The sequence below is a fragment of the Streptomyces bikiniensis genome, from assembly GCF_000716625.1.
Classification (GTDB): Bacteria; Actinomycetota; Actinomycetes; order Streptomycetales; family Streptomycetaceae; genus Streptomyces; species Streptomyces bikiniensis.
The window spans coordinates 1-56,611 of the sequence record NZ_JNXJ01000037.1 but is presented as its reverse complement, the minus strand read 5'-3'; the positions used below and the strand labels follow the sequence as shown (position 1 = coordinate 56,611).

The following is a 56,611-nucleotide window of genomic DNA, read 5'->3' as shown; positions in this document are numbered from 1 at the left end:
ACGGTCCGGTGCCACGTAACAGATCGGGGCCGAGGTACGCGGGGCGACGGTGTGCAAGGTCTGGAGCGCAGGGGCACTGGTCGCGGTCCGCGGGCGGTCCTGCGCGAAGACGACCGTGCGCAGTGCGGCGAACCGTCCGATGCCGGCGCCAAAGGTGAAACGGGCGTGCGGCTCGGTGGCGAGGAGCGTGGAAAGCACTGCAATCAGGGCATTGGCCAGGACCCAGGGGATCCGCGCACCAAGGGCTGCAACGGCGAAGCCGGAAGCCACCCCCACGCCGCCACCGCAGAATACGAAGCGGGTGAGGGCGGTGAGGGTACTGGGTACTGCCTGCTGATGACTTCGCGTCGTCTGCACGGTCCACCCCCTTGATGCCGAACTTCGCAAGATGCACATCCCATGGCCCAGAACGCCAAGGAAGCGCCACCGATGGCACCACCATGGCACATAAATGGCGCCAGCAACATACACATTGGCGTCATCCCGGTGGAGCGTGCGGCCCCCCATAGGCGTGATCCAAGACCGACGCCATCGGAGCCACGGAATGCAATCCAGCAACCCCTCCAAGAGGAGGAGCACGCGCCTTGGCGGCGAAGGGGACGCGATTTCATCGCATCGACACAGGTCAAAATGCCCACTCGAGTGACGAGTCACTCAGGTTGGCCACTTGAGCTTGCATATGGCGCCATAGTGGTGCCACTCTTGCGCCATGGACCTCACCCCGTATGTCGACACCCTTCGCCGCGAACTTGCGGTGGCCGCCGAGGCCGGCGGGGAGGACGCCCGCCGACTGGCCGAGCGGCTCACCGCTCCTCTGGAGTCGGCGACCCGGCTGACCCTGCTCAATGTGCTCTCCGCCGCGATGGACGAGGTCACTCGCGAAATCGCCCCGGGCTCGGTCGACGTACGGCTGCGCGGACTGGACCCCGACTTCGTGGTGACACTGCCGCCCGCCGACCGCGGCACCCCGGTAGAGCAGGCCATGCCCTCCGAACCGCCCAGGTCCATGACCCCGGCCGAGGGCGACGAAGGTGGCACCGCACGCGTCAACCTGCGTCTGCCGGCACATCTGAAGGCCCGCGCCGAGGAGGCCTCGGCAGCAGAAGGCCTGTCGGTCAACGCGTGGCTCGTACGAGCCGTGTCGCTCGCAGTCCAGGGCGGAGTACGTCCGCGGCCCACGGAGACGACCCGGACCATCGGGCAGAGCGTCACGGGCTGGATGCGCTAGTCGCACCGGTCCGCCCTTCACTCACATCACGTCCCACCAGCGGGGACGCCCTGAAGACCCAAGAGGACGGGACAGCCATGGCTTCTTTCGACACTCCCGAGCCGGTCTCGGTCACCGCCCACATCGAAGCCGGTTCCATCCGGTTGACCGCGAGCGACCGCACCGACACTGTCGTCCTGGTACAGCCCCGCGACCCGGAGAAGGACAGGGACGTGCGGACCGTCGAACAGACCGAGGTCCAGTACGCGAACGGCACGCTGACCGTCCGAACGCCCAAGCCGCGCAATTCGCTTCGCCGCCCCGGCACCGTTGACGTGACGGTCGAACTGCCCACCGACTCACACGTCGATGTGACTGGCGCCTGGACCCAAGTGCTCGGCGAAGGCCGCCTCGGCGAGGTTCGCGTGAAGACCTCGTCCGGCGACGCCCGCCTCGATGTGACCGGCCCGCTGCACCTGAAAGCCTCACACGGCTCGATCACCGTGGATCGGGTCGAGGGCTCGGCCGAGATCACCACCAGCTCCGGCAGTCTGCGCGTCGGCCTCGTCGACGGATCCGCCGTCCTGAAGAACTCCCACGGCAGCACCACCGTCGGCACAGCAACTGGTGAACTGCGAGTAAGCGGTGCCAACGGCGACATCGACATCCGGCGGGCCGAGAACTCGGTCACCGCCACCACCGCCCACGGCACCCTGCGCGTAGCCGAAGTGACCCGTGGCACCATTCAGCTGGAGACCTCCTACGGCGCCATCGAGGTAGGTGTTCGCGAGGGCACCGCCGCCTGGCTCGACGTCAGCTCGACCAATGGCCAGGTCCGCAACGCCCTCACCTCTTCCAGAGCTCCCGAAGAGACCGAGGACACGGTCAAGATCCGCGCCCGCACCAAGTACGGCAACATCGACATCCTCCGCTCGAAGAACTGACACGGCGAGACTCGACGCGTCGAAGTTCGGCGTTCCCGGACACCGCCTCTCCCCCTCCAGCGCACAAGGAACTTCAGCCCCCCGAAGGGACGGACCACGTGCACGCGGCGGTCCGAGCTCCTGCCCCGGCAGAGTCCGAGTCGTGTGCCTTGCACAGGCTCACGGCCCCCGAGCACCCGTTCATGGATGCCAGAGGCGGAACATGCCGGGCGGCCCGCACCATCACCCAGTGGTGCGGGCCGCCCGGCAACCCGAGAGCCTGCCGGAAGGGGGGAGTACCGGCAGGCCCTGCCCTTTTCGGAGCGGTCCCATTCGCTCCACCCTCGCATGCCCCCTGTCCCAGCGCCCACACACCTCGACGGCTGTTTTTCTCGTCCGGGGACTGTGAATCGTTCGGTGCAACTCCCGATCAAGGAAGACGCATCGATGAGGTGGTGTTCCGGGCCCAGGCCGAGGACTTGCAGTCGACCGGCGAGGCCGGACCGCTCCAGCAGCTGACGGAGTGGGTGCTGGAGTCCGCCCTTGAGGGCGTGATCACCGGTCATCTCGGCCATGACGAACACGACCCGGCCGGGAAGAACAGCGGCGACAGCCGCAAGGGCACCCGCGCGAAGACCGTCCTGACCGACGTCGGCCCGGTCGAGACGGCAGTTCCCCGCGATCGCGACGGCTCCTTCGAAGGGGCACGACCGGTCGGTGCCGAGTGCCCGCAGGGCGAGGTTCTGCCATCCGGTGGCGGCGTGGTCGCGGCTGTATCCGTAGGGGCCTTCGAAGGGAACGCACCGGCCCGCGTTCCCTTTCTCGACGATGAGGTCCATGCCGTCGGCGTCCTGCAGTTCGACGTACAGCCGCGGCGTCATGGATCCGGTGAGTCCGGTGTCCACCGTGACCGTCCAGCCGGAAGAGGCTCCTGACCGGCGGACGTGGGAGGAAAGCGATCCCGAAGCGGTCGGCGGGATGGCGGGTCGGCGGCAAGACCCTGGGCCGTGAGGTACGCGGGGGTCCAGCGGGTGCGTTCCAGCGGCCAGGTCTCCTCGTTCCGTACCTCCACGGTGTGGTCGGCACGGTCGCGGATCTCCGGCCGGATCCGGGGCGGCGAAGGCAGGGCCGGTGTCCAAAGCCGGACCGGTACCCCAGGGTGCCCCTTCGCCGGCGCCTCGGCCGTCACACTTCCCGGCGCACCGGCGCGGCGGCCCGTGCGACGCCCATCAGGAACAGCCCGCAGGCCGCCACCAGCAGCCAGCCGGGACGTGCCGCCCGGGCCAGTGCGTCCGGCCCGGCTCCGGCGATCAGGGCCCCCGCGACGGCCACCCCGACGGCGGAGCCGACCTGGCGGGCGGTGGACGTGATGGCCCCGGCCACGCCCGCCCGGGAGGTGGGGAGGCCGCTGATCGCGGTATTGGTGAGGGGCGCGTTGGCGAAGCCGAACCCGATCCCGAGCAGCAACTGGGCCGTCAGCAGGAGGCTTATGCCGGTGTCCTGGCCGAGGTCGGCCAGGCACAGCCCGCCCGCCGCGGTGAACGCACCGGCCAGGAGCAAGGGGCGCCGTGGCCCGAGGCGGCTCACCAGGCTGCCGGCCCAGGGCGCGCACAAGGTGGCGCCGAGCGCCATGGGCAGGGTGGTGAGCCCGGCTGCGAGGGGGGACCAGCCGCGGGCGTGCTGGAGGTAGAGCGTGTTCAGCAGCAGGGCCGTACTGAGGGCGACGAACACGGCGACGGCTCCCAGCACCGCTGCAGTGAACACCGGCCGCCGGAAGAGCCCGAGGTCCATCAGCGGTTCGCTCCGGCGAGTCTCGACCCGGACGAACGCGGCCGTGGTGACGGCGATCAGCGCATATCCGGCCACGGCCACGGGAGAGGTCCAGCCGATGCGCGGGCCCTCGATGAGTACCCAGACGCTTGCCCCCAGGGCCAGTATGAGGAGCACCTGCCCAGGCAGGTCCAGGCGGCGCGTGCGCTGCCCGTGGGACTCCGGCACGAACACCGCGACCAGCACCAGCGCGACCACGACGACCGGGGCGTTGACCCAGAACACCGCCCGCCAGCCGAGCGCCGCGACGAGCGCCCCGCCGGTGACCGGCCCCGCCGCCATGCTCAGACCGAACACCGATGCCCAGATCCCGATGGCCTTGGCCCGCTCCTTCGGATCGGGCATCGTGCTCACCACGATCGCCAGGGCCACCGGGCTCAGCATCGACGCGCCGACTCCCTGCGCGGCCCGCGCCGCGATCAGGACACCCAGCGACGGTGCCACCGCGCAGACCAGCGACGCGGCCCCGAAGACGACCAGGCCGACGCGGAACACCCGTCGGCGTCCGAAGCGGTCGGCGAGCGCGCCGGAGGTGATGAGGAGCGCTGCCAGGACGACGGTGTAGGCGTCCACCACCCACTCCAGGCCCCGCGTACCGGTCCCCAGGCCTTCCCCGATCGCGGGGAGTCCCACGTTGACAATGGTGGTGTCCAGCCCCACCAGGAACATGCTCAGCGCGCAGACGGCGAGGACCGTCCAGCGCCGGCGCGCACCGAGTCCGGTTTCTGCCGGCAAAGAGGTCGTGGTCATCGGCGAGCGCCTTCCGTCGGGATCATGTGCCGCCATGCTCCGACCAGGCGGCCGCCCGCACCCAGCGTCTTTGCGGAGACCGCAAAATAGGGGCCATGGACGCCGAACTCACACAGATCCTCGACGGCATCGGGCCCCGGCTGCGCACCCTGCGCCGCGACCGAGGTCTCACCCTGGAGGCGCTCGCCCAGGACACCGGCATCTCCGTGAGCACCCTCTCCCGCCTGGAGTCGGGCATCCGGCGCCCCACCCTCGACCTGCTCATCCCGCTGGCGCGCGCCCACCGCGTCGCCCTGGACCAGCTCGTCGCGGCCCCGGCCACCGGCGACCCACGGGTGCACCTGCGCCCGCACCGCAAGGACCGCGGCAGCGTGCTGGTCCCGCTCACGCAGTACCCGGGCCGTGTGCAGGTCTTCAAACAGGTGCTCGCCCCGCGCGAACCGAAGCTCGTCACCCACGCCGGCTACGAGTGGCTCTATGTCCTCGCCGGTGAACTCCGCCTGATCCTGGGCGACTCCGACGTCACGCTGCGCCCCGGCGAGGTCGCCGAGTTCGACACCGGCGAACCACACTGGTTCGGGCCCGCGGGCGACAGCGCGGTCGAGATCCTGCACCTGTTCGGCCCGCACGGCGACCAGGCCGTCGTCCGCACCGGACCGGAAGCCTGAACAGCAGAGGCCGAAGCCGCTTACCGGTCGGGCGGCCAAGTGGGCGATGCACTACGCCGCCCGCCAGTTCCACGGACGCGAGGGACACCTGACCGTTCCCGGGAAGCACGTCGGAACCATCGACCTCGACGAGGAGGGACAGGAGCGGCAGGAGGTAGCGCTTGAATTCGGAGCCTGGATCAGCGACCTACGCTCCCGAGCGGCGTCGCTGACGCCGGAGCGGATCGGGCAACTCTCCCGAATCGGCATGAGGTGGACGTGACGCGCGTGGGCGGTTGCATCAGCGGCTGAAGATCATGAACAGGATGACAGTCGCCACCACGCTGATGAGGAGAGATCCCAGGCAGCCGATGCGGTTGCTGAAGAAGAACATGGCACCCGTCTACCCGCGCACTCCTTGATCACAACGAAGCTTCGGATTCTGGATCTTCGTTCCGAGGCTTGTGGACCGGCGATACAGTCCGCGCCGTGGACACACCTGATTGGTTCGTCTGGGTCGCACTGGGCATCATCGTCGTGCAGCTCCTGGGCCTCGCGCCCGTCACCCGCCGCATGCGCGATCCCGACCCCGCAGTGCGTTCCAAGGGACTCCTTGACCTTCTGGAGACCCTTGGCTGCCTCCTGCTCTTCGGCGGCTTGCTGCTGAGCGTGGCGGTAGCGGAACCCTTGGTCTGGCTCACTCCCGCCGGCTTCGTGCTCATGGCCGCCGCCTACGTGGTGAAAGGCGTCCGCCTGCTCCGTACCCACCGCCCCGCGGCTCACCCGGAGAACACCCCGTAGACGGCCGACGAGTCCCGGCCCACCGGACCGTGGGTGCTCGGCGCCTGAGGCCGGTGACCGACGCACCCGAGCCGCACCGCTCTCCTGCGAGCCGGTGGTTCACCTCTGAAAAATCGCCATGCGACAGGCACCATGGGCGTGATTGCCGCTGTGGTCATGGCCCAGCAGGCCGCCTCGCGCCAGGCGCTTCGCCAGGCGGCCCGGGCCGAGACGAAGATCGCAGCGATGGCGAAGACGCCTGGGAAGACCGATCCGGTCCAGTGGCCGGGCATGATCACATCATTTCATGCCCAGCTCCACAGCTCCAGAACGGTCGGGGATCACCCACAGCTCCTGGTCGGCGTGAGGCGAACGGGACGGCCCACGGGCGTCTCGTCTGCCAGGGCGCGCAGCCGCACGACGGCCTCCCTGACCGCAGGGCATTGTCCTTGGAGACGGTGCGCCGCACGTCTCGTCGCCGAAGGGACTCACGGCCGGGCCTTGCCCCAGGCCGTACTCCACGCACACCGGCGGGCTCCCGCCCAGTCCGGTCCTCTCCGGCGGTGGCCGCCGGTCAGACGGTGCCCAGTGACCATCCGCAGACATCGCTGACCCGCCCGCGCCATACGGGGGAGGTCAGGGAGCCGGGAACGGACATGAAGGTGACGTCCACCAGGTGCAGGAAGGGATGCAGGCCGTTCTCGGAGGTCTCGCCGTGCAGTTGCGTCGACTGGACCATCTGCGGCAGGTGCGCCATCACCTCGGCCTGCCGCTGTTCGTCGGCTTGGCCGACGGTCTCCTCCCAGCGTTCCGCCCATGTCCGCGCGGCCACCAGATGGCCGGCTACGACGCCGCCCCGTGTGGTCAGGCAGATCGCCATCCGGGCCCCGGGCTGTGCTTCGACCATGCGAAGCAGGATCTCCAGGTGCGCGTCGACCGCGGGAGCGAGCGTCTCGTCCACGGTCTGGTGCCGGTCCTCGGTCAATGCGGGTTCTCCTTGCTTACCGCGTCCAGTACTGCGCAGGGGATGGCGGGCCGGCGATCGCTCGGGGGTGCGGGGCCTGCCGGTGCGCGGGCGAGGGTCTCAGCCGGTGGTGAGCATGCCTTCGCGCAGGCGGTTCAACGTGCGTGCCAGCAGTCGTGAGACCTGCATCTGGGAGCGGCCCAGCCGCTCTCCGATCTGGGCCTGGGTGAGTTCGTCGACGAACCGCCAGTGGATGATCTGTCGCGACCGCTCGTCCAGCTCCGCGATGAGAGGTGCCAGGGCGTGGAAGTCCTCGACCAGTTCCATGGCGGGGTCCTCGACGCCGATGAAGTCGGCCAGGACCGCCTCGCCGTCCTCGTCGCCGGAGAGGGTGGCGTCCAGGGAGGCGGAGTTGTAGCCGTTGGCGGCAATCCTCGCTTCGATGACCTCCTGCTCGGACAGGCTCATCAGCTCGGCCAGTTCCTTGACCGTCGGACTGCGGTCCAGGCGGGAGCGCAGCTCTTCGGTGGCACGGGCCAGTTCGATGCGGGCTTCCTGGAGGCGGCGCGGGACGTGCACGGCCCAGGAGGTGTCACGGAAGAACCGCTTGATCTCGCCGACGATGTACGGAATCGCGAAGGTGGTGAACTCCACCTCGCGCGACAGCTCGAAGCGGTCGATCGCCTTGATCAGACCGATCGTGCCGACCTGGACGATGTCCTCCATCTCATCCGCCCCGCGGCTGCGGAACCGGCCGGCCGCGTAGCGGACGAGAGAGGTGTTCATCTCGATCAGCGTGTTCCGCGCGTACTGGTACTCGGGCGTGCCTTCTTCCAGCACCGCCAACCGCTCCAGGAACCGCTTCGAGAGCGAGCGCGCGTCCTTCGGCGCCACCTTCGCCGGATCAGGGACCACCGGCAGCTCGACATCCCATGCTCTCGTGGCCCTCGTGCCGGTCCCCGCCACCGTCGTCATGTTCCCCACCCCTCGCCCAGCGGACTCGCCCGCCCCACTCCCGGCGGCGGCAGCACCCGCCTACCCCGGACGGGGCTCAGCATGCACACGAAGTGGACCACACGGGCAGACGGACGATCACCCCGGCCACGCCGCCCGTTCGACACTTCGGCGGCCTTCGCCCCGGTGGTGTCCGCGAACACGAACGGCACCGGCCCCTCCCGGCCGGTGGGCGGGTGGACCCGGTGCCACAGCCGCCGCTCGTGGCCGACGTGCTCGACCGCGTGCGGTCGGGAGCGGACCGGGTCCACGGTGCACCGGGCCGCGTCCTTCGGCAGCGGCCGACCCCGCTCCCGGTACCGGCGCAGCTCGACGACCAGGTCGTGGGCGCCCTCGGTACGGCGGTCGATCTCCGGCAGCATCACCGGCACCCCGGCCTCCGGCGTGCGCGCCGTCAGGTCCGCGCGCCTGACCGGGGACAGTCCGAAGAGGTCGCCCGGGAAGTCATGATCGAATCGTGGCGACGGGCAGCCCGCCGTCGGCGCGACGCCGGGAGCGTCAGCACATGGGCTGCGTGGCCGGGGTGGTAGCACCGTCCTCACCGCCGGCGACACCGCCGGCGCGAAAGCGGTCGGACTCGCCTTCGAACCTGCGGGCGGATCGCTCCAGCCCGTCACCACCCGGTGCTCCGGATGTCCCTCCCCGCCCGATCCGCCGACACGGCCGTGCGGCCCGCCCTCCGGATCATCACCCAATCCAACCGTCCGACGGCTGCGAAGTACGGGTGAATCGTGCCGCGGTCGCGGCGTGTCGGCCAGCGGGAGAGTCGTGTGGAACAACGCAAGGTGGCAGTGATCCGGGAACTGGGGAAACCGTCGGCGACCTGTCACCGTGGCCGACCGGTCACCGGTGACGCTTTCGCCGCTTCCCGTACCCCATGAGCGGGGGATGCGAGAGGCGGTCGGTCGCACGAGCTGCTCTTCCCTGACGGAGCCTGCTCCTGCGCCGCCGCCCAGATCCCGGGTGCTGTCATGTGTCCGGCCGGGATCTGGGCGGCCCTTCCCCGCTCTTCTTGCCGCCGGATGACGGGCCGGGGCGGACCATGGTGCGGGAGGGTTCCCCTTCCGGGGCGCCCGGGCGACGGCACGAAGACTCGGGAGCCGAAGCGTGCGGGCCGGCGCACCGGCGCCCTGCGGCTGTCCCGGAGCTTTCGGAGCCGGCTCGTGCCGGTGGCCCCGCACCCCTTGTGAGGGGGTGCGGGGCCACGGGCCGTTCTGGACAGAGCCGCACGGGAGCGGTCCGGGGACTACTTGGGCATGAGGACGGTGTCGACGATGTAGACGTTGGCGTTCGCGGTCTTGACGTTGCCGCAGACGACCTTCGAGGAGTCGTTGACGGTGTAGTCCTGGCCGGAGCCCGTGGTGGTGACCATGCCCTTCTGCAGGGTCTCGAAGGAGCCGTTCTCCAGCTGCTCGGGGGCGAGCTTCTGGCCGACGACGTGGTAGGTCAGGATCTTGGTGAGGGTGGCCTTGTCGGCCAGGACCTTGTCCAGGTCGGCCTTGGGGAGCTTGGCGAAGGCGTCGTTGGTCGGGGCGAAGACGGTGATGTTCTGGGCGTTGTTGAGGGTGTCGACCAGGCCGGCCTTCTTGACGGCGGTCACCAGGGTGGACAGGGCAGGGTTGTTCGAGGCCGCGGTGGCGACGGGGTCCTTGGCCATGCCGTCGAAGGAGCCCGCGCCGTCCTTGGGCACGCCGGCGCAGGCGGGGCCGAAGGGCTCGTCCATGGCGACGGAGTCCTTGTCCGGCTCCTGGCTCTCCGTGGTGGGGTCGGCGGCGGCCGAGGTGGGCGAGGTCGTCTTGGCGTCGTTGCCGGAGTCCGAGCACGCGGTGAGCGCGAAGGGCAGGACGGCAGCGGCGGCCACGGCGATCGCGCCACGACGGATGCGCAGGGAGTTCATTTCGTTGCTCCTTGAAAGAGGGTCGGACTTCCACGGGGGAAGCCGGGGGTCGTCCGAGTACGCGAAGGCGTTCTCGGATGGTCGGGTGGTCCGGGGCCTGTCCGGCGGATCAGGGTCGCGGCCCCGGCCGTGATCCGCCGGACAGGCCCTAGGTGACGGTGACGAATACGCTGTGCCAGCCGCTCGCCCCGTCCGGGACGGTCCTGGTGCGCTGTTCGGTCTGGACCTGGCCGGTCGCGTCGGTGGCGCGCACGGTGAGGTTGTGTCCCCCGGAGGTGGCCTGCCAGCGGTAGGACCACTGGCGCCAGGTGTCGACGGTGTCCTGGGCGGCGAGGTCGGCGTCCCGCCAGGGGCCGTCGTCGACACGGACCTGGACGCGGGTGATGCCGCGGCGCTGGGCCCACGCGACCCCGGCCACGGTGACCGTGCCGGCGGCGGGGCGGGCGAACGGCTTGGGGGTGTCGATGCGCGACTGGGTCTTGATCGGGGCGCGACGGGCCCACTTCCGCTTGACCCAGTAGGCGTCGTAGGCGTCGAAGGTGGTCAGCTCGATGTCCTCGATCCACTTGCAGGCCGAGACGTATCCGTACAGACCCGGAACGAGCATGCGCACGGGGAAGCCGTGGTCGAAGGGGAGCGGCTCACCGTTCATGCCGACCGCGAGCATGGCGTCGCGGCCGTCCATCACGTCCTCCACCGGCGAGCCGAGCGTCATGCCGTCCACGGAGCGGGCGACGAGCTGGTCGGCCGCGCCGCCCTTCGACGGCGGCTTCACTCCGCACTCGGCCAGCAGGTCGGCCAGACGGACGCCCAGCCAGCGGGCGTTGCCGACGTAGGGGCCGCCGACTTCGTTCGACACACAGGTCAAGGTGACGTCCCGCTCGATCAGCGGCCGGGCCAGGAGGTCCTCGAGGGTGAAGGTCCGGGCGCGGGAGACGCCCATGCCGTGGATCCGCAGGCGCCACGTTCCGGCGTCGACCTTGGGGACGACCAGGGCGGTGTCGACGCGGTAGAAGTCCTTGTCGGGGGTGGTGAAGGGAGTGATGCCCGCCGCTTTCACCTGGGTGCCCCTGGGCACCGGCGGGGCAGGTGACGTCGGTGCCGGAAGGACCAGGGTGTTCCTGGAGGCGACAGCACCCTGGTTCTGGCGACCCGTCAGGTACCTGCCGAGCAAGCCGGCCGACGTGGCGCCGACGACACCGGCGCCGGCCAGGACGAGGAACCCCCGCCGGTCCCAGCCGCCACCGCCCGTACCGTCCGTGCCGCCGGAGACCGCCGCGGCCTTTCCAGCCAGAAAGCAGAGAAGCACGGCGCCCGCCGCGGCACCGACGAGCGAGGGCAGCACGTCGGCCACGCCCCCGGCATCGGGACGGCTCAGCGCCGCGGCCGCGCCGACGAGTCCGAACAGCAGAACCCCCGATACGCCGGCCCACCTGTGCCGAAGGGCGAGAACGCCGAGACCGGCGGCGATGACAGCGAGAACGACGAGGATGCCGAGCTGGAGAACGGTCTTGTCGTTCTCCCCGAACGTACGGATGGCGAAGTCCTTCACCGCCGCCGGCGTCCGGTCGATGACCGCACCGCCGACGACCGTGACCGGCCCGGCAGCGGGCCGGAACAGCCCGGCGACCAACTCGGCCACCGCCAGAGCCGTGAAGCCGGCCACCAGACCGGTCGCCGTGCCCAGGGCGGTACGGGAGAGGATGCTGCGGAAACTGTTCACGCCCGGGTATTCGTCAAGATCCGCCAGACGGATTGGTCCGCCACCCGAAAGAATGACGATCCGGCGTGGTTGCCCAGGTCGCAAGCGGAAGAGGGAGCCACGGGCAAGGCCGAGCGCGTGATCGTCCGACCAGATCTGGTCCTATGGAGCAGGTACCGGGGCGTGCAGCTCACCGGATGCCACCTCCAGGACCGCTTTTCCGGAGATCCGACGTCCGCGAAGCGCCTCGGCCGCCTCGTCGAAGCGGTCCCAGGATCCTTGCCAGCCGATCTCGACGCCGAGGGCCCCCTCAGCGGCCAGCTCGGTGAGAATCGCCAGGTCCGCGCCGACATCGCCCTCGATGACGAAGGACGTCAGCGACTTGGCCGGGCCGACGGTCGCATACGGCGGAAAGACCGCCGACTCCCCGGATGTCCAGCCGACGCTCTGCACGCTGCCCCCGGGGGCGAGCAGGTTCCATGCCGCGACCAGTTGGGGGCCTCCGACGCTGTCGACGACCACGTCAACCGGTCGCTGGAGGCTCTCCAGTCCAATCAGCACCTCGTCGGCGCCGATCTCGGCCAGCCCCTCCCCGCGGGCGGCCGAGCCCACGGACGCGATCACGTGGGCACCGGCCCGCGCCGCCAACTGGACGGCGAACCGTCCGACCCCGCCGGAGGCCCCGGTGACCAGGACCCTCTTGTCCGGTCCGAGCCCGGCGGCCCGCAACGAGCGCAGTGCCGCCACTCCGGCGACGGGCAGGGCCACCGCCTGCGCCAGGTCCAAGCTCTTCGGCACCTCGGCGAGCGCAGCCACGTCGATCGCGACGCGCTCGGCGAACGCCCCCGAGGTCAGGGCCACCACCGGGGTGCCCACCGCCGGGCCGGTTCCGTCCGCTGCGGCCTGAACGACCACTCCGGCCGCGTCCGAACCGAGCACCGCACCGACAGGGATCCGCCCGGAGCGGGCGTCGTTGAGGTCGCCGTAGTTCAACGAGGCGTGGGAGACGTCCACCAGGACCTGACCCGGCCCGGACACGGGGTCGGAAACCTCGGCGAGGCGGACGGCCGCGGATGCGGACGGATCGACGACGAGAGCACGAACAGACATCCGTTTCCCCCTTGGTTGACGACTTGTAACAACAGTCATCATCGATAACCTTGCTGCTCGTCGGAAGGAGGCACTTTCTTGTCACGCAGTCACACCCGTGTCACCGAAGCGCTGAGGGACGAAGCCTGCCCGGTCACCGAGGTACTCGACCGCGTGGCGGGCAAGTGGAGCATCGGCATCCTGATCGCCGCCGCCCATGGCCCGGTCCGCTTCACCGAACTCGAACGCGCCATCAAAGGCATCAGCCGGCGGATGCTCACCCTCAACCTGCGCAGGCTGGAGCGGGACGGGCTGCTCGTCCGCACCGTGTATCCGACCGTGCCGCCCAGGGTCGAGTACAGCCTCACACCGATGGCCCAGGAGCTCCACGTTTCACTGACCGGGCTGGTGAACTGGGCCGAACGGCACCGGTCCGCCATCGCCGAGGCGCGGGCCGCTTATGACACCTCGGCCGAGCAGAGACCCGACGCCGGCTGAACGGGCCCGGACAGCTCGCGCTTCCGCGGGTCCGCGACAGCCGGCGGGGGCGGCGAGCCCGCCGTCCACATCACCGGACCTGCATGACCGGCCGGACCTCCTGAGCTTTGCCCCGTAACGTCGTCGGCGCCACCGGGCAGGGCGTCCACCGGATCAACGACAACCCCACCGGCCCCGGTCCTTCCTCGCCCGCACCGGTCGGCCCTGCAACGCCTGGGGCGCCACCCGTCCCTGGTGTCCGCGTTCGCGTGAACGGTTCACGGGCCGGGATCGCTCAGGGTGCGGAAGCCTTCTCCACCTGGTCTTCCGGTGTGGTGCCGGCAGCGGTGTGGGGAGTGCGGGCGTCCTGGGTGAGGTGGTCGGCGATGCCGGTGAGCTCGAGGATGCGCGTCATGTGAACGGGTCGGTGGTCCAGGTGCAGGGTGACGCCCGCGGGGTGGGTGCGACGGTGCAGGAGGAGGAGGGCGCTCAGGGCACTGGAATCGATGCCGGTCAGGCCGCTGAAGTCCAGGTGGAGGTCCCGTAGGAGCGGTCCGTGCTCTTGGTGGTGGGAGTCCAGTGCCTGGTTGGTTTCGTGGGTGAACTGCCTGGCGCTCTCGTAGTCGAGGTCTCCTGCGACGGCCAGGTGCAGCGCGTGCGGGTGGGTGCTGCAGACGGTGACGGTGAGGTCGGTGGGCAGGTAGGTCATGCGGTGATTCCCGGGCCGGTGTGATCGGAGGTGGTGTGCAGCGCATCGGTGGCTGCTGTGAGGAAGGTCAGAGCGCGGGGGAAGTCCCGTAGGTGTCCGACCAGTACGTCCAAGCCCAGGCGCAGACTGGTGACGGGGACGTTACGGGCGGAGAGGATGCCGGCCGTCCAGGCGATGAAGGTGGTGAACAGCCTGGCGTCGTCGACGTAGAGGGCGGTGGCGAGGAAGCCGATGATGTGGGCGAGGTCCTCGGTGGTGCGGTCACGCTGCGCGGTGCTGTAGGCGCGCATGGCCGGGAAGCGCTCTTCGAGGTCGGCGAGGGTCTGTTTGACCAGTTGGGCGCGGTTCTGGATGACGAGGGTGTATTCCTGGTCGTCCAGGTGCGGCAGGTCGTCGATGGTCTGCCGTATCGCCGCGGGTGCGGGCCGGTCGAGTCCTGCTTCGAGGGCGGTGGCCGCGGTGCGGGCGTCGGGAGCCCAGTGGTCGGCGCCGAGCGCACGGGCGTAGCGGCCGTCGGGGCCGAAGGCGCGGCCGCCGGCCATGACGGGAACGCCGATGGCCTGGCAGGCGGTGATCGCCGCGTGGGCGGCGGGCAGGTGGGTGGGGAGGGAGCAGGAGAGGAGCGCGGCGTCGGAACCGGTGCGGTGCAGGTGGGCGATCAGGTGCGGGGTGGGGGTCTGGGCGCCGAGGTAGTCGACGTGCCAGCCGCGCAGGCGCAGGGTCTCGGAGACGAGACGGGCGGGGAAGGCGTGCCATTCGCCGTCGATGCACGCGACAGTGATCCGGCCGCGTCGGGCCGGCTGCGACGGGCGGGTCGGATGGCGGTGGGCGAGAGCGGCCATGGCCCGTTCGCTGATGGCGGTGGCGGCGTGTTCCTGGGCGACGGTGATGCGGCCGGCAGCCCATTCGGTGCCGACCTTCTCCTGGACGGGAGCGATGACGTCCAGCAACAAGGTTTCCTCGTCCAGGCCTTCGTCCATGGCGTCGTACAGAACGGCGATGGCCGCGTTCTCGTCCGCGTCGGCCACGGCCTGCCACAGAAGAGCCTGCGCCGCCGATGTGGTCGTGCTCACCTTTCCTCCCAGTTCTTGCCCGAAACGTGCCCGTCGACCACGGACAGGGTGGCCGTCTTGGGTGCGCTGATGGCGACGACCGCCATGTCGTCGTGCTGTCCGGTACCCAGCCACTGGGCGGCCAGCATCTGCACCCGCTCCACCAGGGCCTCCACGGGTATGCCCGCGCACTCCGACAGGGCCCGCCTCAAACGCTCCTCGCCGAACATCTCGTCGCCCAAGGGGCCACCGCGGGCCTCGGTGATGCCGTCGGTGTACAGCAGGCACGTCTCCCCCGGCTTCAGGACCGTCTCCACCGTGTGGGAGGTGACCCTCGGCAGGGCGCCGACCACCGTGCCGCGGGTGGCGGCCGCCTCCACTTCGCCGTCGGCGCGGATGATGAGCGGTGGCATGTGTCCAGCACTGGTCAGCCGCAGATGTGCCTTGCCGCCGCGACGGCGCACCGAGGCCAGGACGAGGGTGGCGAAACGGGTGTGGTGGAAGGAGAGCAGGGCTCCGTTGAGCAGTTCCAGGACACGCTGGTGATCACCGGCCAGGGGAAGCAGGGCGTGCAGGGTGTTGCGGATCTTGCCCGTCAGGACCGCGGCCTCCAGGCCCTTGCCCGCGACGTCCCCGAGGACCACGAGGGTTTCCTGGGAGCGGTCGGCGCCGGGGTGGACGTCGTAGAAGTCGCCGCCGACGTGCTCGTGGTCCTTGGCCGCCCGGTAGTTGCCGGCGTAGTCGACTCCGTGGACCCGGGTCAGGGAGGGGGGCATCAGTTCGCGCATGAGCGTGGCGGTGACGTCCGCCTGCTCGGTGTAGAGGCGGGCCGCCGACAGGGCGGCCCCGGCGCGGGCGGCGAAGAGACGGGCGAAGACCTCCTCGCCCTCGGTGAACCTCTGTTCGGTGCTGGAACGCAGCAGGATCAACGCGCCCGCGGGTACTCCGTGACCGGGCAGGGGCGTGACGATCACGGAACCCAACGGTTTGGTGAACCCGTCGGGAAGAACCCAGTCGGGGATGCGGGCGGGGTCGATCCAGCGCGCGGGCACGGGGGGAAAGCCCTGCAGCGCCTCGGCCAGGCCGGGCACGCTGTGCGGGTCGATCGGCTGGGAGATCTGTGTGACGGGGCCGCCCTGCACCGCGTAGGTCATGGGATGGCGCCGGCCCTGGGCGGGGGCGATGAGAACGGCGGCTTCCGCCAGGTGCTGTGCGGCCATGAAAGCGGCCACCTCCATGCAGCGTGGCACGTTCAGCGTCGACAGCAACGTGGCCGACACCTCGGACAGCGCCTCGGAGCGGTCCTGCGCCGTACGCAGGGCCGTTACGGCCAGGCGGCGGTCGGTGTCGTCGATCAGCCACCACACCACATCGCCGTCGGCGCCCGGCGTCGCATGGGCCTCGAAGAACCGATCGTGGACGGGTCCGCCCAGTACGTCGGCGTCCATGCCGCGCAACCCGTCACTGATGTAGGTATGGGCGTCCGACAGCCACGAAGGCACGGCCTCGTGCAGCCAGTCGCCGCGCGACGCCTGGGGCCACAGCAGCTGCGCGGCCTTGTTGAGGTAGGCCAAGCCGCCGTGCCGATCGGCCACTACGACGGGATAGGGGGCGTTCCCCCAGGCGTCGGCGGCCGCACCACCGGCGCTGCGGGGGCGGGCGGGAAAATCACGGGAAGCAGTCACAAGCGGGGACACGCGGCGCGTGCCCCACCACCTTCCTGCTCTGGAAAACAAGTTGTCGTCCGGCAACCGTCCCGCATCCACCCATTCGATGCAAGCCGCCCCGCGAACCCGCACCCGAGCATCACAGTCGGCACACAAGCCGGCCGCGCACGACTACAGTGGAAGACGCAGCACCGGGAATACCTGACCGCAGGATCACCGGCCCACCAGGCAGGGGACCTTGCTGTGCTCCACGTCACCACACGCGCCGGCGACCGGGTCACCGCCCTGCTGCCCGAGAGCGTGGACCTTCACACCGTTCCCCTGCTGCGCGCCGTGGGGAACCGCATCATCGACGAGGGCTGCCGCCACCTCACCTTGGACGCCTCCCGGAGCCGTTTCCTCGATTCCAGCGGCATCACCCTGCTCATCAACTGGTACCAGCGCCTGGACCGGATCGACGGCAGTCTGAGCCTGGCCGGGGTCAACGCCGACATCCACGGCCTGCTCCACCGCCTCGGCCTGGACACCGTCATCGTCCTCATCCCCCGCGCACCCGCCCCGGACCCGCCCGGCCCGTAGGAAGGTGCTCGACGGCGAGTCGGTGGGAGGCGAACCGGATCAGCCCAGTTGCGGTGGGATCCAGGTGTGGTGCCGAAGGATCATGCGCGTTGCGGTCCGGGAGGGCGTCAGCCGCATGGCCGTGTTCCGCAGGGCGACAGCCAGTGGGTGGGAGAGTTGCTGGCCCATCCGCCCGGCCTGCCGCGCGGCCCGTGCGACGGTTTGGCTGCGCGGTCGGCGCTCGGCGTCGTAGCGGGTCAGCGCGGCTGTCACAGTGCCCTCGGTGGCCAGCGCGGCGGCCAGAGTGACCGCGTCCTCCAGCGCCTGGCAGGCGCCCTGTCCGAGGTGGGGGGTCATCGCGTGCGCCGCGTCGCCGAGCAACGCGATCCGGCCGACCGCGTACGAGGGGAGCGGTGTGCGCAGTTCGTCGACGTCGTGGTGCAGCACGGCGGTGGGCCGGGTCGCGTCGAGCAGGGCAGGGACGGGGTCGTGCCAGGCGTGGAGCCGCCTGCGCAGTTCGCCCAGCGGGTCGGCGAACCGTGTCCCGGCGGGGAGGTTGAGAACGGCGTGCCATTCGGCTCGCCCGTCGTGGAGGGCGATGTGCCCGAACTCGGTCCCGTGCCCCCAGGTCAGCTCGAAGTCGGTGCTCAGGTCGACCGCCTGCTCGGTGAGGGCGCGCAACACCGTCGAGCCGCTGTAGACCGGACCGGGATGGGCCGGGAAGAGGCGTCTGCGTGTCTTGCTGCCGATGCCGTCGGCCGCCACCACCAGGTTGGCCTCCAGGACCGTCTCGCCGCAGCCCACTCGAACCGTCCCGGGATCAGGCTGATCGACCCAGTCCGCCGTGGAACCGATCAGCAGAGATTCGGCCGGCAGGCAGTCACGAAGCAGTCGGTGCAGGGTGGAGCGGGGAATGCCCATGATCGGTGTGCCCACCGCCCTTTCCAGCGCCCGGCCGTCCATCCGGGCCAGCCAGACGCCCTGCGGCGTGCGAGTGCCGCCGCTGTACTGGCCGCGCGAGGCGTCCCGTACCGCGTTGCCGACACCGAGTTCGTCCAGTGCCCGAAGGCCGTTGGCGGCCAGTGAGATGCCCGCCCCCGCGTCCCCGAGCACGGATGCGCGCTCGACGACCGTCACTTCCCATCCGACCCGGCGCAGGCCTATGGCGGCGGCCAGCCCGCCGATTCCCCCTCCGACCACCACTGCCGCGTTGCCCATGCCGGAACCCTCCCCTTTCTACGTCTGTAGAAGAGGGACTCTATACGAGTCACTACAGGTGTAGAAAGGAGTCATGGTTTCGAATCGGCGCACCCTCCTTGCGGACGCGGCTCTCGACGTGCTCGCGGACGAAGGAATCCGCGGCCTGACCCACCGCGCGGTCGACCGCAGAGCGGCCATGCCGCCCGGCACCACGTCCGCTTACTTCCGTACCAGAGCCGCACTGCTCACCGCACTGGTCACACGCCTGGTCCACCTCGACCAAGCCGAACTGCACACGACGGCCGAAGAACTTGCGCCCCTCCGCAGCACCGAAGAACTGGTGAACGGCATGATGCTGCTCACCCGACGGCGACTCACCGGTGAAGGCCGCCGCCGCTCACTCGCCCGCTACGCCTGCGCCGTCGAGAGCGTACGGGACCGGGAGCTGCGCGAAATCCTCGTCCCCCGCGAGAACGCCGGCTTCGACGCCGTCCGGCTGTTCCTCGCCGCACACGGCGTGAAGGACGTCAAGGATCGCAGCCACACCCTGCTGACCTGCATCGACGGGCTGGTCTTCGACCGGCTGGTGAACGGCGGCGAAGTACCGCGCGAAGCCGTCGAAGGCCTCATCGCCGCCGCCCTGCGCTAAGCGGCGTCTTCGGAGGAGCACCGCCGGCGGATCGTGGTGTCGTGACACGTCGCCACGGACTGCCGGACGCCGGGCGGGAGTTCGTCCGGCTTCTGCCACCCGAGTCGTCGCGGGGCGGAAGCGGCTGGACGACCGCAGGGTCCTGAACGGGATCGTGTGGAAGTGCGCACCGGTGTCGCCCGGCGGGACGTGCCCGGGCGTTGTGGTCCGTGGGCCGCCCTGCACACCTGTTTCCGCAGGTGGGCGGCGGAGGGGGCGTTCGCCCGGATGCTGCGGGCCGCGCCGGGTACGCAACCGGGCCGGCGCGGCAGCCACGGGGGCCGCCCACCGGCTTTCGACCGTGAGGTCCACAGGCACCGCGACGCCGTGGAACGCTGACGTCGTGCCTGGCGCGAGGGCGGCACGGCGGCGCTGCGCCGGGCGGGTCCGGCGGACTTCCCGACCGTCACAGATGCCCGGTTCGCCGTGCTCGGGAAGAACTCGGCAAGGGACCGGCAGCTCACGGCCTCGAAGACGAACGCCGTCCCCCGGCCCGGATCCGGACACGCATCCGCCGACGTCTGCGGGCGAGCCTGTCGATACCGCCACCGCGACCGTCTCCGCCTCAAGGGTGCACACGAGAGCTTTCCTGGCAGGACTACCGCGACCTGCCGGCCCGCACGCGCTCATCCAGCTCAACGGCCCGATCGTGCTGGTCAGGGACGATCTCCACACCCCTCTCGCCGCACGGCCGACTCACCACCCTCCGGCTGCCGCCGTACGCACCCGACCTCAATTTCGTCGAGGCCGTCTGGTCACTCGTCCGCGGACGACGCCCACCACCACCTTCGACACACCTGACGACCTCACGCACGACAAGAATTCAGGCACACCGTCGCAGCTCGCCGTCCTCCGAGACACTCGGAGTGATCGTCCGCTGCACGTCCGGCGCGCCGCCTCGCGCCTCGTGCTGCCTCGCGCATCGCGCCGCCGAGTCCGCGTCCGCCACGCGTCTCGCAGGTGAGCGATGAGTTCGGTCGGCGGATCGGGTCTGCCCTGGTATGACTCGCATCATCGCCGACATCTCGGTCTCTCTCGACGGCTTCGTCACCGGGCCCGACCCCGGCCCGGACAACGGTCTGGGCACTGGTGGCGAGGCGCTGCACGCGTGGGCGTTCTCCGACGACCCCGACGACCGCCGGATCCTGAGCGAGGGCACCGCCCGCTCGGGCGCCGTCGTCCTGGGCCGTCACCTCTTCGACGTGGTCGACGGGCCGGACGGCTGGGACGACACGGTCGGCTACGGTGCCGGCGAGGTCGGCAGACCCGCTTTCGTCGTCGTGACGAGCTCGCCGCCGGAGTCGGTGCGGCTGGCCGATCTCGACTGGACGTTCGTCACCACCGGTCTGACCGACGCCGTCGCCGCCGCGCGCGAGCGAGCCGAGACGGCGGCCCCTGCCGGCGGCAAGGACCTCGACGTGGTCCTCATGGGCGGCGGCGCCACGGTCGCCTCGGCGCTGGAGGCCGGGCTGCTCGACACGCTGGCACTGCATCTCGCTCCCGTGGTGCTGGGCGCCGGGACGCCGCTGTTCACCGGCGGAGCGCCGCGCACGCTGGTCCGGCGGAGCGTGGTCCCGACCCCGACCGCGACGCACCTGACCTACGACGTCCCGCGGTGATCAGATGAGCACCGTCCGCGTCAACGGGGTCACCTTGGGGATCGAATCGTTCGGTCGGGACGACGCACAGCTCGTCCTGCTGGTGGGCGGGACGACGATGCTCTCCTGGCCCGACGCGCTGTGCGAGCACCTCGCCGCCGGTGACCGCCGTGCGGTGCGCTACGACCTGCGCGACAACGGGGAATCGACGACGGATCCGGAGGCGCCCGCCTACACCCTGCGGGACCTGGCCGCCGACGCGGCGGCCCTCGCCGGCGCGCTCGGCGGGGGCCCACGCACCTTGCGGGGATCGGCGTGGGCGGGATGGTCGCCCAGGTGGCCGCGCTCGACCATCCGGGCGCGTTCTCGGCACTCACCCTGGTCGGCACCCGAGCGGTCGCTCCCGGTCCGCCCGATGACGACCTGCCCGATCATGACCGGACGGTGACGCGCCGGCTGTTCGCACGTCCGATGCCCGATGGGACCGACCGCGAAGCGGTCGCGGAGTTCGCCGCCGACGGCGCGGAGATCCTCGGCGACGACCCCGTCGCCGCGCGCGCGATCGCCGCGCGCATCTGGGACCGCACGCCCGGCACCGCGCCCCCGATCCAGATGGCCAATCAGATGGGCACGGTGTTCTCCCGGCTCGACTGCGCGCCCCGCCGGCGCGAGCACCTTCCCGGACTCGAGGTCCCCACGCTCGTCGTCCACGGCCGCCGCGACCGGTTCTTCCCCGTCGGCGACGGCGAGGCGATCGCGCGCGAGATCCCCGGGGCGCGGCTGCTCGTCCTCGAGGGGGCCGCCACCGCGATCCCCGTGCGGCAGTTCGCGAAGTCACCGAGAGGATGCTCACGGTCGGACAGGGGAAGGCGCTGTTCTCGCAGCGGGTTCCGTATTGTGCGGAGCGGTCGTTCCGCACCGTGCGGAGCGCCGGAAGGGGACTCGTGATGGCCGGTCTGAGACTGGGGCCGCTCCTGCGACACGTCGACTGGGAGTCGGGCACGAGCGCGACGGTGTGGGTCGAGACCGACCGGGCGTGCACGGCGGAGGTACGGTGCCCGGGCGGTGCGGGGGGTGCGGCTCCGACGTTCCGCGTCGCCGGTCACCACTACGCGCTGGTGGTCGTGACCGGACTCGTCCCCGGAACCGCCACGCCGTACGAGGTGCTGCTCGACGGCGAGCGGGTGTGGCCCCTCGCGGACTCCTCCCAGCCGCCCAGCACCATCCGCACGCCGCCGGTCCCGGCGACGGGCGCGGTGGTCGCCTTCGGCTCGTGCCGGTGGGCGGCGCCTGCCGTGGGCGAGTCCGACCCGGTGGGCCCCGACGTCCTCGACACCCTTTCCGCCCGGCTCGCCGCCGATCCGGAGGCCGAGCGTCCGGACGTTCTCCTCCTCCTCGGCGACCAGGTGTACGCGGACGAGACGTCCGCTGACACCCGTGCCTGGATCGCCCGGCACCGGCAGGCCGCCGGCACCGGCTCCGACGCCCCGCCGGACCAGGTCGCCGACTACGAGGAGTACACCCACCTCTACGACGAGTCCTGGGGCGATCCCGAGCTGCGCTGGCTGCTCTCGACCGTGCCCAGCTGCATGGTCTTCGACGACCACGACGTCGTCGACGACTGGAACACCAGCGCCGCCTGGGTGGCCGACATGCGGGCGACACCCTGGTGGCACGAGCGGATCACCGGCGGCCTGATGTCGTACTGGGTCTACCAGCACCTCGGGAACCTCTCCCCCGCCGAGCTCGCCGAGGACGAGCTGTACGCAGCGGTACTGGCGGCCGACGACGCCACGGAAGTGCTGCGCGCGTTCGCCGAACGTGCCGACGCCGACCCGGCGTCGGTACGCTGGAGCTACCGCAGGGACTTCGGCCGCACCCGGCTGCTGATGGTCGACACCCGGGCCGCACGGGTGCTGGAGGAACAGCACAGGACGATGCTGGACGCCCAGGAGGCGGCCTGGCTGCGGACACAGGTGATCGGCGAGCTCGGTGACGTCGACCACCTGCTGATCGGGACCTCGCTCCCCTGGCTGCTGCCTCCGATGGTCCACTTCGCGGAGAGCTGGAACGCGGCGCTCTGCCGGGGCGAACGCGGCCCGCGCTGGGCACGCTTCGGCGAGTGGCTGCGTCGGCGGGCGGACCTGGAGCACTGGGCGGCGTTCACCTCGTCGTTCGAACGACTGACGGAGACGATCGCCGAGGTGGGCGGGAGCGACGCCGCTCCGGCGACGGTGTGCGTGCTTTCCGGCGACGTCCACCACGCGTATGTGGCGGAGCCCGTCTGGACCACCGGGCAGCCGCCGCGCTCCCGCGTCTTCCAGTTCACCTGCTCGCCCCTGCACAACTCGGTACCCGCTGCCATGCGGGTCGGGTTCCGTTTCGGCTGGAGCCGGGTCGCCAAGGGGATCGGGCACCTCCTCGCCCACCACGGACGGATCGAACGACCGGCGATCCGGTGGGAGCGCAGCGGCGGACCGTGGTTCGGCAACCAGCTGATGACGCTGACACTGCGTGGACGCACAGCACGGCTGCGACTGGAGAAGGCCTCGGCGGATGCGAAGCGGGGGCGCCGCGAGACCGACCGCGCGGGAGCACGGCTCGTAGGCATCCTCGACCGGAACCTGACGAAGGGAGGCTGACGTCCCGCCGGACGGCGCCCCCGTCCCGCTCTCCGTACCCCCGTCACCCGGATCCGTACGCCGACGATCATCGACCACCAGCAGATCACTGCCCGGGGCGGCGCGGATGCCCGACGGCTGACGGGCGGCGTCCGCGTCCTGTCGCCGTCGCTGCCTGCCCGGTACCTCCTCCTTCGCCTTCGACGAAGGGGCACTGTCTGGTCGGCGTCGGGGTCGCCTCGGGGACGGGGCTCCAGCGCCCGGGTTCGCGCAACGGATCGAGCGGACGTCGCAGTGCGCGAAGATCGGGAAGATGTGGTTCTCCGACGCCCGGATCCGGAGTCGCTTGTGGTGATCGCCGGCCATGCGGTTCTCGATCGGGCGACGGGCGTAGTTGTCGAAGCGGTGGATCGCCTCGTCCGGCTTCTGTGAGCCGACGCATCCGACCCCCTTCACCCCACCCATGGGCCATCGGTTTCCGGCCTCCTCGATCGCAGTCCCGAAGATCTCCGCCGCCTCGTCGTCCTCGGGCGGGAAGGTCTCCGTCTGCCACCCGCCCTCCATGCGCCACTTCACATGGTGGCTGGTGAGGATGCCGTCCTTGTTGATACGCGGGATTACGCTCGCCGTGAGCCCCTAGCGTTCCCAAGGTGTTCCCGAGGGTCTTGTGAATCAGCAAAAGAGCATCATCCATGCAGGTCGGAGGCACGAAGCATGAGCACCGTAGAACTCACCAAGGACAACTTCGACGAGATCGTGAGCGACAACGAGTTCGTTCTGATCGACTTCTGGGCTTCGTGGTGCGGTCCCTGCCGTCAGTTCGGGCCGGTCTTCGAGGCGGCGTCCGAGCGCCACGAGGACCTCGTCTTCGCCAAGGTGGACACCGAGGCGCAGCAGGAGCTGGCGGCGGCGTTCGAGATCCAGTCGATCCCGACGCTGATGATCGTGCGTGACAAGGTGGCCGTGTTCGCCCAGCCGGGCGCGCTGCCGGAGGCCGCCCTGGAGGACCTCATCGGCCAGGCGCGGAAGCTGGACATGGACGAGGTCCGCAAGTCCATCGCGGACGCGCAGGCGCAGGGGAACGCGCCGCAGTAGCCGACCCGCCGGGACGGTACGGACGCGAGAGGGGTACGGGAAGGCTTCCCGTACCCCTCCGTCGCGCGTCCGCGCGGTCTCAGCGCTCCAGGACCAGCGCCAGTCCCTGGCCGACGCCGATGCAGAGCGCGGCGAGGCCCGTGCCCGAGCCGGCCGCCGCGAGCTGGTGCGCCACGGATCCGGCCAGGCGGGCGCCGGACGCGCCCAGCGGGTGGCCGATCGCGACCGCTCCGCCGCGCGGGTTGACGATCTCCGGGTCGAGTTCCGGCCACTCGGCGAGGCAGCCGAGGGCCTGGGCCGCGAAGGCCTCGTTCAGTTCGAAGGTCCGCAGGTCGGCGAAGGAGCGCCCCGCCTTCCCCAGGGCCCGGCGGACCGCCTCGACCGGGCCGAGCCCGAAGAGCTGCGGCTCAATGCCGGTGACGGCGGAGGTGCGGACGCGGGCGAGCGGTTCGCGGCCGGTCTCGCGCAACCCCTCCTCGTCCACCAGGAGCAGGGCGGCCGCGCCGTCGTTGAGCGGGGAGGAGTTGCCCGCCGTGACGGTGCCGCCCTCGGTCCTGAAGGAGGGCTTGAGACGCGCCAGGGCCTCCGGGGAGGTGCTGTCCCGGATCGACTCGTCACGGGTCAGGTCCACGCCGGGGCAGGGCACGACCTCGTCGTCGTACAGGCCCTTCGCCCAGGCCTCGGCGGCCTTGCGGTGGCTGGCGAGGGCGAAGGCGTCCTGCCGCTCGCGGGTGATGCCGTGCTTGTCGGCGACCAGCTCGGCGCCCTCCCCGAGGGAGACCGTCCACTCGGCGGGCATCCGCGGGTTGGTCATGCGCCAGCCGAGCGTCGTGGAGTGGAGCTGCTGGTGGCCGGCGGGGAAGGCCCGCTCGGGCTTCTGGAGGACCCAGGGGGCGCGGGACATCGACTCGACGCCGCCGGCGATCACCACGGAGGCGTCCCCGAGGGCGACGGCGCGGGCCGCCTGGATCACGGCCTCCAGGCCGGAGCCGCAGAGGCGGTTGAGGGTGACGCCGGGGACGGTGACGGGCAGTCCGGCGAGCAGGACGGCCATCCGCGCCACGTCCCGGTTGTCCTCGCCCGCGCCGTTGGCGTCGCCGAAGTAGACGTCGTCGACGCGGGCCGGGTCGAGCGCGGGCGAGCGGTCGACGAGCGACCGTACGACATGGGCCGCGAGGTCGTCGGGGCGCACGGGGGCGAGAGCGCCACCGAACTTCCCGATCGGGGTGCGGACGGCGTCGACGATGTAGACGTCGCGGATGCTCATCGGTTCTCTCCCACGTGGCCTTCGGAACGACTCTGTTCGCGTGTTCGCCCGGCGGAACCGTTTCCGTCCCACCGGGCGCCGCAGAGTCTCCGTCCGGCGGCTCGCCCTGTCAACGGACCGTTTCGGGACGTACGGGGGCGGACCGGGGCACTTCGGCGAGGGGAGGCCGGGTTCAGGGGGCCGGGCGGACCAGGGGCGTGAGGGCGTAGTCGAGCTCCCGGCCGTCGACGAGCAGCGCCTCGACCGTGCCCGTCCCGGGGTCGATGTCGGCCCTGATGCCGTGCCCCTCGTAGATCGGGTAGCCGGACTCGCCGTGGTGGCCGGTGGCCTCCACGACCGCCGAGCGGACGGCGCTGTCCGCGACGGAGGCGCCGTGGCGGTCCTCGACGTGCTCGGGCACCAGCAGGATCTCGAATCGCTTCGGAACTTTGTTCATACGTCGACGCTAAGCGTTCGGCGGGGCTCGCGCCGGACGACCCGCGCGGCCGGCGTCCCTCCTCGGAGCGCCGCGCCGCCGTCCCTCCCCGCGGCCGTACCGTGTCGGTACCGGACGGCGCCGGAGGGGCGCGCCGGAGGCGAGGAGAGACGGAGGGGCGGCATCGTGCGTCTGCACAGCACCACCTGGGGGTCCGGGGACCGGACGGCCCTGCTCGTCCACGGGATCATGGCCGACCACCGCACCTGGCGGCGGGTCGGGCCCGCGCTCGCGGAGCGCGGCTACCGGGTGGTCGCGGTGGACCTGCGGGGGCACGGGGCGAGCGGGCGGGCCGGGGGGCCGGAGGAGTACCGGCCGGAGGACTACGCCGACGACCTCCTGGAGTCCGTGCCGGACGGCCTCGACCTGGTCGTCGGCCACTCGCTGGGGGCGCTCGTGCTCTCCCGCGCGGTGGAGCGGCTCAAGCCCGCGCGGGCGGTGTACTCCGACCCGGCCTGGCAGCTGAGGTCGGGGCCCGCCGGCTACCGGGCAGAACTCTTCGTGCGGGGCAAGGAGTTGACCCGGGAGATGATCCGGAGTCTCAACCCGTCCTGGTCGGATCGGGACGTCGAGGACGAGAGGGCGGCGGTGCGGGTGTGGGACGAGCGCACGGCCTACGGTCTGACGCCGCTCGCGGGCACCGACCTGTGGCCGGCCCGGCCCGTCGTCCCCTCGCTCGTCACCCTCGCCGACCCGAGCCTCCTGGTCCCGCCCGCGAGCGCCCGGATGCTGGCGGAGCGCGGCTTCGAGGTGCGTACGGTGGCGGGGACCGGGCACACCGTCCACCGGGACGACTTCGACGGGTTCATGTCCGCGCTGGACGGCTGGGTCTGACGCGCCGTCCGTCGCGGGCGGCGCGCCGGCGGTGGTCTCAGTTGTGGCCGAACCTGCGCTCCCTGCGGTGGGCGTGTTCCACCGCAGGGATCGGCGCCTCCCTCGCGGTGCTCCGGGAGGACTTCTCCTTCGCCGCCGCGTCGGTGCGGTGTTCGTGGCCGCCGGTGCGGGCCCCCTTGTTCACACGGGTCTGTTTCTTGCCCACGATCGTGCCTCCCGTGACGGGTGACGGGTGTCGGACAGCGGTCCGTATCCCTTCAGCGTGGCACGCGCACACAGGGCCCGCACGTCAGGGCGTACGGCCGAGGACCCGGGTGAAGGCGGCGAGCGTCGGGGTGCCGGAGGCCCGGTCCAGGACGGCGAAGACGACCTCCTCGAAGTGGCCGGCGAACCGGCCCCCGCCGGTGAGCAGCGCCTCGAAGGCGCCGGCGACCCGCTCCGGGTCGTTCCGGAAGACCCCGCAGCCCCGGGCCCCGAGGACGAGCCGCCGGTATCCGGCCGCCGCGGCCGTCTCCAGGACCCGTTCGGCGCGGGAGGCGAGGGCCGCGGGCAGCCGGTCGGCGCGTTCGGGAGCGGTGCGGCGGACGACGCCCGCGTTGGGGGCGGGCGAGGTGAGGAAGCCGACGGTGAAGGGCTCGGCGAGCAGCTCGCCCCGGTCGTCGCGGAAGACCGGCACCCGGGGCGAGTGGATGACGCGGTCGGAGTAGAAGACGTCCCGGTCGGCGCGGTGGTGGTCGTAGTACTCGGGGGCGCGCAGCAGGGTGGCGTACAGGGCGGAGGAGCGGCAGAGCGCCTCCTCCTGGGCCTGGGCGCCGTTGAGGTAGCCGCCGCCGGGGTTGCGGGCGGAGGCGAAGTTCAGGACGGCCACCGGGCGGGCGGGGTCGGCCGCGGTCATCCGGCGGGCGGCGGCCAGGCTGCTCTCGCCGGTGACCTCCAGGACGGGCGTGCGGTCGGTGTCGGGGGTGACGGCGACGGGGCCGGGTCCGTGGAGCCGGGTTCCGGCCAGGGCGGCGGCCAGGTCGTCGGCGAGGGAGACGGTCCGGCCGTCCCGGGTGCGGTAGTGGCCCGCGGCGACGATCTCCTCGGTCCTCCGCGCGATCTCGCGCAGTCGTGTGCTCATGGACGCCAGCATGATCGTTTCGTCCGGTTCGGGACAACGGGTTTTGGCCGGTTCGGGACAGCGGGCTCCGCGGTTCGGGACAACTGGTTTTGGCCGGTTCGGGACAACGGGCTCCGCGGTTCGGGACAACTGGTTTTCGCCGGTTCGGGACAACGGGTTCTCGCCGGTCCGTGACGGGTGTGAATGTTTCCGTGACGACGGGGAAATCCGGACGGGCGGGGGCGCGGGGAGCGCGTACGGCCCGTCCGGGGCGCTCTTGCACGCCGCTCGGTGGTGGCTTTAGGTGGAACCAGTGGCGTTCCGGGGGCTCCGTCCCCGGACGTCTGTTTTCCGGTGCGTCCGGGATCGCGCTCGCGGGACGGACCGTCCCGGGGCCGGTCCCCAGAGGACCAGGAGGTGCACGGATGTCGCCGAGCGGCATACCGCGTGGCGGCCCCCCTCTCACCGAGGCGGAGGCGGAGGAACTGCTGCGATGTATCTGCTTCAAGACCGGCCCGCCCCGCACCGTGGGGGTGGAGCTGGAGTGGCTGGTCCACGAGCTGCGGGACCCCCGGCTGCCCGTGCGGCCGCAACGGCTCGCGGCGGCCCTCGACACCGTACGGGCCCTGCCCCTGGTGTCGGCCCTGACGTTCGAACCCGGCGGTCAGCTGGAGCTCAGCTCGCGGCCCGCCGGATCCCTCATGGAGTGCCTGGACTCGCTCGCCGCCGACCTGCGGGCGGTGCGGGGCGCGCTGGGGCCGCTCGGCCTCGCCCTCAGCGGTTACGGGGTGGACCCCTGGCAGGCGGCGCGCGGCCGGGTCCTCCACGAGCCGCGGTACGACGCGATGGAGGCCGCGCTCGACCGGACGGGCCCGGCCGGGCGGGCGATGATGTGCGAGTCGGCGTCGGTGCAGATCTGCCTGGACGCCGGGGTCGACGGGCCGGGCCCGCTGAACTACCGGCGGCGGTGGCGACTGGCCCACCTCCTGGGCGCGGTCCTCGTGGCCGCCTTCGCGAACTCCCCGGTGCACGGCGGGCGCCGCACCGGCTGGCGTTCGACCCGGCAGGCCCTGTGGGCGGAGCTCGACCCGGTACGGACGCTCGCGCCCCGGCGGACGCCCCCGCCCCCGCCGGACGGGGACCCGCGGACGGAGTGGGCGGCGCACGTCCTCGACACCCCGGTGCTGTGCGTGCGGACCGACGAGGGGCCGTGGGCGGTGCCGGAGGGGCTGACCTTCCGGGAGTGGCTGCGCACGGGGCTCCCCCGTCCGGCCGACGCCGACGACCTGCGCTACCACATGACGACCCTCTTCCCGCCGGTGCGGCCGCGCGGCCATCTGGAGCTGCGGATGGTCGACGCGCAGCCGGGGCGGGACGGCTGGATGGTCCCGGCGGCCGTGACGACGGCGCTGTTCGACGACCCGGAGGCGGCGGAGACCGCGTACCGGGCGGTGAAGCCGCTCGCGGAGCGGGCCGGCGACGGTCCCGCGCCGCGCAATCCGCTGTGGGTGGCGGCGGCCCGCGACGGGCTGGCCGATCCGGACCTGCACGCCGCCGCGCGGACGGTCTTCTCCGCCGCCCTGGAGGCGCTGCCCCGGATCGGGGCGAGCGAGGAGGTGCGGCGGGCGGTCGCCGCCTTCCGGGAGCGGTACGTGCTCCCCGGGGGCTCCCCGGCCGACACCCCCGAGGCGGTGACGTCGTGACCGGAACCACCGGAACCACCGGGAGCACGGACACGGACACGGCCGGCATCGGCTCCGGGACCGCGGACACGGCCGGGGCCGCCGGTGCGGAGGCGCTGCGCGCGCGGGCCCTGGACGCCCTCGTCGCGGCGCGGGACCGGACCCTGCGCCTCACCTCCTGCGTGGAGGACGACGACCTGACCGCCCAGCACTCCCCCCTGATGTCGCCGCTCGTCTGGGACCTGGCGCACGTCGGCAACCAGGAGGAGCAGTGGCTGTGGCGGGCCGTCGCGGGGCGCGACGCGCTGCGGCCCGGGATCGACTCGCTCTACGATGCCTTCGAGCACCCGCGCGCCGAGCGCCCGTCGCTGCCGCTGCTCCCGCCGCGCGAGGCCCGCGCCTACGCGGCGGACGTACGGCTCCGGGTCCTCGACGTCCTGGAGCGGACTCCCATGGAGGGGCGGCCGCTGCTGGACGCGGGGTTCGTCTTCGGCATGGTCGCCCAGCACGAGCAGCAGCACGACGAGACGATGCTGATCACCCATCAGCTGCGGAAGGGCCCGCCCGTCCTGACCGCTCCCCCGCCGCCGGTCCACCGGTCCGGCCCGCTGCCCTCCGAAGTCCTCGTCCCGGGCGGCCCGTTCACCATGGGGACCTCGGACGAGCCGTGGGCCCTGGACAACGAGCGCCCGGCGCACCGCCGGGACGTCCCCGCCTTCCACATCGACACCGTCCCGGTCACCAACGGCGCCTACCGGGCCTTCATCGCGGACGGCGGCTACACGGACCGGCGCTGGTGGCACCCTGCCGGGTGGGCGCAGATCCGCGAGCACGGCATCGGGGCTCCGCTGTTCTGGCACCGGGACGGCGGCCAGTGGCTGCGCCGCCGGTTCGGGGTGACCGAACCCGTGCCGGAGGAGGAGCCGGTCCTGCACGTGAGCTGGTACGAGGCGGACGCCTACGCGCGCTGGGCGGGGCGCCGGCTCCCGACGGAGGCCGAGTGGGAGAAGGCGGCCCGGTTCGATCCGGCCACCGGCCGCTCCCGCCGCCACCCGTGGGGCGACGCCGACCCGGGGCCCGAGCACGCGAACCTCGGGCAGCGGCACCTGGGCCCGGCGGCGGCCGGGAGTTACCCGGAGGGCGCGTCGCCGCTGGGCGTACGGCAGTTGATCGGGGACGTGTGGGAGTGGACGGCGAGCGACTTCCTGCCGTACCCGGGCTTCACGGCCTTCCCGTACAAGGAGTACTCGGAGGTGTTCTTCGGGCCGGAGCACAAGGTGCTGCGGGGCGGTTCGTTCGCGGTGGACGCGGTCGCCTGCCGGGGCACCTTCCGCAACTGGGACCTGCCGGTGCGGCGCCAGATCTTCTCCGGCTTCCGCACGGCCCGCTCCGCGGAGCTCGGCTGATGTGCCGCCATATCGCCTACGTGGGCGGGCCGGTGGCGCTCGGGGAGCTGATCGTGCGGCCGGAGCACGGGCTGCTGCGGCAGTCCTGGGAGCCCCGTACGCAGACCAGCGGGGTGGTGAACGCCGACGGGTTCGGGGTCGGCTGGTACGCCGAGGGGGACCCGGTGCCCGCGCGGTACCGGCGCGCCGGGCCGATCTGGGGCGACCTCTCCTTCGCGGACCTCGCCCGGGTGGTGCGCTCCGGGGCGCTGCTCGCGGCGGTTCGGGGGGCCACGCTGCCCGGCGCGGACGGGGAGGCGGCGGCGACGCCGTTCGCCTCCGGGCGCTGGCTGTTCAGCCACAACGGCGCGGTGCCGGGCTGGCCGGACACCCTGACCCCGCTCGCCGCGACGCTGTCCGCCGGGGAGCTGCTGCGCCTGGAGGCCCGTACCGACTCGGCGCTCGTGTGGGCGCTCGTCCTGCACCGGCTGCGGGCCGGGGACGCGCCCGGGGACGCGCTCGCCGCCACCGTGCGGGAGGTCGCGCAGGCGGCCCCCGGGTCCCGGCTGAACCTGCTCGTCACCGACGGCGACCGGATCGCCGCGACCGCCTGGGGCAACAGCCTCTGGTACCTGACGGGTCCCGGCCGGGCGGTCGTGGCCTCCGAACCGTACGACGACGATCCCCGCTGGCGGGAGGTGCCCGAGCGGACGCTCGTGGTCGCCGACCGCACCGACGTCGCCCTCACCCCGCTCAAGGAGCCGCCCGCGTGAGCCCGTACCAGCTGACCCGCACCCTCGACCCGGACGCCGCCGGCGCCGATCTGCGCGCCGACGTCGTCCACGGTCTGACCCGCTCCCCCAAGGAGCTGCCGCCCAAGTGGTTCTACGACGCCCGGGGCAGCGAGCTGTTCGAGGAGATCACCCGGCTGCCCGAGTACTACCCGACGCGGGCGGAGCGGGAGATCCTGGCCGCGCGGGCGCCGGAGATCGCCGCGGAGACGGGGGCCCGGACCCTGGTGGAGCTGGGCTCCGGGTCCTCCGAGAAGACCCGGTTCCTGATCGACGCCCTGCTGCCCGGTCTGGACAGCTACGTGCCGGTGGACGTGAGCGAGTCGGCGCTGACCGGGGCGGCGGAGTCGCTGCTCGCGGAGCGGCCGGAGCTGCGGGTGCACGCCCTGGTCGCGGACTTCACCCGGGGCCTCGCGCTGCCCGGGACGCCGGGGCCGCGCCTGGTGGCCTTCCTCGGCGGCACGATCGGCAACCTGCTGCCCGGCGAGCGGCGGACCTTCCTGCGCTCGGTCCGCTCGATGCTCGCGCCGGGCGACTCCCTGCTGCTCGGCACGGACCTGGTGAAGGACGAGGCGACGCTGCTGGCCGCCTACGACGACGCGGCCGGGGTGACCGGGGAGTTCAACAAGAACGTGCTGGCCGTGATCGACCGGGAGCTGGGCGCGGACGCCGATCCGGCGGACTTCGAGCACGTGGCGGTGTGGGACGCCGGGCGGGAGTGGATCGAGATGCGGCTGCGCGCCCGCCGCGCGCTCACCGTGAAGATCCCGGAGCTGGACCTCGTGGTCCCGTTCGCGGCGGGCGAGGAGCTGCGGACGGAGGTGTCGGCGAAGTTCCGTCAGGAGGGCGTACGGGAGGAGCTGGCGGTGGCGGGCCTCGAACTGGCCCGCTGGTGGACGGACGACGGGGACAGGTTCGCGCTGTCGCTGGCGAGGGCCCGCTGAGCCGGGACCCGCGGGGCCGGGTCCTGCCGGACGGCCTCCCGCGGAACGGCTTCCCGCCGGGTGGTTTCGTGGCGGGCGGTCTCCCGCGGGGCCACGGCCCGCTGGGCGGCGGCCGCGAGGGCGCGGCGGTCCGGGTACCGGCCGCTCGGCAGCGGCGGCGCGAGGTGGACCTCGGCGGTGGGGCGCCGGGTGGTGACGACCCGCCACAGGGAGGCGCCGAGCGGGTCGTCCCCGACGTACGCGGCGGCGTCGGCGGGCCGGTAGTCGATCCGCACGGGCTGCACGGCGCAGCCCGCGTCCAGGGCGGCCTGGAAGGCGGCGGGCCGGAACCGCCCCCGCTCCCGGCCGCACCAGGTGGAGCCCTCGGGGAAGACGCCCACCCGGCCGCCGGCCGCGAGGACCCCGGTCATCGCGCGGACGGTGCCGGGCAGGGCCCGCAGCCGGTCCCGCTCGATGAAGAGGGTGCCGCCGAGGGCGGCGAGGAGGCCGAGGACCGGCCAGTGGCGGACCTCGGCCTTGGCGACCATGCGGGCGGGCAGGACGGCCGCGAGGAGCGGGATGTCCAGCCAGGAGACGTGGTTGGCGACGACGAGGAGGGGGCCGGGGGCGGCGGGGCTCCCCCCGTACCGGGCGCGGACGCCGAAGGCGCGGACCACCGTCCGGGTCCAGAGGCGGACGAGGGCGAGCCGGGCGGCGGGCGGGAGCAGGGCGGCGGCCGGGGCGAGGAGGACGCCGAGGAGGACGGTGCCGGTGCCGGCGGCGAGCCGGGCCGCGGCCCGCAGGGGACCGGCTCCGGGGTCGGGGCCGGTGCCGCCCTGGTGGGCGGTGCAGCGGCCCGGGGTGCAGGGTGCCGCGGGGAGCCACGGCGGGAGGGCCGCGGGGGCGTTCACCGGGCCGGGACGAGCGACAGGAAGTGGTTGAGGTAGCGCGGGTTGGTGCGGCGCAGCGAGAGCAGGACGTAGAGGTCGGCGACGCCGAAGTCGGGGTCGTGCGCGGGGGCGCCGCAGACCCAGGCGCCGAGCCGGAGGTAGCCGCGCAGCAGCGGGGGGAGTTCGGTGCGGCCCTCGGGGCGGGCGACGCCCTCGGCGTTCCACAGGCGGTGCGGGGTGACCCAGTACTCCTCCGGGGCGAGGTGCCTGGTCCGGACGGTGTCCCAGGTGGCGGCGGCGAGGGTGCCGCCGTCGTCGAGGGGGATCGAGCAGCAGCCGGCGAGCCAGTTGTGGCCGGTCTCGGCCATGTAGCGGGCGAGACCGGCCCAGATGAGGGCGATGACGGCGCCGTTGCGGTGGGCGGGGTGGACGCAGGAGCGGCCGACCTCCACCAGGTCGTGCCGGACGGGGGCGAGCCGGGCGAGGTCGAACTCGCCCTCGGAGTAGAGGCGTCCGGCGACGGCGGCCCGCTCGGGCGGCAGGAGCCGGTAGGTGCCGACGACCTCGCCGGTGGTCTCCTCCCGTACGAGGAGGTGGTCGCAGTACGCGTCGAAGGCGTCGGAGTCGAGGCCGGGCTCGGGGCCGTCGAGCCGGGCCCCAGCTCTCCGGCGAAGACCTGGTGGCGCAGCCGCTGGGCGGCGCGCACGTCCTCCTGGTGGCGGGCGAGGCCGACGGCGTACCGGGGCGTGGGCTGCTCGGCCCGGGCCCGGGCCCGGGGCTGTGCGGGGACGGCGAGCGTGTGCGTCGGTGCGGACATGGCGGGCGCCTCCGGACGGAAGGGAAGGGGCGGGGCCGGGGCCGGGGCCGCTCGCGCGGTGGCCCGGCTCCTTGCTCCTTCACTTCTTCCGTGACCGGCTGGATTCGACGTGACCGTCCGGGGGCTCGCGGGTGTGCGAACGCTGAATGCTATTCGGCGAGGGTGTCGGTGATCGCCTCGGAGGCCTTCCGCGCCGCCTTGACCGGGTCCTCGCCCTGGAGGACGGCCGTCATGTAGGGCTTGATCGGGTTGTCCGCCTCGACGTTCGCCCACTGCGGGGAGTTGGGGGTGGCCCGGCCGCGCGCGGCGCCCCGGGCCATGACGGCGGTGGCCTCCTGGCCGGCGACGACGGAGGCGAGGCCCTTCTTGTTGGGGACGTAGCCCATGGCGCGGGCGAGTTCGGTCTGCCACTTCTCGCCGGCCATCGCCTTGACGACGTCGAGGGCGGCGGTGCGCTGGGGCGCGTTCTCCGGGATGATGAGGTCGGAGCCGCCGGTGAAGACGACGCAGGGCTGGTCGGCCTTCTTGCCGGGTATCGGGAAGTAGCCGAGCTTGTCCTTGAGTCCCGGGTTGGCCTTGAGGACGGCGGCGACGGCGCTGGGGGTGGCGATGAGCTGGGCCACGTCGCCCTTGGCGAAGACGTCGGCCTGCGGCGGGTTCTGCTCGTCGGCGTTCTTGGGGCCGGAGCCGAGGGACTGGAGCTCCTTGTAGAACGCCATGCCGCGCTGGGCGGCCGGACTTTCGAGGGCGCCCGTCCACTGGCCGCCCTTGTCGACGGCCAGTTCGCCGCCCTCGTCCCAGATGAAGCCGGAGAGGGTGTACCAGTCCTGGCCGGCGAGGTAGATGCCCTGGGAGCCGTTCTTGTTGAGCTTCTCGGTGTCGGCGAGCCACTGGTCGCGGGTGGCCGGCGGCTTGTCGATGCCGGCGTCCCGGAAGAGGTCCTTGTTGTAGATGACGATCCGGTTGGCGGCGTACCAGGGGATGCCGTACTGGGAGCCGCCGATGCTGCCGGGCTCGGCGAGGCCGGGCAGCCAGTCCTCGCTGCCGAGGTCGCGGACCGACTCCAGGGTGAGGTCGTAGAGCTTGTCGGTGTCGGCGTACTGGGCGACCTGGGTGTTGCCGACCTCGATGACGTCGGGTCCGCCGGGGCCCACGATCGCCTCGGTGACCTTCTTGCCGATGCCGGTCCACTCCTGGATGGTGAACCGGAGTTCGACCCCGTCGTGCTCCTCCTCGTACGCCTTCTTGAAGCGTTCGACGAAGTCCTCGCTGGCGCTGTCCCGCATCAGCCAGATGTTGACGGTCTTCGTGCCCTCGCCGCCCGGCAGCATTCCGCAGCCCGGGAGAGCGAGCGCGGTGGCGGCTGCCAGGGGGCAGACGAGACGGCGGTTCTTCACGTGGGTCACCTTCTGCGGTTCAGCACAGGGTCGTGCGGTAGGGGGCTGACCCGGCATGGGGGGACCGAACGGGGTGTTCGCGCGGGTATGTGGCCTGGATTCTGGTCTGGACCAACGGGATGGTCAAGTCCCCGACCATCCCGTTCCGCCCCCCGGAAGGCCGTTCTGTTCCCTTACCGCCGGTAATTCCCCGTGGGCCGCGGGGAGGTCGTCGTGTCGCGCCCCGGCGCGCCCTGGGGCACGGTGGAGGGAACGCACCGAGAGGAGTCCGTCCCCCATGTCGAACCACACCTACCGCGTCACCGAGATCGTCGGCACCTCCACCGAGGGAGTCGACCAGGCCATCCGCAACGGCATCGAACGCGCCTCGCAGACCCTGAGGGGCCTCGACTGGTTCGAGGTGACGCAGGTGCGCGGCCACCTCGTCGACGGCGCGATCGAGCACTACCAGGTCGGCCTGAAGGTCGGCTTCCGCCTGGAGGACGAGACCTGACCGCCGGGGCCGGGACCTGGCTCCGCACGCGGCGTCAGGTCCGGCCCTCCACCTCCTGCGCCTCCCTCAGCGTCTCGGAGGGGGCCGCCCAGCCGGCCCGCACGACGGTGAAACCGGCGGCCTCGGCCGCGTCGCAGACCGCCGTGTCGTCGTCGACCAGCATCCTGACCGGGCGGTCGGCGGCGAGCCGGCGCAGGATCTCCACCTTGGTCACCCGGGCCGGCCGGAAGTCGCGGTTGCGCCGCATGTGGACCGGCCCGGCCGGGAGCCCCTGCTCCGCCAGCCAGTCCACGGTCGCGCGGCGGCACCGCTCCGGCCGCCCCGTGAGGTAGACGACCTCGCACTCCCCGGCCGCCTCGCGGCACAGCGCGACGCCCTCCTCCAGCGGCGGGTCGTCCGGCGCCGCCGCGAAGAACGCGTCCCAGTCCTTGGGCCTCCGCTCCAGGAAGTGCCGGCGGTGCGCGGTCGCGGCGAGGGTGTTGTCGAGGTCGAAGACGGCGAGGGGTCTGTTGTCCTGGGTCACGGGGCCAGGGTAGGAGGCGGGGCCCCCTCCGGGGACGGCGGCCGGGAGCGGGCGCCGGGGCCTCCCGGCGGGGCGGCCGGGAATCCCCGGGACCCCACGGCGTTGAACCCTCCGTGAGCAGCTTTCCCGACGACGTCCGGTTCTCCGTCCTCGACCGCTCCCGCACCCGGGAGGGCGAGGACGCCCCACAGGCGCTGCGCGAGACCGTGCGCCTCGCCCGGGAGGTCGAGGCCCTCGGCTACCACCGCTTCTGGGTGTCGGAGCACCACGGGGTGCCCGGGGTCGCGGGATCGGCCCCCACGGTCCTCGCCGCGGCCGTCGCCGCCGCGACCTCCGCCGTCCGCGTCGGCACGGGCGGGGTGATGCTCCCGAACCACCGCCCGCTGGTCGTGGCCGAGCAGTTCGGCGTCCTGGAGTCCCTCTTCCCCGGCCGGATCGACATGGGCGTCGGCCGCTCGGTGGGCTTCACCGACGGCGTCCGCCGGGCCCTGGGCCGGGACAAGGACGAGGCCGACCGGTTCGGGGAGCAGCTTTCCGAACTGCTCGGCTGGTTCACCGGCGGGCAGACGGCCCACCCCGGAGTGCACGCGCGGCCCGCCGAGGGCCTGCGGGTCCCGCCCTTCGTGCTCGCGACCGGTGAGGGCGCGGCGATCGCGGCGGCGGCCGGGCTGCCGCTGGTCGTCGGCGACCTGCGCGGCCGGGACCGGCTGCTGGCCGCCGTCGACGCGTACCGGGCCGGCTTCCGCCCGTCCCGGTGGGCCGCCGAGCCGTACGTGGCCGTCGCCGGGACGGTCGCGGTGGCCGCCACCGAGGAGGAGGCCCGGCAGCTCCTCGTCCCGGAGGCGTGGGCGATGGCGCACTCGCGCACCCGGGGCGTGTTCCCGCCGCTCGACGCGCCGGAGCGGATCGAGGCGCGGGAGATGACGGAGAAGCAGCGCGGCTTCTACGAGGCGGGGCTGCGAGGGCACGTGCACGGCACGGAGGAGCAGGTCGCCGAGGCCCTGGAGCGGGCGGTGGAGCAGACCGGGGCGCAGGAGGTCCTGGTGACCACGAGCACGTACGACCGGGAGGCGCTGAGCGCGTCGTACCGGCGGCTGGCACGGGCGGTGGGGCTGCGGCCCCGCGCCCTTCCGGAGCGCCCGGCCGACCGCACCCTCCGGGAGGCCCCGGCCGACCGCACCCTCCCGGCAAGCCCGGCGGACCGCGCCTTCCCGGAGGCGCCGGCCGACCGTGCCCTTCCGGAAGCCCCGACCCGCCGCACCCGCCCGGAGCAAACGCCGGATAATGGATAAAGTCGGATCATGCACGCCAGCCCCCACGATCCGTACGTCCGCGTCCGCGGTGCCCGCGAGCACAATCTCGCCGGGGTCGACGTCGACATCCCCCGCGACGCGCTCGTCGTCTTCACCGGGGTCTCCGGCTCCGGCAAGTCGTCGCTCGCCTTCGGCACGATCTACGCCGAGGCGCAGCGGCGCTACTTCGAGTCGGTGGCGCCGTACGCGCGGCGGCTGATCCACCAGGCGGGGGCGCCCTCGGTCGGCGAGATCACCGGCCTTCCGCCGGCGGTCTCCCTGGAACAGCGGCGGTCGTCGCCGAACGCCCGCTCGTCCGTGGGCACGGTCACCACCCTCTCCAACTCGCTGCGGATGCTGTTCTCGCGGGCCGGCCGCTACCCGGAGGGGGCCGGGCGGCTGGACTCCGACGCCTTCTCGCCCAACACGGCGGCGGGCGCCTGCCCCTCGTGCCACGGACTCGGGCGGATCCACGAGACCAGCGAGGAACTCCTCGTACCGGACCCCGGCCTGTCGATCCGTCAGGGAGCCGTCGCCGCCTGGCCGGGCGCGTGGCAGGGGAAGAACCTGCGGGACGTCCTCGACGCCCTGGGGTACGACGTCGACCGGCCGTGGCGGGACCTGGCCGCGAAGGACCGGGAGTGGATCCTGTTCACGGACGAGCAGCCGGTCGTCACGGTGCACCCGGAGCGGGAGGCGGGCCGGATCCAGCGCCCGTACCAGGGCACGTACACCGGCGCCCGGCGGCTCGTGCTCCGCACCTTCTCCGACTCCAAGAGCCCGGCCCTGCGCGCCAAGGCGGAACGGTTCCTCACCAGCGCGCCCTGCCCGGTCTGCGGCGGCGGCAGGCTGCGGCCCGAGGCGCTCGCGGTCACCTTCGCGGGCCGGACCGTCGCCGAGCTGGCCGCGCTGCCGCTGACGTCCCTGGCCGGGATCCTCTCGACGGCGGCGGCCGGGCCGGACGCGACGGAGACCGCGCGGGTGCTCACCGGGGACCTCGTCGCCCGGATCGGGACGGTGACCGAACTCGGGCTCGGCTATCTGAGCCTGGACCGCGCCACCCCCACCCTCTCCAACGGCGAACTCCAGCGGCTGCGACTCGCCACCCAGCTGCGCTCGGGGCTCTTCGGCGTGGTGTACGTCCTGGACGAGCCGTCGGCGGGGCTGCACCCGGCCGACACCGAGGCCCTGCTCGTGGTCCTCGACCGGCTCGGGGCGGCGGGCAACTCGGTCTTCGTGGTCGAACAGCACCTCGACGTCGTCCGGCACGCCGACTGGCTGGTGGACGTCGGACCCGGGGCCGGGGTGCACGGCGGGCGGGTGCTGCACAGCGGTCCGCCGCGCGAACTGGCCGGCGTCGAGGAGTCCGTGACCCGCCGGTTCCTCTTCGACCGGGAGCCCGTGCCCGCGCGGACCGTGCGCGAGCCCGCGGGCTGGCTGCGGACGGGGCCGGTCACCCGGCACAACCTGCGGGGAGTGGACGCGGCCTTCCCGCTCGGGGTGTTCACCGCCGTCACGGGCGTCTCCGGCTCCGGCAAGTCCACCCTCGTGGACGCGCTCGTGGACGCGTTCACCGGGCGGGAGGAGGGCGCAGGGCAGGAGGGGGGCGCAGGGCAGGAAGGAAACGCCGGGCGGAAGGAGGGCGCCGGGCGCCTGGTGACGGTGGACCAGCGGCCCATCGGCCGCACCCCCCGCTCCAACCTCGCCACGTACACGGGCCTGTTCGACGTCGTCCGCAAGCTGTTCGCGGAGACGGAGGAGGCGAAGGCGCACGGGTACAAGGCGGGCCGCTTCTCCTTCAACGTGCCCGGCGGACGCTGCGAGACCTGCCAGGGCGAGGGGTTCGTCTCGGTCGAGCTGCTCTTCCTGCCCAGCACGTACGCGCCCTGCCCCGACTGCCACGGCGCCCGCTACAACCCCGAGACCCTGCGGGTGCGGCTGCGCGGCCTCACCGTCGCCGAGGTCCTGGACCTGACCGTGGAGTCCGCCGCCGCCTTCCTCTCGGACGTCCCGGCCGCCACCCGGAGCCTGCGCGCCCTCCTCGACGTGGGCCTCGGTTACCTGCGGCTCGGCCAGCCCGCCACGGAGCTCTCCGGCGGCGAGGCCCAGCGCGTCAAGCTCGCCTCGGAGCTCCAGAGGCCGCACCGCTCCCCCACCCTGTACGTGCTGGACGAACCGACCACCGGGCTCCACCCGGCCGACGTCGAGGTCCTGATGCGCCAGCTCCACGGCCTGGTGGACGCCGGGCACTCGGTGGTCGTCGTCGAGCACGACATGGACGTGGTCGCCACCGCGGACTGGGTGGTCGACCTCGGTCCGGACGGCGGCGACCGGGGCGGCCGGATCGTGGCCGAGGGTCCGCCGGAGCGGGTGGCGGGGGCGGCGGACAGCCGCACCGCGCCGTATCTGGCCCGGGCGCTCTCCGGGGTCGCCCCGCAGCGCTCCTGAGGGGGCGGGAGCCGGCGGTCCCTCCGGAGGACCGGCCCCGGCGCGGGCATCCGGCCACCGCCGTCGGGCCGGTCGCCCCACCGCCATCGGGTCGATCGGTCCACCGCCATTGGGCCGATCAATGGCGACGCCTTGACATGGTTGACGCGCGTTGACAAGGAGGGCCACACTCGGTCAGGTACACGACAAATTGACGGGGAGTCATGTCGTGCGCGGACGCGTTCCGCGTTCTCGCCTCCCCCGGGTTCCCGCTCGTTCCGGCACCGCACCGCACCGCACCGGAGCCCGCCTTCCGGCAGGCCCTTCTCCCCCGCGCGAAAGGAACACCGCCGTGCTCTCCGGCCTCCCCGTGAGAATCGCCGTCACCGCCCTCGCCGTCACCGGCCTGCTCGCCGCCGCGCCGTCGGCGCCGACGACCCCCCGGGTTCCGGCCGCGGCCTCCGCGCCCGCCGCCGGCTCGCCGTCCTCCGGCGTCGCCGTGAAGATGCCGACCTCCGTCGCCGACCGCCTCGGCACCGACCGGAAGGCCCTCGTGGACGCCGTCTCCGCGGACGTCCTCTCCCGGGCCCGGGACACCGGGGGCCTCGCCCCGGCGACCGCCGCCGGCAAGCTCGCCGCCGAGGGCCGCAAGGTGGTCGTCGACGTGCGCACCGTCACGCGCGACTGGGCCCGCGGCGTCGCCTACGTGGAGGCCTCACGCGCACGGCACGGCGCGCCGGAGGGCTGGCTGTACCTGGCCCACCGCGAGAACGGGCGATGGGTCTCCGGCCTCGAAGGGGACCCCGAGTTCGCCGCCCACGTGGCCGGTTCCCCGCTGGTCGGCGCGGCGGAACGGCGGACCATGGCGGCGTACGCCGAACGCGCGGCGGCACCGCGGACACGGATGCCGGCCCCGGAGGCGCATGAGGCACAGGTGTCCCCGGCCGGGGCCCAGGCCAACACCAACGGCCTGCTGCTGCCCTGGATGCCCGATCACCACATGACCCTGACCGGCGGCCCGCACGCCCACGACAGCGCGACCGGGCACTGGAGCGCCCTCGACTTCGCCGGCGGCAACGCCGGCGGCCTGGTCCGCTCGTCCCGCGAGGGCACGGCGACCTCGATGTGCGGCGCGGGCGGCGGCTGGACGCGGGTGATCCACCCCGGCGGCTTCTCCACGGACTACTACCACATGCGGAACGCGACCTACTACAACGGGACGTCGATCGCCCGCAGCGCCCTGCTCGGCAGCATCGGCACCGACACCTGCGCCGGCGGCTCCGCGACCGGGCCCCACGTGCACTGGAGCCTGCGCACGTACGACGCCGGCCACAACGGCCAGTACACCTGGCTGAACGGCCGCACCATCGGCGGCTGGGCCTGGTGGAACGGCTCCGGCCAGTACTCCGGCTGCGGCACCCGGCTCGGCGTCACGGCCTGCCCCGGCACGGCGCTCTACAACCGCACCGGCTGACCGGATCCCGGACCCCTCGGCGGCGCTCCCCGGGCCCTGTGGAACAGTGGCGGTCCCGAGGAGAGGCGGCACACGATGACGAACGGCGGGGGCGACGGCCTCGCGGTGCTCGACGACCCGGTGGGCGAGTCCCTGCGCGGCCGTCACGCGGAGCTCGGCCGCCGGCACGGCAAGGCCGCCGCGTACCTGCCGGAGGTGGCGACCTTCTCGTCGGTGCCCGCCGACGCGGACGCGGCGGCCTGGGCCGACCTCGCCCGGCTCCTCGGCCGGGACGCCTTCGCCGACATGTTCGGCTGCGCGGCCGCCCCGCCGCCGGACTGGGAGCCGGTCTTCGTGCTCGAAGGGCGGCAGATGCTCTGGTCCGGCGGCGGTCCTTCCGGTGCCGCCGACGCGGGCGTGGTCGAACTCGGCGCGGCCGACGTGCCCGACATGCTCGACCTGATCGCGCGCACGCGGCCGGGGCCGTTCCGGCCGCGCACCCGCGAGCTGGGCACGTACCTCGGGATCCGCGACGGCGGCCGGCTGGTGGCCATGGCGGGCGAGCGGCTCCGGCCGCCGGGCTGGACCGAGATCAGCGCCGTCTGCACGGACCCCGAGGCACGGGGCCGGGGGCACGCCGCCCGCCTCGTGGGCGCGCTCGCCGACCGGGTCCTGGCCCGGGGCGAGCGCCCCTTCCTCCACGTGGCCGAGAAGAACGCCGCGGCGATCGCGCTCTACGAACGGCTCGGCTTCACCAGCCGGAAGCACGTGACCTTCCGGGGCTTCCGCACCCCGTGACCACTCCCCCGGTATCCCCGGCGTACGCGGTGTCCGCGGTGTTGGCGGTGTTGGCGGTGTTGGCGGTGTTGGCGGTGTTCGCGGTGTTCGCGGTCAGTTCGCGTTGACCAGGTCGTGCGCCGGGACCGTCACGGTCCGCTTGCCCGGCTTGCCGCCGAGGACGACCTTGCGCAGGGCGCTGTTGTTGTTCAGGTTCGTCTCCTTCAGCCGCTTGGCCGGGTTGGCCAGGACCTGGATGTAGTAGGTGCCGTTGGGGACGTCCGTGATGTCGAAGGACTGGCCCGGCAGGTCCTGGGTGTAGGTGTCGCCGGAGCCGACGTCGAGCACTTCGCGGACGGAGATGGAGTTCTCCTGTCCGCAGGCGGTGGCGAGGTCGGTGTTGTTCGGGTGCCAGTTGGCGTTCTTCACCGTGTAGTCGACGGCGTCGGTGTTGGCCAGGCAGAAGGCCTCCTTGCCGCTGCGGACCGCCTCCTTCTTGTCGGCCTTCAGGAGCCGGTAGCTGGCGAAGTCGGTGAAGTGCCAGTGCACGTGGCCGGGGCGCGGGTCCCACTCCATGGTGCCGGTCGGGGTGTAGCCGACCTGCTTGCCCTTGGCGTCGTAGAAGTACTGGTAGGCGTCCATCTTCGCCTTGCCGGGCGAGCGGAAGCCGTCCACCACGAGCTGGGCCGGACCGGCGTTCCAGACGTTGGCGCTGAAGGCCAGGTAGTCCTTGCCGGGGACGTTCTCCGTGCCGTCGCTGATGGTGATGCCGTACGCGGGCAGCGAGCGCAGGTCGGGCTTGGGGACGTCCGGGACGGAGGGCTTTCCGGTGGGCCGCTCGGCGGCCGGCGCGAGGGCGGGCGCCTTGCGCGAGCCGTCGGTCCGCCCGGGCACGTCGCCGGCCCGCGCGCCGGCCGCGTCGGCGCCCCGCGCACCGGCGAGGGCGGCCTGCTGCTTCTTCAGCGCCCACGGCAGGGCCGGCGGGGCGGCCGTCAGCGGTCCGTGGCCCACGTTGTACGAGGGGGTGGCGCCGCTGGTCTCGGGGGCGCCGGCCTGGACGGGCTTCACCGGGCCGCCGTGACCGGCGTGACCGGCAGGGGCGTGGTGGGCGGCGCCGTGACCTGCGTGCCCTCCGGCCGTACCGTGCCCGGCGTGCTCCCCGGCCCCGGCCGACCGTGCCGCGGAGACCCCTTCGCCCTCCTCCCAGCTGCGCTCCTGGACGGTCACCTTCACCGTCGCGGGCTTGTCGGCGATGCCGAAGAGGTCCCGGTACTTCTTGGCGACCCCGATCCTGGCCGTGTACGTGCCGGCGGCGAGCTTCACCGGCCGGGTGTAGGAACCGGCGTAGGTGTTGGAGGCCCACCCCTTCTCGACGCCCCACACGGAGCCGAGGGTGAAGGGGTTGGTGGGGCAGCTCTCCGGATACTTCGAGGTGGCGGGCGCGTCGGGCCTGATCCGGCCGCTGGCGTTGTTCGGGCAGAAGCTCTCCGTGCGGCTGACGACCTTCTTGCCCGCCTTGTCGGTGAGGGTGATCTCGGCGAAGCCGGGCAACCCGGAGAAGTCCTTCACGGTGCCCGCGGGCAGCGCCTTGGCCTTGGCCTTGCCGCCCTCGTACACGGTCTGGGTGACGGTCACCGGGTCCTTGTAGGACTTCCGGGTCACCTTGAGCTCCAGCGGCGTCCCCTCCGCCGTCAGGTAGGTGCCCAGGTCCAGGTAGACGCCCGGGTCCTCCTTCCAGGAGGTGAGCGTGACCGAGCCGGTCGCCGCGACGAGGCTCAGCTTCGGTCCGGTCGCCGCCTTCGCCTGCTCCGGCGCGGCGGTCATGAAGCCTGCCGTCACGGCCATGGCGGCGACGGCCGTGGTGCCGGCGAGCAGGGGCCGCCGCAGCCGGGTGGTGCGCGTAGTGGTCATCGTGCCCTCGTTCTCGACGCTGTGGGAAACCGGTCCGGCGGGACGGGGTGGCCGTCCGGCCGGTGCGGTGCGAGGCGTTCGCCGCGCCCGTGCGGTGAGAGGAGAGGACCCGGCGCCCGGTTGGCCGGGGCACCGAATTCGTCGGGATGTTGGCCGAATAGTGCCGCTGCGAAGAGGAGGGGCGGACGGATCAGCGGCGCGGCGCGGGTTCGTCACGCGCGGCGGCCCCGTCGCGCGGGGCGGCCCGCCGGCCCGCCAGCACGTCGGCGACGGCGACGGCGAGCGCGGCCCCGACGAAGGCGATCGAGACGAGGAGGCCGTGGTCGTAGGCGGTGGCCCAGCCGTCCCGGGCCACCTGGCCGAAGAAGACGGCGCCGACCGCGGCGATGCCGACCGCCGAGCCGACCCGCTGGCCGGTCTGCAGGGTGCCGCCGGCGCTGCCCGCGCGGGGCACCGGCACCTCCGCGAGGGTGAGGGTCTGGTTCGGGGCGATCACCAGGCCGCTGCCGAGCCCCGCGAGGAGCAGCGGGGCGAGCATCGCCCAGCCGGCGCCCCGGCCGGGCACCTGGTGCACGGCGAACGCCGTCCCGGCGAGGCCGACCGCCACCATCGCCAGGCCCACCACCACGAGCGGCCGGCCGAAGCGGTCCACGAGCCGGCCGCCGATTCCGGCCGCGATGCCCGAGCCCAGGGCGAAGGGGGTGATGGTGAGCCCGGCCTGGAGCGCGGTGTAGTGCAGTCCGCTCTGGAGGTAGAGCGTGCTGACGAAGAAGATCGAGGTGAAGCCCGCGAAGTAGAGCAGGATGAGGAGCGAGCCGAGCCAGTAGGACCGGACGCGGAAGAGTTCGAGGTCGACGAGGGGTTCGTTGCCCGACCGGGCGCAGCGGCGCTCCCACCGGACGAAGACCGCGAGGAGCAGGGCGGAGACGGGGACGAGCAGGTACTTGCCGTTCCCGGGCCACTGCTGGGACTGCACGAAGGGCAGCAGCAGGGCGAGCACGGCGGCGCCGAGGAGCAGGACGCCGACCGGGTCGAGGCGGCGGAGCCGTACCGGCTCGGCGCCCGGGGTGTCGGGCAGCAGGCGGCGGGCGAGCAGCAGGCACACGATCCCGATCGGGAGGTTGACGTAGAAGACCCAGCGCCAGCCCTGCTCCGGGCCCGCCGTCTGGATCAGGAGGCCGCCGAGGAGGGGGCCGACGGCGGTGGAGATGCCGACGACGGTGCCGAACATCCCGAAGGCCCGGCCGCGCTCGCGCCCCTGGAACATCTGCTGGATGAGCGCGGAGATCTGGGGCGAGACGAGGCCGCCGGCCACGCCCTGGGCCAGCCGGGAGATCACCAGCCAGGTGCTCGACTGGGCGGCTCCGCAGGAGGCCGAGGCGAGGGTGAAGAGCGCGAGGCCGACGATGAAGACGCTGCGCCTGCCGCGCGCGTCGCCGAGGCGGCCGGCCGGGATGAGGAAGAGTCCGAAGGCGAGCGCGTAGCCGGAGAGCACCCACTGGAGGTCCGACTCGGGGGTGTCGAGGCCGGAGCGGATGGAGGGCAGGGCGACGTTCACGATCGACACGTCGAGCAGGGTCATGAACCCCGCCACGAGGCAGACGCCGAGCGCCTTCCACCGGTTCGGATCCGGTTCGTCCTGCCCCCGGTGCGGGGTCTGCGCCGACTCTTGCCGGGTCACGTGTCCTCCTGGTTCCCTCGGGTGCGGCCCGGTGGACGGCGCGCGTCACGGGCCGTGCGCGCCTCCCGGGCCGCGAAGACCCGGGTACCCGGCGGGTGGCCTCCCGATTCCTCCTTTTCACCGCGATCATCCGTTGATGTGGGCAAATGCCCGGGTGCCCGTGCGGGGCACCCGGGCCGGGGCGGCGGCCCCGGGAGCGGTCCGGGACCGTCAGGCCGCCGTGTCGAAGGTGTAGTGGGGCGTGTGGTCCAGCATGTCCGCCGGGGTCACGTCGTTCCACGGGCGCATGGTGTCGTGGAGGTCCACGACGTTCCGGGTGCCCGCGGCCGGCAGGTACGGCGAGCCGGGGTGGCGGGCCTGCCAGTCGGCCCACAGCTTGTCGACGAAGGCGTGGTGCAGCCAGAAGACGGGGTCGTTGGGCGAGACCCCGGTGGCCATCTGGCCGCCGACCCAGACGTGGACGCGGTTGTGGAGGTTCACCCCGCGCCAGCCCTCCAGGTGGTTGCGGAAGCCGTCGGAGGCGCTGTTCCAGGGGGCGGTGTCGTAGGTCTCCAGGGCGAGGACGGAGTCCACCTCGGCGCGGGTGGGGAGCTGTCGGCCGCCGGCGCCGAGGTCGCGGCGGAGGAAGTCGCGCCCGTCGACGCGGACGGTGATCGGCCAGCGGTTGCCGGACCGGGCGAAGGGGCCGTCGGTGACCTGTCCGTCGCGGGCGCGTCCGGTGCCGCCGAGGAAGTCGGGCGCCCAGAGCGAGGAGCGGGGGGTGCGGTCGGCGGTCCAGTCCCAGTAGGGCAGGGTGACGGTCGCGTCGACGGACTTCAGGGCGGCCTCGAACTCCAGGAGGAAGCGCCGGTGCCAGGGCAGGAAGGACGGCGAGCGGTGGCCGACGCGGTCGCCGTCGTCGGTGTCGCCCATGATGAAGGCGTTGTGGGTGGTGACGAAGGCGTCGTACCGCCCGGAGCGCTTGAGCTCCAGGAGGGCGTCGACGAAGCGCCGCTTCTCGTCGGCGGTGAGGGCGGCCTGGTTCTTGCGTACGGTCATGGTGGTGTCCGTTCCTGGATCGGTCAGCCGAGGGCGAGGGGGACGAGCGGGGCGCCGCGGAGTTCGCGGACGGCCGCGCGGGCCAGCTCCCTGGGCGTGGCGACGGGCTCGTAGTGGTGGATCACGCTGATCCAGGTGCCGTCGGCGTTCCGCATGACGTGCAGTTCCCGGCCGTCGACGGTGACGGCGTAGCCGCCGCCGTGGTGTCCCCTGTGGTGGCCGCCGCCGTGCGCGGGCCCGCCCTGGATGCGGCGGCCCTGGTAGACCTCGTCGAAGGAGGCCGGGTCGGTGGCGGCGGCGCGGGGCGCGGCGGTCGCGGCCGGGCCCGCCTGGGCGAGGACGGCGACGGCGCCCGCGGCGCCTGCCGCGACGCCGAGGGCGCGGCGGCGGGTGATGCTGGACATGAGGTACCCCCAAGTGGTCTGTGCGACCGGGGGTTTGGTCATATGCCCCCGGCAGGGGCCATCAGTACCCGGGGGTGGGAGCGCGGCAGAAATCACCGGGGGGCGGTTGGCCGCGAAGTGGTCAACTTGTTATGAAAAGTACAGATTTGAACGGAGTTGATCTTGCTGTTCGCACGCACGGAAGCACCCCGGAACGAAGATCTTACGGAGAAAGTGGCATTCCTGTGAATGATCTTTCGCTCCGGGGTGCGGGGTGTGGCGGGGGCCACGCCCCCGGATTGTCCGGATCCGGCCTCGCCTCGACCGGCCTCAGCCGCGGCCCGCCTTCCTCCGGGCCCGCAGCCACTCCCGGTTCATCGCCGAGATCGACGGCAGCGGGATCCCCTTCGGGCAGGCCGTCGCGCACTCGCCCGTCAGGGTGCAGCCGCCGAAGCCCTCCGCGTCCATCTGGGCCACCATGTCGAGGACCCGGGTCTCGCGCTCCGGGGAGCCCTGGGGCAGGACGTTGAGGTGGTTGACCTTGGCCGAGGTGAAGAGCATGGCCGAGCCGTTGGGGCAGGCCGCCACGCACGCGCCGCAGCCGATGCACTCGGCGTGCTCGAAGGCGGAGTCCGCGTCGGCCTTGGGGACCGGCGTGGCGTGGGCCTCGGGGGCCGCGCCCGTGGGCACGGAGATGTAGCCGCCGGCCTGGATGACGCGGTCGAAGGCCGAGCGGTCGACCACCAGGTCCTTGACGACCGGGAACGCGGAGGCGCGCCAGGGTTCGACGTCGATGGTGTCGCCGTCGCGGAAGGAGCGCATGTGGAGCTGGCAGGTCGTGGTGCGCTCGGGGCCGTGGGCGTCGCCGTTGATGACGAGGCTGCACGCGCCGCAGATGCCCTCGCGGCAGTCGTGGTCGAAGGCCACGGGGTCCTCGCCGCGCAGGATGAGTTCCTCGTTGAGGGTGTCGAGCATCTCCAGGAACGACATGTCGGGGGAGATGCCGTCCACCTCGTAGGTGGCCATGGCGCCGTCGGCGTCGGCGTTCCGCTGGCGCCAGACGCGCAGGTTGAGCTTCATGCGTAGCTCCGCTGGGTGGGGTGGACGTACTCGAAGGTGAGTTCCTCCTTGTGGAGGACCGGTGCGGCGCCGTCGTTGAACTCCCAGGCCGCCGCGTAGGCGAACTCGTCGTCGCGGCGGGCCGCTTCGCCGTCGGGGGTCTGGGACTCCTCGCGGAAGTGGCCGCCGCAGGACTCGGCGCGGTGGAGCGCGTCGAGGCACATCAGCTCGGCGAGCTCCAGGTAGTCGACGATCCGGTTGGCCTTCTCCAGGGACTGGTTGAACTCCTCGCCGGTGCCGGGGACCCTGATCCGGCGCCAGAACTCCTCGCGGATCCCGGGGATGCGGGCCAGGGCCTCGCGCAGCCCCTCCTCGGTGCGGGCCATGCCGCAGTGCTCCCACATGAGTTCGCCGAGTTCGCGGTGGAAGGAGTCGGGGGTGCGGTCGCCGTCGACGGAGAGCAGGAGCCTCAGCCGGTCCTCCGTCTCGGCGAGCACCTGCCGGGCGGCCGGGTGGTCGTCGGTGACCGGTTCGGCGTGCGGGTGGCGGGCGAGGTAGTCGTTGATGGTGGCGGGCAGGACGAAGTAGCCGTCGGCCAGGCCCTGCATGAGGGCGGAGGCGCCGAGCCGGTTGGCCCCGTGGTCGGAGAAGTTGGCCTCGCCGATCGCGAAGAGGCCGGGGACGGTGGTCTGGAGGTCGTAGTCGACCCAGAGCCCGCCCATCGTGTAGTGCACGGCGGGGTAGATCCGCATGGGGACCTCGTACGGGTCCTCGGCGGTGATCCGCTCGTACATGTCGAAGAGGTTGCCGTACTTCTCCTCGACGGCCCCGCGGCCCATGCGCCGGACGGCGTCGGCGAAGTCCAGGTAGACGCCCTGGCCGCCGGGGCCGACGCCGCGCCCCTCGTCGCAGACGTTCTTGGCGGCGCGGGAGGCGATGTCGCGGGGGACGAGGTTGCCGAAGGAGGGGTAGATGCGCTCCAGGTAGTAGTCGCGCTCGTCCTCGGGGATCTCGGCGGCGGGACGGGTGTCGCCCTTGGCCTTCGGGACCCAGATGCGTCCGTCGTTGCGCAGCGACTCGCTCATCAGGGTCAGCTTGGACTGGTGGTCGCCGGTGCGCGGGATGCAGGTGGGGTGGATCTGGGTGAAGCAGGGGTTGGCGAAGTACGCGCCGCGCCGGTGGGCCCGCCAGACGGCGGTGGCGTTGGAGTTCATCGCGTTGGTGGAGAGGTAGAAGACGTTCCCGTAGCCGCCGGTGGCCAGGACGACGGCGTCGGCGTAGTGGGTGGAGACCGTGCCGGTGACCAGGTCGCGGGCGACGATGCCCCGGGCCCGCCCGTCGACGACGATCAGGTCGAGCATCTCGGTGCGGGCGTGCATCTCGACGTGTCCGGCGGCGATCTGCCGGGAGAGCGCCTGGTAGGCGCCGAGGAGGAGCTGCTGCCCGGTCTGGCCGCGGGCGTAGAAGGTGCGGGAGACCTGGACGCCGCCGAAGGAGCGGGTGTCGAGGAGGCCGCCGTACTCGCGGGCGAAGGGGACGCCCTGGGCGACGCACTGGTCGATGATCTCGACGGAGATCTGGGCGAGGCGGTGGACGTTGGACTCGCGGGCCCGGAAGTCGCCGCCCTTGACGGTGTCGTAGAAGAGGCGGTGCACCGAGTCGCCGTCGTTGCGGTAGTTCTTGGCGGCGTTGATGCCGCCCTGGGCGGCGATGGAGTGGGCGCGGCGCGGGGAGTCCTGGTAGCAGAACTGGACGACGTGGTAGCCCTGTTCGGCCAGGGTGGCGCCGGCGGAGCCGCCCGCGAGACCGGTGCCGACGACGATGATGCGGTGCTTGCGCCGGTTGGCGGGGTTGACCAGCTTCGCCTCGAAGCGGCGGGTGTCCCAGCGTTCGGCGACGGGTCCGGCGGGCGCCTTGGTGTCGGTGATCGGCTCACCGAGGGCGTAGTCGGCGAAGTTCGTGTTCGGGGAACTCACGGTCAGCTCACCACTCCGGTCATGACGGCGACGGGGACGGAGACGAAGCCCGCGGTCAGGGCGAGCGCGAGGCCGTTGGCGAGGCCCCGGAGGAGGCGTTCGCGGCGTGCGTTGCCGACGCCCAGGGTCTGGGCGGCGCTCCAGAAGCCGTGGCGGACGTGGAGGCCGACGGCGAGCATGGCGACGAGGTAGATGACGTTGCCGTACCAGGTGGAGAAGGTGTCCACGACGTTCTGGTAGGGCCTGCCCTCCTCGAAGCCGCCGGTGTGCACGGTGCCCGTGGTCAGGTCGAGGACGTGCCAGACGATGAACAGGGCGAGGATGATCCCGCCCCAGCGCATGGTGCGGGTGGCGTACGAGGCCCGCCTGCGGCGGTGGACGTACGCGGTGGGGCGCGCCTTGATGTCGCGCCGGCTGAGCTGGTACGCGGAGACGGCGTGGGCGCCGACGGCGGCGAGGAGCACGATCCGGACGAGCCAGAGGGCCCACTCGTGGTGCAGGAGCGGGGCACCCATGACGCGCAGCCAGTGGGCGTACTCGTTGAACTCCTCGGGGCCGAAGAAGACCTTGAGGTTTCCGGCGACGTGGGCGACGAGGTAGCCGAGCATGATCAGCCCGCTGACGGCCATGACCGTCTTCTTGCCGAGCGTCGAGGAGAGGAATCCGCGTGACGGTGTGGGGGACGGCGGGCGGCCCGCCGTCCGGTTCCCCGTGGGTGCCAGAGCCATGCCGTCGAGGTTAGGGCCGAAGGGCCCGAGAGGTCCAAGACATGGTCCGGCTGATCTCGATAGGCTTTACCTATGCGTATCGCCTAGGCTGGGGCCATGCAGTTCCAGCAGCTCCTCTACTTCGTCGCCGTGGCCGAGACCCGGCACTTCACCCGGGCCGCCGAGCGGGTCCACGTCTCGCAGCCCTCGCTCTCCCAGCAGATCAAGGCCCTGGAGCAGGAGCTGGGCGCGGAGCTGTTCAGCCGGGCCCGGGGGAACATCACGCTGACCGACGCCGGGGAGGCCCTGCTGCCGCTGGCCCGCCGGATCCTCGCGGACACGGAGACGGCCCGTCTGGAGGTGCAGGAGCTGGCCCAGCTCAGGCGGGGCCGGGTGCGGCTCGGCGCGACCCCGAGCCTGTGCACGGGGCTCCTGCCGGACGTGCTGCGGGTCTTCCACGACCTGCACCCGGGGATCGAGCTCCTGATCGAGGAGAGCGGCTCGCACGACCTGGTGCGGGAGCTGGCGCGCGGGGCGCTCGACCTGGCGCTCGTGGTGCTGCCGCTGCCGACCCCGTCGCCCGCCCTGACCACGGTCGAGCTGCTGCGGGAGGACCTGGTGGTGGTCTCGGCCGCCTCGGAGCCGGCGCCCCGGCGCCCGGTGCGGATCACGGACCTGCGCGACCAGCCGCTCGTGATGTTCCGGCACGGCTACGACCTGCGGGAGCTGACGGTGGCGGCCTGCCGGGCGGAGGGGTTCGAGCCCTCGTTCACCGTCGAGGGCGGGGAGCTGGACGCGGTGCTCGGTTTCGTACGGGCCGGGCTCGGGCTCGCGGTGGTCCCGGCGATGGTCGCCGCGCGGGCCGGCCGCGACCTGCGGGTGACGGCCCTCGCCCGGCCGGGCCTGCGCCGGACCATCGCGCTGGCCCACCGCAGCGACGTGGCGCCGCCGAGGGCCGCGCGGGAGCTCCAGCGGGTCCTGCTGGCCTCCCGGAAGGTGCGGCCGGGGGGCACGTCCGTCTGACCTGCCCCGTCACACCGTCCTCGTCACACCGCGTCCGCCAGGAGCAGGGAGTGGATGCGGTCCGGGGCGCCGGGGCGGGCGTAGTACCAGCCCTGCGCCGTGTCGCAGCCGAGCTCGCGGAGCTGGCGCGCCTGCGCCCCGGTCTCCACGCCCTCGACGGTGACGGCGAGCTCCAGGCTGTGGGCGAGCGAGACGATCCCCTCGACGATCTTCAGGTCGACCGGGTCCACCGGATGCTGCTGCATGCCCCGGGTGAAGGAGCGGTCCAGCTTGAGGACGCTGACCGGGAGCCGCCGCAGGTTGGCCAGGTTCGAGTAGCCGGTGCCGAAGTCGTCGAGCGCGATGTCGACGCCCATCTCGGCGAGCTGCCGCAGCGGCTTCAGAAGGCCCTCGTCGGCGCCGATCAGGGCCGACTCGGTCACCTCCAGGCAGAGCGCGCCCGGTTCGAGCCCGGAGCGCTCCAGGACGTCGACGGTGTCGGCGACCAGGCGCGGGTGGTGGAGCTGCGTCGGGGAGAGGTTGACGTTGATCCGCAGCGGGCCGCCGTCGGTGTGCCGGGCCTGCCAGAAGCGGGCCTGGCGCACGGCCTCCTGGAGCACCCAGCGGCCGAGCGGCACGATCAGGCCGGTGTCCTCGGCGAGCGGGATGAAGCGGTCGGGGCCGAGCACCCCGTGCTGCGGGTGGCACCAGCGGACCAGCGCCTCCGCGCCGTGCACGCTGCCGTCCCCGAGGTGGACGAGCGGCTGGTACTCGATGAAGAACTCGCCGCGCTCCAGGGCGGCCGGCAGGGCGGTGGTGAGGCCGTGCCGGGTGATGGCGCGGGCGTCGGCCTCGGGGTCGGCGAGCTCGAAGCGGTTGCCGCCCGCCGACTTGGCCCGGTACATGGTGATGTCGGCGCTGCGCAGCACCTCGGCCGGGGTCCGCTCCCCCGCCGGGCCCTCGACCACGCCGAGGCTGCCGCGCACGGTCAGCTCGCGGCCGTCGATGCGCAGCGGGGTGGCGAGGGCGGCGAGGATGCGGTCGGCGAGGTCGGTGACGTCCCGCTCGCCGCCGGAGCCGGTGGTGAGGGCCACGAACTCGTCCCCGCCGAGCCGGGCCACCATCTCGTTGGCCCCGGTGACGCAGCTCTGCAGCCGGTCCGCGACCTCCACGAGGAGCCGGTCGCCGGTGGAGTGGCCGAGGCTGTCGTTGATGACCTTGAAGCCGTCGAGGTCGAGGTAGCAGAGGCCGAAGCGGGCGTTGTCGCCGGGGGCGAGCGCCTTCTCCAGTCGCTCGAAGAACAGGGTCCGGTTGGGGAGTCCGGTGAGGGCGTCGTGGGTGGCCTCGTAGCGCAGGCGCAGATGGAGCAGGCGCCGCTCGGTGGTGTCCTCCAGGAGGGCCAGCTGGTACTGGGGGCGGCCGTCGGCGTCCCGGAGGAGCGAGACGGTGAGGTTGGTCCACAGAACCGTTCCGTCACCCCGGTAGTACGGTTTTTCCACCCGGTAGTGCTCCCGCTCGCCGCGGACCAGCTCCTCGTACAGCCTCCAGACGTGCGGCCCGTCCTCCGGGTGGACCCACTCGCTGACCTTGCGGCTGCGCAGCCGGCCCTCCATCCCGCCGAACATGCGGGTGAGGGTCTCGTTGACCTCCAGGAGGTTGCCGTCGAGGTCGGCGATGCCGATGCCGATGGCGGCCCCGTCGAAGACCGCGCGGAAGCGGCTCTCGGTGGCGTGCAGGGCGATCTCGGCGGCGGTGCGGGCGGCGAGCGCGGAGCGGGCGATGGCCTCCTGCTCGGCGAGGGTCCGCTCGCGCAGGGCCTGGGCGTAGCCGGTGGCCATGCCGTGCTGGAGCCGGGCGCAGCGGGCCCGGAGCTCTTCGGCCGGCAGGTCCGACTCCGTACCGCAGTAGAGCACCAGGTACGAGTCGACGACGCCGAGGCTGCGGCCGAGCGCGTCCGGGTCGGTGCAGTGTGCGGCGACCAGGGCCGCGCCGGCGCGCTGGGCCGGGGCGGTGTCGAAGGGCCGGGCGTGCAGGGCGTCGTACAGGGCGCGGGCCGGCGGCAGCAGGTGCACCTCGAACTCGGCCCGGGTGAGCGACGTGGCGGTCACCGGGAAGATCGCGCGGCTCCAGATGGTGACGAACCGCCTGAGTCTGTCCTCCGGGCCGTCGGCCTCGGCGCCGGAACCGGCCGGCTGGGACGGGACCTTCACGCCTTGCGCCCCACCCCTGCGAGGCCGGAGAAGGTGTGGGGATCCTCCTCCTCGACCGGGCTCTCCGGACGCCAGACGGGCAGCGGGACGAGACCGGGCTCCAGCAGCTCGGTGCCCTCGAAGAAGCGGGCGACCTCCGCGCCCGAGCGCATCACCAGGGGGTTGCGGATGTTCCGGTAGACCCCGACGGTGCCGCCGGCCTGCTCCTCCAGGAAGGGGATGCCCTCGTACGAGGCGTGGGTGAGGATCAGGAAGCTGCCGGGCGCGAGGGCGTCGATCAGCTCGGCGACGGCCTCGTACGGGCGGTCGTGGTCCTCCAGGAAGTGGAGGACGGCGACGAGGAGGAGGGCCACCGGCCGTTCCAGGTCGAGGAGTCGGGTCACCTCGGGGCTGTGCAGGATGTCGGCCGGCTTGCGCAGGTCGGCGGAGACGACGGCGGCGCCCTCGATGCCCTCCAGGACGGCGCGGCTGTGGGCGACGGCGACCGGGTCGTGGTCGACGTAGACGACCCGTGCGGACGGGTCGGCGGCGCGGGCGACCTCGTGCACGTTGCCGAAGGTGGGTATGCCGGAACCGATGTCCAGGAACTGGGTGACGTCGTTGTCAACGGCGTGGCCGACGGCGCGCCTCATGAACGCCCGGTTCGCCTGCATGATCTTGGGGAGGCCGGGCATGAACTCCATGGCCTTGCGGGCCGCTTCCCGGTCGACCTCGAAATTGTGCGAGCCGCCCAGGTAGAAGTCGTACATTCGGGACACGCTCGGCACCGAGATGTCGATACCCGGCGGAGCCCAGGCGGGACGCTCCATCATTGTCTCCAACAAGTCGCCGTGGGGATACGGCCATGTGTTCGCGGCCGGTGTTCGAGGTGAGGCTACTGATCGCCCGCCGGGAGGGCGAGTGGAAACGGAAATTCGCGGTCCGTTCTTGGTCACACGCCCTTGACACGTGCGCGCGGAACGCCGACTTCACGCCTTCGGACCGTGCATTTTCACGTGCATGTGACCGTGCGTCGGTTCCGCCCGCGGTTCCGTCCGCGCCCGGAAGAGGAGCCGGAGCCCTTTCCCGGCTGGGGTGTTGCCGCGATCGGGGCCCTGCCGACGGTGCAGGGTGCCTTGTCGGCGGCGCCGCCCGACAGGGCGACAACAGGACAGTTCTTCCTCCGGCGACCGAAACGGTTCCCGTCGTGAATCGGAGTGCGCGGCGATACCCGGGCATTGCGCCGAATCCGCCTACTGTCCGATAGAACGTCAAGTCCGCGCACTCGAACATCCCCTCCATCCGGCGAATCCGCCGGGATTCCGCCCCGGCGCACGCCACCCGGGATCAAGCTCGACGGCGTGTCTCTGTACGGATCACTCCTCGCGCGGCCGCTGGCGGCCCTGGCGCTCGTGTGGCTGCTCGCCGCCCCCGCGCCCGCCTCCGCCGACGCCTGCGCCCACGCCGTGACCGGCCCCGGCGGTGCGCACACCGCGGTGGCGTCCGCCGGGTCGGGCGGGTGTCATCACCACCACCCTCACCATCCCCCGCACCCGCACCCGCACCCGCACCCGCACGAACCCAGCCCCACGCCGACGCCGACTCCTCCGCCGACACCCACGCCCACGCCCACGCCACCCGTGTGCCCGTCCCCCAGCCCCACTCCCACCCC

Annotated in this window: 51 protein-coding genes and 2 pseudogenes; 25 read left to right on the top strand and 28 right to left on the bottom strand. The window is 72.6% G+C overall.

Annotated features, from left to right (window positions below; genetic code table 11):
• Positions 1–709 precede the first annotated feature (709 nt).
• From OO47_RS25615 to OO47_RS25605, 3 genes and pseudogenes are all read left to right on the top strand, one after another.
• Positions 710–1,228 (top strand): hypothetical protein, encoded by a 519-nt coding sequence (locus tag OO47_RS25615; protein WP_030219790.1) that lies wholly within the window; start codon positions 710–712, stop codon positions 1,226–1,228.
• A 77-nt stretch (positions 1,229–1,305) separates the two neighbouring features.
• Positions 1,306–2,151, top strand: a complete 846-nt coding sequence (locus tag OO47_RS25610; protein ID WP_030219792.1) for a DUF4097 family beta strand repeat-containing protein — start codon at positions 1,306–1,308, stop codon at positions 2,149–2,151.
• Between the two features lie 422 nt (positions 2,152–2,573).
• A pseudogene (locus OO47_RS25605) lies at positions 2,574–2,831 on the top strand (transposase); the annotation flags it as partial.
• A 484-nt stretch (positions 2,832–3,315) separates the two neighbouring features.
• On the opposite strand, the gene OO47_RS25600 reads toward OO47_RS25605, so the two are convergent.
• A complete protein-coding gene (locus tag OO47_RS25600) occupies positions 3,316–4,710 on the bottom strand; it encodes an MFS transporter (RefSeq protein WP_030219798.1) in 1,395 nt (464 codons plus the stop codon).
• A 95-nt stretch (positions 4,711–4,805) separates the two neighbouring features.
• Between OO47_RS25600 and OO47_RS25595 the strand changes: the two genes are divergently transcribed.
• The 3 genes from OO47_RS25595 (at position 4,806) to OO47_RS25580 (ending at position 6,158) form a co-directional block, all read left to right on the top strand.
• A complete protein-coding gene (locus OO47_RS25595; protein WP_030219801.1) occupies positions 4,806–5,378 on the top strand; it encodes a helix-turn-helix transcriptional regulator in 573 nt (190 codons plus the stop codon).
• 46 nt (positions 5,379–5,424) lie between these two features.
• Positions 5,425–5,640 (top strand): helicase associated domain-containing protein, encoded by a 216-nt coding sequence (locus OO47_RS25590; RefSeq protein ID WP_051716256.1) that lies wholly within the window; start codon positions 5,425–5,427, stop codon positions 5,638–5,640.
• A gap of 206 nt (positions 5,641–5,846) precedes the next feature.
• Positions 5,847–6,158 (top strand): hypothetical protein, encoded by a 312-nt coding sequence (locus tag OO47_RS25580; protein WP_030219807.1) that lies wholly within the window; start codon positions 5,847–5,849, stop codon positions 6,156–6,158.
• 553 nt (positions 6,159–6,711) lie between these two features.
• Here OO47_RS25580 and OO47_RS25575 read toward each other — a convergent pair.
• The 6 genes from OO47_RS25575 to OO47_RS25550 form a co-directional block, all read right to left on the bottom strand.
• A complete protein-coding gene (locus OO47_RS25575) occupies positions 6,712–7,122 on the bottom strand; it encodes a hypothetical protein (RefSeq protein ID WP_030219810.1) in 411 nt (136 codons plus the stop codon).
• A 99-nt stretch (positions 7,123–7,221) separates the two neighbouring features.
• Positions 7,222–8,076, bottom strand: coding sequence for an RNA polymerase sigma factor SigF (locus OO47_RS25570; RefSeq protein ID WP_030219812.1), 855 nt, complete (start codon positions 8,074–8,076; stop codon positions 7,222–7,224).
• Complete coding sequence (locus OO47_RS34125; protein WP_078489909.1) at positions 8,073–8,477, bottom strand: hypothetical protein; 405 nt, start codon at positions 8,475–8,477, stop codon at positions 8,073–8,075. The genes OO47_RS25570 and OO47_RS34125 overlap by 4 nt, the downstream gene beginning before the upstream one ends.
• A gap of 884 nt (positions 8,478–9,361) precedes the next feature.
• Entirely contained in the window at positions 9,362–10,012 is a 651-nt protein-coding gene (locus tag OO47_RS25560; RefSeq protein ID WP_030219815.1) for a fasciclin domain-containing protein, read from the bottom strand.
• A 148-nt stretch (positions 10,013–10,160) separates the two neighbouring features.
• The gene (locus tag OO47_RS25555) at positions 10,161–11,762 is read right to left on the bottom strand and encodes a sulfite oxidase (protein WP_033210288.1); all 1,602 of its coding nucleotides are present in this window, start codon (positions 11,760–11,762) and stop codon (positions 10,161–10,163) included.
• 114 nt (positions 11,763–11,876) lie between these two features.
• On the bottom strand, positions 11,877–12,824 hold the full coding sequence (locus OO47_RS25550; protein WP_030219821.1) for a zinc-binding dehydrogenase: 948 nt from the start codon (positions 12,822–12,824) through the stop codon (positions 11,877–11,879).
• A 78-nt stretch (positions 12,825–12,902) separates the two neighbouring features.
• Between OO47_RS25550 and OO47_RS25545 the strand changes: the two genes are divergently transcribed.
• The gene (locus tag OO47_RS25545; protein ID WP_030219822.1) at positions 12,903–13,301 is read left to right on the top strand and encodes a winged helix-turn-helix transcriptional regulator; all 399 of its coding nucleotides are present in this window, start codon (positions 12,903–12,905) and stop codon (positions 13,299–13,301) included.
• Between the two features lie 274 nt (positions 13,302–13,575).
• Here OO47_RS25545 and OO47_RS25540 read toward each other — a convergent pair whose 3' ends face one another.
• From OO47_RS25540 to OO47_RS25530, 3 genes are read right to left on the bottom strand one after another with little or no spacing between them, the layout of a single operon-like run.
• On the bottom strand, positions 13,576–13,989 hold the full coding sequence (locus OO47_RS25540) for an STAS domain-containing protein (RefSeq protein WP_051716259.1): 414 nt from the start codon (positions 13,987–13,989) through the stop codon (positions 13,576–13,578).
• A complete protein-coding gene (locus OO47_RS25535; RefSeq protein WP_030219826.1) occupies positions 13,986–15,062 on the bottom strand; it encodes a cobalamin B12-binding domain-containing protein in 1,077 nt (358 codons plus the stop codon). The genes OO47_RS25540 and OO47_RS25535 overlap by 4 nt, the downstream gene beginning before the upstream one ends.
• Positions 15,059–16,636, bottom strand: a complete 1,578-nt coding sequence (locus tag OO47_RS25530) for a PP2C family protein-serine/threonine phosphatase (protein ID WP_030219829.1) — start codon at positions 16,634–16,636, stop codon at positions 15,059–15,061. The genes OO47_RS25535 and OO47_RS25530 overlap by 4 nt, the downstream gene beginning before the upstream one ends.
• A 315-nt stretch (positions 16,637–16,951) precedes the next feature.
• Here OO47_RS25530 and OO47_RS36980 point away from each other — a divergent pair, with 315 nt between their 5' ends.
• Positions 16,952–17,287 carry an STAS domain-containing protein gene (locus OO47_RS36980; RefSeq protein WP_033210281.1) on the top strand — a complete coding sequence of 112 codons (336 nt, stop codon included), beginning with the start codon at positions 16,952–16,954 and terminating at the stop codon, positions 17,285–17,287.
• Positions 17,288–17,326: 39 nt separating this feature from the next.
• Here the strand turns inward: OO47_RS36980 and OO47_RS25520 are convergent, their stop codons facing one another.
• Entirely contained in the window at positions 17,327–18,484 is a 1,158-nt protein-coding gene (locus tag OO47_RS25520; RefSeq protein ID WP_030219835.1) for an FAD-dependent monooxygenase, read from the bottom strand.
• Between the two features lie 73 nt (positions 18,485–18,557).
• Between OO47_RS25520 and OO47_RS25515 the strand changes: the two genes are divergently transcribed.
• The 6 genes from OO47_RS25515 to trxA all read left to right on the top strand — a co-directional run bounded on the left by OO47_RS25515 (position 18,558) and on the right by trxA (position 24,468).
• Positions 18,558–19,115: a TetR/AcrR family transcriptional regulator gene (locus OO47_RS25515; RefSeq protein ID WP_030219837.1), complete on the top strand. Its 558-nt coding sequence runs from the start codon at positions 18,558–18,560 to the stop codon at positions 19,113–19,115.
• 1,040 nt (positions 19,116–20,155) lie between these two features.
• Positions 20,156–20,773 (top strand): dihydrofolate reductase family protein, encoded by a 618-nt coding sequence (locus OO47_RS25510; RefSeq protein ID WP_030219840.1) that lies wholly within the window; start codon positions 20,156–20,158, stop codon positions 20,771–20,773.
• A 4-nt stretch (positions 20,774–20,777) separates the two neighbouring features.
• Positions 20,778–21,200, top strand: a complete 423-nt coding sequence (locus OO47_RS38890; protein WP_234323297.1) for an alpha/beta fold hydrolase — start codon at positions 20,778–20,780, stop codon at positions 21,198–21,200.
• Entirely contained in the window at positions 21,089–21,700 is a 612-nt protein-coding gene (locus OO47_RS38885) for an alpha/beta hydrolase (RefSeq protein ID WP_234323296.1), read from the top strand. Before OO47_RS38890 ends, OO47_RS38885 begins: the two co-directional genes overlap by 112 nt.
• The gene (locus OO47_RS25500; RefSeq protein WP_033210284.1) at positions 21,700–23,394 is read left to right on the top strand and encodes a DUF7800 domain-containing protein; all 1,695 of its coding nucleotides are present in this window, start codon (positions 21,700–21,702) and stop codon (positions 23,392–23,394) included. Before OO47_RS38885 ends, OO47_RS25500 begins: the two co-directional genes overlap by 1 nt.
• A gap of 693 nt (positions 23,395–24,087) precedes the next feature.
• A complete protein-coding gene (trxA, locus tag OO47_RS25495) occupies positions 24,088–24,468 on the top strand; it encodes a thioredoxin (protein ID WP_030219843.1) in 381 nt (126 codons plus the stop codon).
• Between the two features lie 79 nt (positions 24,469–24,547).
• On the opposite strand, the gene OO47_RS25490 is transcribed toward trxA, so the two are convergent.
• The gene (locus OO47_RS25490) at positions 24,548–25,735 is read right to left on the bottom strand and encodes a thiolase family protein (protein ID WP_030219846.1); all 1,188 of its coding nucleotides are present in this window, start codon (positions 25,733–25,735) and stop codon (positions 24,548–24,550) included.
• A 172-nt stretch (positions 25,736–25,907) separates the two neighbouring features.
• Entirely contained in the window at positions 25,908–26,171 is a 264-nt protein-coding gene (locus OO47_RS25485; protein ID WP_030219849.1) for a hypothetical protein, read from the bottom strand.
• Between the two features lie 165 nt (positions 26,172–26,336).
• Between OO47_RS25485 and OO47_RS25480 the strand changes: the two genes are divergently transcribed.
• On the top strand, positions 26,337–27,044 hold the full coding sequence (locus OO47_RS25480) for an alpha/beta fold hydrolase (protein ID WP_030219852.1): 708 nt from the start codon (positions 26,337–26,339) through the stop codon (positions 27,042–27,044).
• A 37-nt stretch (positions 27,045–27,081) separates the two neighbouring features.
• On the opposite strand, the gene OO47_RS36425 is transcribed toward OO47_RS25480, so the two are convergent.
• Together OO47_RS36425 and OO47_RS25475 are read right to left on the bottom strand one after the other, a co-directional pair.
• Positions 27,082–27,249 (bottom strand): hypothetical protein, encoded by a 168-nt coding sequence (locus tag OO47_RS36425; protein ID WP_234323295.1) that lies wholly within the window; start codon positions 27,247–27,249, stop codon positions 27,082–27,084.
• 84 nt (positions 27,250–27,333) lie between these two features.
• Entirely contained in the window at positions 27,334–28,164 is an 831-nt protein-coding gene (locus OO47_RS25475) for a TIGR02452 family protein (RefSeq protein ID WP_030219855.1), read from the bottom strand.
• A 404-nt stretch (positions 28,165–28,568) separates the two neighbouring features.
• Between OO47_RS25475 and egtA the strand changes: the two genes are divergently transcribed.
• Genes egtA through egtD form a run of 4 tightly spaced genes read left to right on the top strand, consistent with a single transcriptional unit; the run spans position 28,569 to position 32,945 of the window.
• The gene (egtA, locus tag OO47_RS25470) at positions 28,569–29,846 is read left to right on the top strand and encodes an ergothioneine biosynthesis glutamate--cysteine ligase EgtA (protein WP_030219857.1); all 1,278 of its coding nucleotides are present in this window, start codon (positions 28,569–28,571) and stop codon (positions 29,844–29,846) included.
• A gap of 47 nt (positions 29,847–29,893) precedes the next feature.
• Positions 29,894–31,231 (top strand): ergothioneine biosynthesis protein EgtB, encoded by a 1,338-nt coding sequence (gene egtB, locus OO47_RS25465; RefSeq protein WP_030219860.1) that lies wholly within the window; start codon positions 29,894–29,896, stop codon positions 31,229–31,231.
• Positions 31,231–31,983, top strand: a complete 753-nt coding sequence (egtC, locus tag OO47_RS25460; RefSeq protein ID WP_030219863.1) for an ergothioneine biosynthesis protein EgtC — start codon at positions 31,231–31,233, stop codon at positions 31,981–31,983. Before egtB ends, egtC begins: the two co-directional genes overlap by 1 nt.
• Positions 31,980–32,945: an L-histidine N(alpha)-methyltransferase gene (gene egtD / locus OO47_RS25455; RefSeq protein ID WP_030219866.1), complete on the top strand. Its 966-nt coding sequence runs from the start codon at positions 31,980–31,982 to the stop codon at positions 32,943–32,945. Before egtC ends, egtD begins: the two co-directional genes overlap by 4 nt.
• Here egtD and OO47_RS25450 read toward each other — a convergent pair.
• The 3 genes and pseudogenes from OO47_RS25450 to OO47_RS25440 all read right to left on the bottom strand — a co-directional run bounded on the left by OO47_RS25450 (position 32,840) and on the right by OO47_RS25440 (position 36,028).
• Positions 32,840–33,835, bottom strand: a complete 996-nt coding sequence (locus OO47_RS25450) for a lysophospholipid acyltransferase family protein (RefSeq protein WP_033210277.1) — start codon at positions 33,833–33,835, stop codon at positions 32,840–32,842. The genes egtD and OO47_RS25450 overlap by 106 nt on opposite strands.
• Positions 33,832–34,631: pseudogene (locus tag OO47_RS33550) on the bottom strand (GNAT family N-acetyltransferase). Before OO47_RS33550 ends, OO47_RS25450 begins: the two are co-directional and overlap by 4 nt.
• A 149-nt stretch (positions 34,632–34,780) precedes the next feature.
• Complete coding sequence (locus OO47_RS25440; protein WP_030219871.1) at positions 34,781–36,028, bottom strand: extracellular solute-binding protein; 1,248 nt, start codon at positions 36,026–36,028, stop codon at positions 34,781–34,783.
• Positions 36,029–36,305: 277 nt separating this feature from the next.
• Between OO47_RS25440 and OO47_RS25435 the strand changes: the two genes are divergently transcribed.
• Positions 36,306–36,521, top strand: coding sequence for a dodecin (locus tag OO47_RS25435; RefSeq protein ID WP_030219873.1), 216 nt, complete (start codon positions 36,306–36,308; stop codon positions 36,519–36,521).
• A gap of 34 nt (positions 36,522–36,555) precedes the next feature.
• Here OO47_RS25435 and OO47_RS25430 read toward each other — a convergent pair whose 3' ends face one another.
• Complete coding sequence (locus OO47_RS25430; RefSeq protein ID WP_030219874.1) at positions 36,556–37,044, bottom strand: phosphatase domain-containing protein; 489 nt, start codon at positions 37,042–37,044, stop codon at positions 36,556–36,558.
• 113 nt (positions 37,045–37,157) lie between these two features.
• Here OO47_RS25430 and OO47_RS25425 point away from each other — a divergent pair, with 113 nt between their 5' ends.
• The 4 genes from OO47_RS25425 (at position 37,158) to OO47_RS25410 (ending at position 43,014) form a co-directional block, all read left to right on the top strand.
• Positions 37,158–38,336 carry an MsnO8 family LLM class oxidoreductase gene (locus tag OO47_RS25425; RefSeq protein WP_078489903.1) on the top strand — a complete coding sequence of 393 codons (1,179 nt, stop codon included), beginning with the start codon at positions 37,158–37,160 and terminating at the stop codon, positions 38,334–38,336.
• Positions 38,337–38,345: 9 nt separating this feature from the next.
• Positions 38,346–40,784, top strand: coding sequence for an excinuclease ABC subunit UvrA (locus OO47_RS25420; protein WP_030219880.1), 2,439 nt, complete (start codon positions 38,346–38,348; stop codon positions 40,782–40,784).
• Between the two features lie 331 nt (positions 40,785–41,115).
• Positions 41,116–42,237 carry a M23 family metallopeptidase gene (locus OO47_RS25415; protein ID WP_030219882.1) on the top strand — a complete coding sequence of 374 codons (1,122 nt, stop codon included), beginning with the start codon at positions 41,116–41,118 and terminating at the stop codon, positions 42,235–42,237.
• Between the two features lie 75 nt (positions 42,238–42,312).
• Entirely contained in the window at positions 42,313–43,014 is a 702-nt protein-coding gene (locus tag OO47_RS25410) for a GNAT family N-acetyltransferase (RefSeq protein WP_030219885.1), read from the top strand.
• A 93-nt stretch (positions 43,015–43,107) separates the two neighbouring features.
• Here OO47_RS25410 and OO47_RS25405 read toward each other — a convergent pair whose 3' ends face one another.
• The 7 genes from OO47_RS25405 to OO47_RS25375 all read right to left on the bottom strand — a co-directional run bounded on the left by OO47_RS25405 (position 43,108) and on the right by OO47_RS25375 (position 51,769).
• Positions 43,108–44,904 carry a lysyl oxidase family protein gene (locus OO47_RS25405; RefSeq protein ID WP_030219887.1) on the bottom strand — a complete coding sequence of 599 codons (1,797 nt, stop codon included), beginning with the start codon at positions 44,902–44,904 and terminating at the stop codon, positions 43,108–43,110.
• Positions 44,905–45,094: 190 nt separating this feature from the next.
• On the bottom strand, positions 45,095–46,585 hold the full coding sequence (locus OO47_RS25400) for an MFS transporter (protein WP_030219889.1): 1,491 nt from the start codon (positions 46,583–46,585) through the stop codon (positions 45,095–45,097).
• A gap of 210 nt (positions 46,586–46,795) precedes the next feature.
• On the bottom strand, positions 46,796–47,623 hold the full coding sequence (gene melC2, locus OO47_RS25395) for a tyrosinase MelC2 (protein ID WP_030219893.1): 828 nt from the start codon (positions 47,621–47,623) through the stop codon (positions 46,796–46,798).
• Between the two features lie 23 nt (positions 47,624–47,646).
• A complete protein-coding gene (gene melC1 / locus OO47_RS25390) occupies positions 47,647–48,027 on the bottom strand; it encodes an apotyrosinase chaperone MelC1 (protein WP_030219896.1) in 381 nt (126 codons plus the stop codon).
• A 309-nt stretch (positions 48,028–48,336) separates the two neighbouring features.
• On the bottom strand, positions 48,337–49,086 hold the full coding sequence (locus tag OO47_RS25385) for a succinate dehydrogenase/fumarate reductase iron-sulfur subunit (RefSeq protein ID WP_030219899.1): 750 nt from the start codon (positions 49,084–49,086) through the stop codon (positions 48,337–48,339).
• The gene (locus OO47_RS25380) at positions 49,083–51,041 is read right to left on the bottom strand and encodes a fumarate reductase/succinate dehydrogenase flavoprotein subunit (RefSeq protein WP_030219902.1); all 1,959 of its coding nucleotides are present in this window, start codon (positions 51,039–51,041) and stop codon (positions 49,083–49,085) included. Before OO47_RS25380 ends, OO47_RS25385 begins: the two co-directional genes overlap by 4 nt.
• A gap of 2 nt (positions 51,042–51,043) precedes the next feature.
• Complete coding sequence (locus OO47_RS25375; RefSeq protein ID WP_078489902.1) at positions 51,044–51,769, bottom strand: succinate dehydrogenase; 726 nt, start codon at positions 51,767–51,769, stop codon at positions 51,044–51,046.
• Between the two features lie 96 nt (positions 51,770–51,865).
• On the opposite strand from OO47_RS25375, the gene OO47_RS25370 reads away from it, so the two are divergent.
• On the top strand, positions 51,866–52,771 hold the full coding sequence (locus OO47_RS25370) for a LysR family transcriptional regulator (protein ID WP_030219904.1): 906 nt from the start codon (positions 51,866–51,868) through the stop codon (positions 52,769–52,771).
• 23 nt (positions 52,772–52,794) lie between these two features.
• On the opposite strand, the gene OO47_RS25365 is transcribed toward OO47_RS25370, so the two are convergent.
• Complete coding sequence (locus tag OO47_RS25365; RefSeq protein ID WP_033210273.1) at positions 52,795–54,960, bottom strand: putative bifunctional diguanylate cyclase/phosphodiesterase; 2,166 nt, start codon at positions 54,958–54,960, stop codon at positions 52,795–52,797.
• The gene (locus tag OO47_RS25360; protein ID WP_030219908.1) at positions 54,957–55,769 is read right to left on the bottom strand and encodes an SAM-dependent methyltransferase; all 813 of its coding nucleotides are present in this window, start codon (positions 55,767–55,769) and stop codon (positions 54,957–54,959) included. Before OO47_RS25360 ends, OO47_RS25365 begins: the two co-directional genes overlap by 4 nt.
• Positions 55,770–56,611: the final 842 nt, after the last annotated feature.

Coding starts and splice junctions, on each gene's coding strand:
- egtA (WP_030219857.1), top strand. CDS start 28,569: ATGTCGCCGAGCGGCATACCGCGTGGCGGCCCCCCTCTCACCGAGGCG.
- OO47_RS25370 (WP_030219904.1), top strand. CDS start 51,866: ATGCAGTTCCAGCAGCTCCTCTACTTCGTCGCCGTGGCCGAGACCCGG.
- OO47_RS25615 (WP_030219790.1), top strand. CDS start 710: ATGGACCTCACCCCGTATGTCGACACCCTTCGCCGCGAACTTGCGGTG.
- OO47_RS25510 (WP_030219840.1), top strand. CDS start 20,156: ATGACTCGCATCATCGCCGACATCTCGGTCTCTCTCGACGGCTTCGTC.
- OO47_RS25500 (WP_033210284.1), top strand. CDS start 21,700: ATGGCCGGTCTGAGACTGGGGCCGCTCCTGCGACACGTCGACTGGGAG.
- OO47_RS25405 (WP_030219887.1), bottom strand. CDS start 44,904: ATGACCACTACGCGCACCACCCGGCTGCGGCGGCCCCTGCTCGCCGGC.
- OO47_RS25590 (WP_051716256.1), top strand. CDS start 5,425: ATGCACTACGCCGCCCGCCAGTTCCACGGACGCGAGGGACACCTGACC.
- OO47_RS25540 (WP_051716259.1), bottom strand. CDS start 13,989: ATGACCTACCTGCCCACCGACCTCACCGTCACCGTCTGCAGCACCCAC.
- OO47_RS25595 (WP_030219801.1), top strand. CDS start 4,806: ATGGACGCCGAACTCACACAGATCCTCGACGGCATCGGGCCCCGGCTG.
- trxA (WP_030219843.1), top strand. CDS start 24,088: ATGAGCACCGTAGAACTCACCAAGGACAACTTCGACGAGATCGTGAGC.
- melC2 (WP_030219893.1), bottom strand. CDS start 47,623: ATGACCGTACGCAAGAACCAGGCCGCCCTCACCGCCGACGAGAAGCGG.
- OO47_RS25520 (WP_030219835.1), bottom strand. CDS start 18,484: ATGGGCAACGCGGCAGTGGTGGTCGGAGGGGGAATCGGCGGGCTGGCC.
- OO47_RS25485 (WP_030219849.1), bottom strand. CDS start 26,171: ATGAACAAAGTTCCGAAGCGATTCGAGATCCTGCTGGTGCCCGAGCAC.
- OO47_RS25385 (WP_030219899.1), bottom strand. CDS start 49,086: ATGAAGCTCAACCTGCGCGTCTGGCGCCAGCGGAACGCCGACGCCGAC.
- OO47_RS25600 (WP_030219798.1), bottom strand. CDS start 4,710: ATGACCACGACCTCTTTGCCGGCAGAAACCGGACTCGGTGCGCGCCGG.
- OO47_RS25610 (WP_030219792.1), top strand. CDS start 1,306: ATGGCTTCTTTCGACACTCCCGAGCCGGTCTCGGTCACCGCCCACATC.
- egtC (WP_030219863.1), top strand. CDS start 31,231: ATGTGCCGCCATATCGCCTACGTGGGCGGGCCGGTGGCGCTCGGGGAG.
- OO47_RS25410 (WP_030219885.1), top strand. CDS start 42,313: ATGACGAACGGCGGGGGCGACGGCCTCGCGGTGCTCGACGACCCGGTG.
- OO47_RS25550 (WP_030219821.1), bottom strand. CDS start 12,824: ATGTCTGTTCGTGCTCTCGTCGTCGATCCGTCCGCATCCGCGGCCGTC.
- OO47_RS25360 (WP_030219908.1), bottom strand. CDS start 55,769: ATGGAGCGTCCCGCCTGGGCTCCGCCGGGTATCGACATCTCGGTGCCG.
- OO47_RS25435 (WP_030219873.1), top strand. CDS start 36,306: ATGTCGAACCACACCTACCGCGTCACCGAGATCGTCGGCACCTCCACC.
- OO47_RS38890 (WP_234323297.1), top strand. CDS start 20,778: ATGAGCACCGTCCGCGTCAACGGGGTCACCTTGGGGATCGAATCGTTC.
- OO47_RS25560 (WP_030219815.1), bottom strand. CDS start 10,012: ATGAACTCCCTGCGCATCCGTCGTGGCGCGATCGCCGTGGCCGCCGCT.
- OO47_RS25420 (WP_030219880.1), top strand. CDS start 38,346: ATGCACGCCAGCCCCCACGATCCGTACGTCCGCGTCCGCGGTGCCCGC.
- OO47_RS25375 (WP_078489902.1), bottom strand. CDS start 51,769: ATGGCTCTGGCACCCACGGGGAACCGGACGGCGGGCCGCCCGCCGTCC.
- melC1 (WP_030219896.1), bottom strand. CDS start 48,027: ATGTCCAGCATCACCCGCCGCCGCGCCCTCGGCGTCGCGGCAGGCGCC.
- OO47_RS25475 (WP_030219855.1), bottom strand. CDS start 28,164: ATGAGCACACGACTGCGCGAGATCGCGCGGAGGACCGAGGAGATCGTC.
- OO47_RS25515 (WP_030219837.1), top strand. CDS start 18,558: ATGGTTTCGAATCGGCGCACCCTCCTTGCGGACGCGGCTCTCGACGTG.
- OO47_RS25490 (WP_030219846.1), bottom strand. CDS start 25,735: ATGAGCATCCGCGACGTCTACATCGTCGACGCCGTCCGCACCCCGATC.
- OO47_RS34125 (WP_078489909.1), bottom strand. CDS start 8,477: ATGCTGCCGGAGATCGACCGCCGTACCGAGGGCGCCCACGACCTGGTC.
- OO47_RS25570 (WP_030219812.1), bottom strand. CDS start 8,076: ATGACGACGGTGGCGGGGACCGGCACGAGGGCCACGAGAGCATGGGAT.